The organism is Streptomyces exfoliatus, assembly GCF_000725545.1.
In the GTDB taxonomy this organism is placed as follows: Bacteria; Actinomycetota; Actinomycetes; order Streptomycetales; family Streptomycetaceae; genus Streptomyces; species Streptomyces exfoliatus.
Genome location: NZ_KL647056.1, coordinates 1 through 55289 on the forward strand (window position 1 = coordinate 1; position 55289 = coordinate 55289).

At 72.2% G+C, this 55289-nt stretch carries 54 protein-coding genes and 2 pseudogenes (1 of these 56 running past the window's edge); 32 read left to right on the top strand and 24 right to left on the bottom strand.

Going from position 1 to position 55289, the window contains the following annotated elements; genetic code table 11:
* Nucleotides 1–167 precede the first annotated feature (167 nt).
* From cpt to IO20_RS0134450, 4 genes are all read right to left on the bottom strand, one after another.
* Nucleotides 168–698, bottom strand: coding sequence for a chloramphenicol phosphotransferase CPT (cpt, locus tag IO20_RS0134435; protein WP_030550251.1), 531 nt, complete (start codon nt 696–698; stop codon nt 168–170).
* Nucleotides 699–753: 55 nt separating this feature from the next.
* The gene (locus IO20_RS0134440; protein ID WP_030550249.1) at nt 754–1959 is read right to left on the bottom strand and encodes a Cmx/CmrA family chloramphenicol efflux MFS transporter; all 1206 of its coding nucleotides are present in this window, start codon (nt 1957–1959) and stop codon (nt 754–756) included.
* 242 nt (nt 1960–2201) lie between these two features.
* Entirely contained in the window at nt 2202–4289 is a 2088-nt protein-coding gene (locus IO20_RS0134445; RefSeq protein WP_030550247.1) for a LamG domain-containing protein, read from the bottom strand.
* 182 nt (nt 4290–4471) lie between these two features.
* The gene (locus IO20_RS0134450; RefSeq protein WP_030550245.1) at nt 4472–5140 is read right to left on the bottom strand and encodes an HD domain-containing protein; all 669 of its coding nucleotides are present in this window, start codon (nt 5138–5140) and stop codon (nt 4472–4474) included.
* A 177-nt stretch (nt 5141–5317) separates the two neighbouring features.
* Here IO20_RS0134450 and IO20_RS0134455 point away from each other — a divergent pair, with 177 nt between their 5' ends.
* The 17 genes and pseudogenes from IO20_RS0134455 to IO20_RS0134535 all read left to right on the top strand — a co-directional run bounded on the left by IO20_RS0134455 (nt 5318) and on the right by IO20_RS0134535 (nt 23740).
* Nucleotides 5318–6754 (top strand): MFS transporter, encoded by a 1437-nt coding sequence (locus tag IO20_RS0134455; RefSeq protein ID WP_030550243.1) that lies wholly within the window; start codon nt 5318–5320, stop codon nt 6752–6754.
* Between the two features lie 108 nt (nt 6755–6862).
* On the top strand, nt 6863–8038 hold the full coding sequence (locus IO20_RS0134460; protein WP_030550241.1) for a trans-sulfuration enzyme family protein: 1176 nt from the start codon (nt 6863–6865) through the stop codon (nt 8036–8038).
* A 93-nt stretch (nt 8039–8131) separates the two neighbouring features.
* Nucleotides 8132–8671 (top strand): MaoC family dehydratase, encoded by a 540-nt coding sequence (locus IO20_RS37360; protein ID WP_030550239.1) that lies wholly within the window; start codon nt 8132–8134, stop codon nt 8669–8671.
* Between the two features lie 75 nt (nt 8672–8746).
* On the top strand, nt 8747–9598 hold the full coding sequence (locus IO20_RS0134470) for a class I SAM-dependent methyltransferase (protein ID WP_030550236.1): 852 nt from the start codon (nt 8747–8749) through the stop codon (nt 9596–9598).
* A gap of 82 nt (nt 9599–9680) precedes the next feature.
* On the top strand, nt 9681–10724 hold the full coding sequence (locus IO20_RS0134475) for a class I SAM-dependent methyltransferase (protein ID WP_030550234.1): 1044 nt from the start codon (nt 9681–9683) through the stop codon (nt 10722–10724).
* A 64-nt stretch (nt 10725–10788) separates the two neighbouring features.
* A complete protein-coding gene (locus IO20_RS0134480) occupies nt 10789–11682 on the top strand; it encodes a diiron oxygenase (protein WP_030550232.1) in 894 nt (297 codons plus the stop codon).
* 60 nt (nt 11683–11742) lie between these two features.
* The gene (locus IO20_RS0134485; protein WP_030550230.1) at nt 11743–12642 is read left to right on the top strand and encodes a class-II aminoacyl-tRNA synthetase family protein; all 900 of its coding nucleotides are present in this window, start codon (nt 11743–11745) and stop codon (nt 12640–12642) included.
* A gap of 1 nt (nt 12643) precedes the next feature.
* Entirely contained in the window at nt 12644–13081 is a 438-nt protein-coding gene (gene acpS / locus IO20_RS0134490) for a holo-ACP synthase (RefSeq protein ID WP_051874473.1), read from the top strand.
* A 19-nt stretch (nt 13082–13100) separates the two neighbouring features.
* Nucleotides 13101–13364: a phosphopantetheine-binding protein gene (locus tag IO20_RS0134495; protein WP_030550226.1), complete on the top strand. Its 264-nt coding sequence runs from the start codon at nt 13101–13103 to the stop codon at nt 13362–13364.
* Nucleotides 13361–14569, top strand: coding sequence for a methionine adenosyltransferase (metK, locus tag IO20_RS0134500; protein ID WP_030550224.1), 1209 nt, complete (start codon nt 13361–13363; stop codon nt 14567–14569). The genes IO20_RS0134495 and metK overlap by 4 nt, the downstream gene beginning before the upstream one ends.
* A gap of 1 nt (nt 14570) precedes the next feature.
* Nucleotides 14571–15548 carry a carbohydrate kinase family protein gene (locus IO20_RS0134505; RefSeq protein WP_030550222.1) on the top strand — a complete coding sequence of 326 codons (978 nt, stop codon included), beginning with the start codon at nt 14571–14573 and terminating at the stop codon, nt 15546–15548.
* Nucleotides 15549–15601: 53 nt separating this feature from the next.
* Nucleotides 15602–18941 (top strand): annotated as a pseudogene (locus tag IO20_RS37365) (homocysteine S-methyltransferase family protein).
* Nucleotides 18938–19807: a methylenetetrahydrofolate reductase [NAD(P)H] gene (gene metF, locus IO20_RS0134515; protein ID WP_030550220.1), complete on the top strand. Its 870-nt coding sequence runs from the start codon at nt 18938–18940 to the stop codon at nt 19805–19807. Before IO20_RS37365 ends, metF begins: the two are co-directional and overlap by 4 nt.
* Entirely contained in the window at nt 19800–21239 is a 1440-nt protein-coding gene (gene ahcY, locus IO20_RS0134520) for an adenosylhomocysteinase (protein WP_030550218.1), read from the top strand. Before metF ends, ahcY begins: the two co-directional genes overlap by 8 nt.
* Entirely contained in the window at nt 21239–21913 is a 675-nt protein-coding gene (locus IO20_RS0134525) for a maleylpyruvate isomerase family mycothiol-dependent enzyme (RefSeq protein WP_030550216.1), read from the top strand. The genes ahcY and IO20_RS0134525 overlap by 1 nt, the downstream gene beginning before the upstream one ends.
* Nucleotides 21914–22128: 215 nt before the next feature.
* Nucleotides 22129–22983 (top strand): SDR family oxidoreductase, encoded by an 855-nt coding sequence (locus IO20_RS0134530; RefSeq protein WP_030550213.1) that lies wholly within the window; start codon nt 22129–22131, stop codon nt 22981–22983.
* A 253-nt stretch (nt 22984–23236) separates the two neighbouring features.
* Nucleotides 23237–23740 (top strand): GNAT family N-acetyltransferase, encoded by a 504-nt coding sequence (locus IO20_RS0134535; RefSeq protein WP_030550211.1) that lies wholly within the window; start codon nt 23237–23239, stop codon nt 23738–23740.
* 69 nt (nt 23741–23809) lie between these two features.
* Here IO20_RS0134535 and IO20_RS0134540 read toward each other — a convergent pair whose 3' ends face one another.
* Nucleotides 23810–24271 (bottom strand): pyridoxamine 5'-phosphate oxidase family protein, encoded by a 462-nt coding sequence (locus tag IO20_RS0134540; protein WP_030550209.1) that lies wholly within the window; start codon nt 24269–24271, stop codon nt 23810–23812.
* A gap of 300 nt (nt 24272–24571) precedes the next feature.
* Nucleotides 24572–25486: a hypothetical protein gene (locus IO20_RS0134545; RefSeq protein WP_245685163.1), complete on the bottom strand. Its 915-nt coding sequence runs from the start codon at nt 25484–25486 to the stop codon at nt 24572–24574.
* Between the two features lie 230 nt (nt 25487–25716).
* Between IO20_RS0134545 and IO20_RS0134550 the strand changes: the two genes are divergently transcribed.
* Genes IO20_RS0134550 through IO20_RS0134560 form a run of 3 tightly spaced genes read left to right on the top strand, consistent with a single transcriptional unit; the run spans nt 25717 to nt 27014 of the window.
* On the top strand, nt 25717–26007 hold the full coding sequence (locus tag IO20_RS0134550; RefSeq protein WP_030550199.1) for a hypothetical protein: 291 nt from the start codon (nt 25717–25719) through the stop codon (nt 26005–26007).
* A 45-nt stretch (nt 26008–26052) separates the two neighbouring features.
* The gene (locus IO20_RS0134555; protein WP_030550197.1) at nt 26053–26388 is read left to right on the top strand and encodes a DUF2087 domain-containing protein; all 336 of its coding nucleotides are present in this window, start codon (nt 26053–26055) and stop codon (nt 26386–26388) included.
* Nucleotides 26385–27014: a LysE family transporter gene (locus IO20_RS0134560; protein WP_030550196.1), complete on the top strand. Its 630-nt coding sequence runs from the start codon at nt 26385–26387 to the stop codon at nt 27012–27014. The genes IO20_RS0134555 and IO20_RS0134560 overlap by 4 nt, the downstream gene beginning before the upstream one ends.
* Nucleotides 27015–27112: 98 nt before the next feature.
* Here the strand turns inward: IO20_RS0134560 and IO20_RS0134565 are convergent, their stop codons facing one another.
* From IO20_RS0134565 to IO20_RS0134575, 3 genes are all read right to left on the bottom strand, one after another.
* Nucleotides 27113–27904, bottom strand: a complete 792-nt coding sequence (locus IO20_RS0134565; protein ID WP_030550194.1) for an ABC transporter permease — start codon at nt 27902–27904, stop codon at nt 27113–27115.
* Nucleotides 27901–28860 (bottom strand): ATP-binding cassette domain-containing protein, encoded by a 960-nt coding sequence (locus IO20_RS0134570; RefSeq protein WP_030550192.1) that lies wholly within the window; start codon nt 28858–28860, stop codon nt 27901–27903. Before IO20_RS0134570 ends, IO20_RS0134565 begins: the two co-directional genes overlap by 4 nt.
* A 94-nt stretch (nt 28861–28954) precedes the next feature.
* Nucleotides 28955–29626: a DUF4097 family beta strand repeat-containing protein gene (locus IO20_RS0134575; protein ID WP_030550189.1), complete on the bottom strand. Its 672-nt coding sequence runs from the start codon at nt 29624–29626 to the stop codon at nt 28955–28957.
* Nucleotides 29627–29886: 260 nt separating this feature from the next.
* On the opposite strand from IO20_RS0134575, the gene IO20_RS0134580 reads away from it, so the two are divergent.
* A complete protein-coding gene (locus tag IO20_RS0134580) occupies nt 29887–30684 on the top strand; it encodes a helix-turn-helix domain-containing protein (RefSeq protein ID WP_037637161.1) in 798 nt (265 codons plus the stop codon).
* A 72-nt stretch (nt 30685–30756) separates the two neighbouring features.
* Here IO20_RS0134580 and IO20_RS0134585 read toward each other — a convergent pair whose 3' ends face one another.
* Nucleotides 30757–31068 (bottom strand): hypothetical protein, encoded by a 312-nt coding sequence (locus IO20_RS0134585; RefSeq protein WP_030550180.1) that lies wholly within the window; start codon nt 31066–31068, stop codon nt 30757–30759.
* Nucleotides 31069–31294: 226 nt separating this feature from the next.
* On the opposite strand from IO20_RS0134585, the gene IO20_RS0134590 reads away from it, so the two are divergent.
* On the top strand, nt 31295–33394 hold the full coding sequence (locus IO20_RS0134590; protein ID WP_030550179.1) for a hypothetical protein: 2100 nt from the start codon (nt 31295–31297) through the stop codon (nt 33392–33394).
* Between the two features lie 71 nt (nt 33395–33465).
* Here IO20_RS0134590 and IO20_RS40625 read toward each other — a convergent pair whose 3' ends face one another.
* The 3 genes from IO20_RS40625 to IO20_RS0134605 form a co-directional block, all read right to left on the bottom strand.
* Nucleotides 33466–33630: a hypothetical protein gene (locus tag IO20_RS40625; protein WP_157850875.1), complete on the bottom strand. Its 165-nt coding sequence runs from the start codon at nt 33628–33630 to the stop codon at nt 33466–33468.
* A 56-nt stretch (nt 33631–33686) separates the two neighbouring features.
* Complete coding sequence (locus IO20_RS0134600; protein ID WP_030550177.1) at nt 33687–34037, bottom strand: hypothetical protein; 351 nt, start codon at nt 34035–34037, stop codon at nt 33687–33689.
* 139 nt (nt 34038–34176) lie between these two features.
* Nucleotides 34177–34902 (bottom strand): PIG-L deacetylase family protein, encoded by a 726-nt coding sequence (locus IO20_RS0134605; protein ID WP_030550175.1) that lies wholly within the window; start codon nt 34900–34902, stop codon nt 34177–34179.
* A gap of 149 nt (nt 34903–35051) precedes the next feature.
* On the opposite strand from IO20_RS0134605, the gene asnB reads away from it, so the two are divergent.
* The 6 genes from asnB to IO20_RS0134635 all read left to right on the top strand — a co-directional run bounded on the left by asnB (nt 35052) and on the right by IO20_RS0134635 (nt 42244).
* Complete coding sequence (asnB, locus tag IO20_RS0134610; protein ID WP_030550173.1) at nt 35052–36857, top strand: asparagine synthase (glutamine-hydrolyzing); 1806 nt, start codon at nt 35052–35054, stop codon at nt 36855–36857.
* A gap of 61 nt (nt 36858–36918) precedes the next feature.
* Complete coding sequence (locus IO20_RS0134615) at nt 36919–37878, top strand: 2-methylaconitate cis-trans isomerase PrpF family protein (RefSeq protein WP_051874472.1); 960 nt, start codon at nt 36919–36921, stop codon at nt 37876–37878.
* Between the two features lie 91 nt (nt 37879–37969).
* Nucleotides 37970–38716, top strand: coding sequence for an SDR family oxidoreductase (locus IO20_RS0134620; protein ID WP_030550169.1), 747 nt, complete (start codon nt 37970–37972; stop codon nt 38714–38716).
* Between the two features lie 37 nt (nt 38717–38753).
* Complete coding sequence (locus IO20_RS0134625; protein WP_030550167.1) at nt 38754–40319, top strand: class I tRNA ligase family protein; 1566 nt, start codon at nt 38754–38756, stop codon at nt 40317–40319.
* A 146-nt stretch (nt 40320–40465) separates the two neighbouring features.
* Nucleotides 40466–41773, top strand: coding sequence for a D-inositol-3-phosphate glycosyltransferase (gene mshA, locus IO20_RS0134630; RefSeq protein ID WP_078946005.1), 1308 nt, complete (start codon nt 40466–40468; stop codon nt 41771–41773).
* A gap of 219 nt (nt 41774–41992) precedes the next feature.
* Nucleotides 41993–42244: a hypothetical protein gene (locus IO20_RS0134635; protein WP_030221653.1), complete on the top strand. Its 252-nt coding sequence runs from the start codon at nt 41993–41995 to the stop codon at nt 42242–42244.
* A 112-nt stretch (nt 42245–42356) separates the two neighbouring features.
* On the opposite strand, the gene IO20_RS0134640 is transcribed toward IO20_RS0134635, so the two are convergent.
* The 7 genes and pseudogenes from IO20_RS0134640 to IO20_RS0134670 form a co-directional block, all read right to left on the bottom strand.
* Entirely contained in the window at nt 42357–43379 is a 1023-nt protein-coding gene (locus IO20_RS0134640; RefSeq protein ID WP_245685164.1) for a helix-turn-helix transcriptional regulator, read from the bottom strand.
* Nucleotides 43380–43590: 211 nt separating this feature from the next.
* Nucleotides 43591–44646 (bottom strand): helix-turn-helix transcriptional regulator, encoded by a 1056-nt coding sequence (locus IO20_RS0134645; RefSeq protein WP_030550159.1) that lies wholly within the window; start codon nt 44644–44646, stop codon nt 43591–43593.
* Between the two features lie 161 nt (nt 44647–44807).
* The gene (locus IO20_RS0134650) at nt 44808–45248 is read right to left on the bottom strand and encodes a Fur family transcriptional regulator (protein ID WP_030550157.1); all 441 of its coding nucleotides are present in this window, start codon (nt 45246–45248) and stop codon (nt 44808–44810) included.
* A gap of 89 nt (nt 45249–45337) precedes the next feature.
* On the bottom strand, nt 45338–46234 hold the full coding sequence (locus IO20_RS37985) for an SAM-dependent methyltransferase (RefSeq protein ID WP_051874470.1): 897 nt from the start codon (nt 46232–46234) through the stop codon (nt 45338–45340).
* A gap of 247 nt (nt 46235–46481) precedes the next feature.
* Nucleotides 46482–46871: a GNAT family N-acetyltransferase gene (locus IO20_RS0134660; protein WP_245685165.1), complete on the bottom strand. Its 390-nt coding sequence runs from the start codon at nt 46869–46871 to the stop codon at nt 46482–46484.
* Between the two features lie 250 nt (nt 46872–47121).
* Complete coding sequence (locus tag IO20_RS0134665; RefSeq protein ID WP_030550151.1) at nt 47122–48033, bottom strand: M56 family metallopeptidase; 912 nt, start codon at nt 48031–48033, stop codon at nt 47122–47124.
* Nucleotides 48034–48179: 146 nt separating this feature from the next.
* A pseudogene (locus tag IO20_RS0134670) lies at nt 48180–48527 on the bottom strand (BlaI/MecI/CopY family transcriptional regulator); the annotation flags it as partial.
* An 83-nt stretch (nt 48528–48610) separates the two neighbouring features.
* Between IO20_RS0134670 and IO20_RS40630 the strand changes: the two are divergent.
* Nucleotides 48611–48766 carry a hypothetical protein gene (locus tag IO20_RS40630; protein ID WP_157850876.1) on the top strand — a complete coding sequence of 52 codons (156 nt, stop codon included), beginning with the start codon at nt 48611–48613 and terminating at the stop codon, nt 48764–48766.
* A 60-nt stretch (nt 48767–48826) separates the two neighbouring features.
* Here IO20_RS40630 and IO20_RS0134680 read toward each other — a convergent pair whose 3' ends face one another.
* The 3 genes from IO20_RS0134680 to IO20_RS0134690 all read right to left on the bottom strand — a co-directional run bounded on the left by IO20_RS0134680 (nt 48827) and on the right by IO20_RS0134690 (nt 51943).
* Nucleotides 48827–49108, bottom strand: coding sequence for a metal-sensitive transcriptional regulator (locus IO20_RS0134680; RefSeq protein WP_051751649.1), 282 nt, complete (start codon nt 49106–49108; stop codon nt 48827–48829).
* Nucleotides 49109–49147: 39 nt separating this feature from the next.
* Nucleotides 49148–51412: a heavy metal translocating P-type ATPase gene (locus IO20_RS0134685; RefSeq protein WP_030550149.1), complete on the bottom strand. Its 2265-nt coding sequence runs from the start codon at nt 51410–51412 to the stop codon at nt 49148–49150.
* A gap of 249 nt (nt 51413–51661) precedes the next feature.
* Complete coding sequence (locus IO20_RS0134690) at nt 51662–51943, bottom strand: heavy-metal-associated domain-containing protein (protein WP_030221677.1); 282 nt, start codon at nt 51941–51943, stop codon at nt 51662–51664.
* A gap of 183 nt (nt 51944–52126) precedes the next feature.
* On the opposite strand from IO20_RS0134690, the gene IO20_RS0134695 reads away from it, so the two are divergent.
* The 3 genes from IO20_RS0134695 to IO20_RS0134705 all read left to right on the top strand — a co-directional run bounded on the left by IO20_RS0134695 (nt 52127) and on the right by IO20_RS0134705 (nt 54831).
* Entirely contained in the window at nt 52127–53107 is a 981-nt protein-coding gene (locus tag IO20_RS0134695) for a hypothetical protein (RefSeq protein WP_030550147.1), read from the top strand.
* Nucleotides 53108–53159: 52 nt separating this feature from the next.
* Nucleotides 53160–53849: a copper homeostasis protein CutC gene (locus IO20_RS0134700; RefSeq protein ID WP_030550145.1), complete on the top strand. Its 690-nt coding sequence runs from the start codon at nt 53160–53162 to the stop codon at nt 53847–53849.
* Between the two features lie 70 nt (nt 53850–53919).
* Nucleotides 53920–54831 carry an aminoglycoside phosphotransferase family protein gene (locus IO20_RS0134705; RefSeq protein ID WP_030550143.1) on the top strand — a complete coding sequence of 304 codons (912 nt, stop codon included), beginning with the start codon at nt 53920–53922 and terminating at the stop codon, nt 54829–54831.
* 104 nt (nt 54832–54935) lie between these two features.
* On the opposite strand, the gene IO20_RS0134710 is transcribed toward IO20_RS0134705, so the two are convergent.
* Nucleotides 54936–55289, bottom strand: the 3' portion of a protein-coding gene (locus tag IO20_RS0134710) for a dihydrofolate reductase family protein (protein ID WP_030550141.1). The gene runs 219 nt beyond the window's last position; the window shows 354 of its 573 coding nt (coding positions 220–573); its start codon lies beyond the right edge, outside the window — the gene reads right to left on this strand; the stop codon is at nt 54936–54938.

Genomic DNA, 55289 nt, shown 5'->3' on the forward strand with positions numbered 1-55289 from the left:
GGAAGCTGTGGCGGTACAGCGGTACCGGGACCGGTCTGTACGGTGCGCGCGTGACGATCGGTACGAGCGGCTGGCAGAGCTTCAAGGGCCTGTACTGAGAAGCTGAGTGAGTGATCGAGGGCCCGGCCGTCCCACGGCCGGGCCCTCAGCCGTCTCCCGGAGCGGGATCAGGCCGTTCGGCCGAGGCGGGCCGCGATGGTCCGTGCGCAGGCCAGGGACTCGGTGTGGGTGGTGTCGATCGTGAGGTCGTACTCGACTCCCTCGTGGACGATCCCGGCCTGCTGGGCGGCCATGCCGGGCGTGCGGTCGCCCCGGGCGATCTCGCGGCCCGCCGCCACCGTGGGATCGCAGTGGACGCCGACCCACAGGGTGGGCAGGTCGCCGAGGGTGTCGCGCCAGCGGGTCTGGGAGGCCGCGCCGCCCAGGAAGACGTCGTCGATGATGATCCGGGCGCCCGCGCGGGCCATCGTCACCACGCCCTGTGCCCAGGCCGCCTCCAGCGTCCGGAAGTCCTCACCGACGCTGACCCCGCCGTCCGCGTCGAACACGATCCCGCCGTCCGCGTCCCGCATCCTCGCGGGCAGGGCGTCGACGAACGAGTCGCAGCCGAACGTCAGCCATGGGTCGGGCAGTACGGACTGCAGGCACCGTACGATGCCGGACTTGCCCGAGCTGGAGGCGCCGTTGAGGATGATCATCCGAGTCGTCACCGCGCCACAGTAGGGCGGTGAAGGGCACCGGGTAAACGGAGTTTCAGCGGGCCGAGGGCATGCTCGCCGCTTCCACCGGCGAGCCGGACGTCACCACGCGCGACGGCGACCTGTGCAGCTTCAGGGCCACGGCCGCCGTCGCCAGGCCCACCGCCGTCATCGCCGCGCCCGCCCAGGCCGTGGAGGCGAAGCCGAGGCCGGCGTCGATGACGGTGCCGCCGAGCCAGGGGCCGCCCGTGTTGCCGAGGTTGAAGGCGGCGGTGGTGGTGGCGCCGGCGAGGGTGGGGGCGGCTCCGGCGACGTTGAACATGCGGGCGTTGAGCGCCGGGGCGGTGTAGAAGGCGGAGACACCGAGGAGGAACGTGAGGACGATCGTGGCGGTCGGGCTGGTCGCGAAGAGGGCCAGGGCGACCAGGAAGACGGTGGAGGCGGCGATGCCGGTGAGCATCACGCCGAAGAGGTGGGCGTCGGCGACCCGGCCGCCGATCGTCGTACCGACGACGGCGCCGATGCCGAAGAGGCCCAGGACGCCGGAGACCCAGCTCTTGTCGAGGCCGGAGACGTCGGTGAGCAGCGGGGCGAGGTAGGAGAAGGCGCAGAAGACGCCGCCTGCCGCGAGTGCGGTGACGACGACGGAGAGGAGGACCTGGCGGTCGCGGTAGATGGCCAGTTCCCGCTTGAGGCGGGGCTTCTCCTGGGGGAGGGGGATGCGGGGGATGCGGGTCACCACGCCCACGAGCGCGATGGCGGAGGCCGCGCCGACGGCCCAGAACGCGGAGCGCCAGCCGAGGTGCTCGCCGAGGAACGCGCCCGCCGGGACGCCGAGGACGTTGGCGATGGACAGGCCGCCGATCATGACGGCCATGGCGCGGGCGCGTGAACCCACCGGGACCATGGCGATGGCGACGGCGGCGCCGACCGCCCAGAAGCCGGCGCAGGCGAGGGCGCTCACGATGCGCGAGGCGAAGAGGATGGCGTAGTTCGGTGCGAGCGCGCCCGCTATCTGTCCCAGGCCGAAGACGGTGATGAGGGCGATCAGGGTCGTCTTGCGGGGGAGCCGGAGCGTCGCCACCGCGAGGAGGGGGGCGCCGATGACCATGCCGATCGCGAAGGCGGAGATGAGGAGGCCGGCGCGGGGGATGGAGACGTTCATGTCCTCCGCGATGGGCGGGAGCAGGCCGGACAGCATGAACTCGCTCGTGCCGAGTGCGAAGACGGAGAGCCCCAGGATGTAGACCGCCAGCGGCATGCGGGCGCCGGGGGTGGGTGGCTCGGCGGCTGACGCGGTGCGCCCGGTCCCGGATGTCGAAGACTCGGTGGGCTGGGCGGCCTGGGCGGGCTCGGCGGGATCGGCGGAGGGAGACGGCATGACATGCGTCAACCGGGGATTTGTCCCTGTCATTCCGTCCGCACGGCTCGTCTCGGCATGTGGGACCGGAAAGGCCGCCCGGTCCGGATCCGGACCGGGCGGCCGTCATGCGGGGCCTCTGCTCAGCAGAGGCAGGGCTCGGCTCCTCCGCCGAGCATGGTGACGTCCCGGGCGCTCAGTGCGCCGGCGTACGCCTGGATCTCGTCCACGTCGCCGTGCAGGTACTCGCCGGGGCCGTCCGCGGTGAGGCCGCGGCCGACCTGCAGCGGTCCGGTGCCGTGCCAGGTCCGCGGGACGATCGCGGTCGCCTCCGCGTCGGTGTACCCGTCGAGGTACAGCTTGACGGTGTCGTCCGTGTCGTCGTACACGACGGCCAGACGGTGGCCCTGGCCCTCGCCGCCGTCCGCCGGCACGATCTGCGAGACGATCCGCTCGGGCGCGCCGGGCCCGTCCCGCTCCGGCACGACGAGCTGCCAGGCCTGGGCGGACGGCTCGTAGCGCACCTTGAAGGCGTCGGTGTGCTCACCCGGCACGGACAGCACGGTCATCGGGCCGGCCGGTTCGTGGTCCGCGAGGCGGACCGCCACGCCGATGCTGAAACTGTCCGAGGTGTCCACGACCGGCCCGTCGGCGGAGGCATGACCGCCTGCGCCGTCCAGGGTCAGATGACCGTCTCCGACCAGCGCGTACGGCACGACCGGGCAGTCGGGGTCGAGGTCGGGGACGCAGGAGCCGTCGGGCCCCCGGTGAAGGGTGGCTCCGGCGGCGAGCCGCAGCGGTGCGCCGTCCCGCTCCCCGGGGCTCGCGCCGTCCGTCGCGGTCTCCAGGGCCCAGTGGGCGAGCGGCTTCGGCTGCCGGTGGGCGAGCCGGGTCGCCTCGCCGGAGACGACGACGCGGTCGTGGACCTGCACGCCGCCGATGTCGCCCCGCCAGTGGTGACCGTAGCGGGATCCGTTGAGGGCCCGGCCGAGCTGGAACGCGCCGGTCGCCACGGCGGGTGAGGCCTGGGCGGGGGTGCCCGCCGCGCGCCCGTCGACGTACAGCTGGGCGCGGCCGGTCTCGGTGTCGTAGAGCCCGAGCAGGTGGGTCCACTCGCCGGTCTCAGGGGTGCCGCCCGACACCTGCGCATCGCCGAGGGTGAAGGACCAGGCGGCGCCGGAGTCCTCCGCGCGCAGGCCGAGGGTGAAGGCGTTGCCGTCGGCGGTGTCCTGGCTCGCGACCGTCATGGTGCGGTCGGTCCGCGCGGGGCGGACCCAGGCGCTGACGGCGAAGGTCTTTCCGGTGTCGACGGCCGGGGCGTTCGTGGTGAGGAAGCCCTGGACGCCGCCGTCGAGCGCGGCCGTGGCGGTGAGGGAGGTGCGGGCGGGCGCGGGGCGGCCGAAGGTGACGCCGGTGCCGGCCCGGGCGGCCGTGCCCGTCTCGGCGGCGGCGCTCGTGGATCCGGCGGGGTCGGCCAGCTTCCAGTGCGCGACGGGGGCGCGACCGGAGTTCACGAAGAACCAGTGCGTGGCGTTCGTGCTGACGCGTCCGGCCCGGTCGACGGCCCGGACGCTCAGGTAGTCCGGGCCGGACTTCTGCGGCAGGAAGCGGATGGTCGCGGCGCCGCCGGGCTCGTCGGGACGGGCGGTCGCGTAGGGGCCGCCGACGAAGCCGTACTCGTACGCGACGACGTCGGGCGACGGGGAGTCCACGACGAAGGAGCCGTAGACGCCGACGCCGTCCCGGTACTGCTGTTCCGGGTACTCCTCCGAGGTGACGACCGGCTTCTCCGGGCTCACCCGGTCGATCACGAACCGGCAGGCCGCCCCCGTGGCCTCGGAGCTCCACGCGGAGACCGCGGTGCCGTCGTTCGCGCGGACGTGCCACGAGACGACGGTGTCCGCCGGGACGTCCGACGGGAGCTGCCAGCGCTGGGCGGCTCCGGAGGACAGTGGGTACGAGGCGTGGGTGCGGCGCTGCTCGACTCCGGCCGCGTCCGTCCACCAGGCCTCGAACTCGCCCGCGACCGTGTTGGCCTCGGCGGGCTGGTTGTCCTCCTCCGGGTCGTGCAGCACGGCCGTGACGACGGGTGCCGTCGCCACGTACGCGGGCGCGTCGCCGGTGGCGCAGGCCTTGAAGTTCGTCTGCAGATCCTGGACGAGCGGTTGTGCCGGCGGCAGGTTCTCCGCCGCGTGTGCGGTGCCGGGCAGGGAGGTGACGACCGCGGCCATCGCGACCACCGTGCCCCACCCCGTGTACGGCCGTCTTCCGGTGGGTCTTGTCCGATCGGACTTCTGCCTGAACAAAGCGTCCCTCCCCCTCATGGCGTGCACGGCTGGTGATCACGGGCCATGCGTGCTGGAGGCTAACAAGGGCGCCGGTAGGGGAAGTAGCGATTTTGGGCTCGGCCGTCTCAGGCCGGCGGCGCCGTCAGCTCCTTCAGTTCCCTCTCCATGTTCTCCCGTGCCGTCTCCTCCCAGGCCGCCGCCCCGTACGGGGTGTGGAAGAGCCGGGGGAGGGAGAGGAGGTGGCGGAGGACGGCGGCGCGGCCCTCGCGGAAGGCTTCCTCGGGGACGAAGGCGTATTCCTCGCGGATCGCCTCCGTATACCCCCTGTAGGTATCGGGGGCGGTGGCGAGGATGGCGAGGTCGGCGTCGCAGAGGGTCTCGCCGTTCAGGTCGCCTGGGTCGGGGTCGTGGGTGACGGTGAGGCGGACCAGGCGGGCCACCTCCGCGACCTCGTGCGGGGTGAGCCCGGCCTCGGTGAGGGCTCTTTCGGCCAGGACCGCCGAGCGTTCCTCGTTCTCCGAGCGGTCCGGGCGGTAGACCGCGTCGTGGAACCAGGCGGCCAGTCGGACGAGCTCCAACTCGCCGCCCTCGCCGCCCTGGTCGGTCAGTTCGTCGATGCGGTGGAGGACCGCCCGCAGGTGGTCGACCGTGTGGTAGCGGCGCTGGGGCTCGGCCCAGCGGGACAGCAGGTTCCGGCCGTACGGGGTGGGGTCGGGGCCCTCGCGGCCGGAGCGGGCGGCGAGCAGGGTGGCGTTCCAGCGCTGGAGGAGTGCGGGGTCCTGGTCTGCGGTCATGGGGGCATTCTGCCCGCCGGGTGGGGCGGAAGGGGTGCTTCTCCCGCGTCGTCGGTGGTGTCCTCACCTCGCTCTTACATACCCCCCATGGGTATGCTACGGTGCACCGCACAGGTACCCCCTAGGGGTATGCCCCGGGTTCGCCTCGGGGTTCGTCGCGAGCGAAGGGTCAGGGCAATGTCAACCGTCAATCCCCGGCGCTGGTGGGCACTTGTCGTGCTCGCCGCCGCACAGTTCATGGTCATCATGGACACCTCGATCATCGGAGTCGCACTCCCCGAGATGCAGAAGGACCTGGGCTTCTCGCAGAGCGAGCTCCAGTGGATCTTCAACGCCTACGTGATCGTCTTCGGCGGTCTGCTGCTCCTCGGCGGACGCCTCTCCGACCTCGTCGGAGCCCGCAAGATCTTCGTCTCCGGCTGGGCCGTCATGATCGCCGGCTCCGTCGTGGCCGCCGCCGCGCAGACCGCCTGGGTCGAGATCGTCGGCCGCGCCGTCCAGGGCGTCGGCGGTGCGCTCATCGCGCCCTCCGCCATGACCCTGCTGATGATGCTTTTCATGCACGACCCGAAGGAGCTCGGCAAGGCGATGGCGCTCTACGGCGCCGCCGCACCCGCCGGCGGTACCGCGGGCGTCTTCCTCGGCGGTGTCTTCACCGAGTGGATGAGCTGGCAGTGGGTCTTCATCATCTACATCCCGATCGGCCTCGCCACCCTCGCCGCCACCAAGCTGCTCCCGAACGTCGAGTCCCGCCGCGGCTCCGTCGACATCCTCGGCGCCGTCGCCGTCACCGCCGGCCTCGCGCTCGCCGTCTTCGCCGTGGTCCGCGCCCCCGAGGTCGGCTGGGGCTCCACCGGCACGATCCTCCAGCTGATCGGCGCCGCCGTCCTCCTCGGCCTCTTCTTCGTGATCCAGAAGAGCATCAGCGAGCCGCTCATGCCGCTCAGCGTCTGGCGGGTCCCGCGCCTCGGCTCCGCCAACCTGGCCATGACGCTGCTCGGTGCCGCCTGGATCCCGATGTGGTACTTCCTCAACCTGTACCTGCAGCAGGTCCTCGGCTTCGGCGCCTTCGAGTCCGGAGCCGCGCTGCTCCCGATGACCGTGCTCCTCATGATCTTCATGACGGCCATCACCTCCCGGCTGATGATGAAGGTCGGCGCCAAGCCGCTCATCGCGGGTGGCCTGCTCGTCCTCGCCGCAGGACTGGTCTGGCTCGCCGCCGTCCCGCCGACCGGCAGCTTCCTCGTCGACGTCCTGCCGGCCTCGCTCGTCGCCGCGCTCGGCATGTCCCTCGCCTACATCCCGGCGATGATCGCCGCCATGTCCGGCGCCCCGCAGGAGCAGGCCGGTCTCGCCTCCGGCATCGTCAACACCACGTACAACGTGGGCTCCGCCCTCGGTCTCGCCGCGCTGACCGCCGTCGCCATGTCCCAGGGCGCCGACCAGCTCGGCAACCTGCCGAAGCTGACGGACGGTTTCTCGGCCGCCTTCATCGGCGCCGCCGTCGTCGCCGCCCTCGGCGGTGTGATCACCCTGCTCGTCATGAAGAGCGACAAGGCCGTCGCCGCCGAGGCCGCCGCCCCGGCACCGCAGGGCGAGAAGGTCTCCGCCTGAACCGCCCCGCCGCCCCGTCGCCCAGCGTCCGGGAGCATCCCCAGGGGCCGCCCGATGTCCGTCGCCGGACGTCGGGCGGCCCCTTTTCCGTATCAGGGAAGGAACGCCATGGAACTGAACACCCGCGCCGTGCACGTCTTCAACGAGCCCTTCCAAGGGGGGAGTTGGCCGCTCTCCGTGCCCCTCGTGCAGTCCTCCGCCTTCGCCTTCGACTCCGCCGCCGAACTGGCCGAGGCCATGGCGGGGCCCGACGGGCAGTACGTCTACAGCCGCCGCGGCAACCCGACCGTACGGGCCCTGGAACAGACCCTCGCCGGGCTCGAGCAAGGCGCCGGCGCCATCGCCTTCGCCTCGGGCATGGGGGCCATCAGCGGGGTGCTGCTCGCCCTCCTGCGCCCCGGCGACCGGGTGGTGGCCCAGCGCTGCCTGTACGGGGGCAGCCACGCCGTCCTGTCGGACCTTGCCGAGCGGTACGGGATCGAGGTCGTACGGATATCGGGCGACGACCCGGCCGAGGTCGAGGCCGCCGCCGTGCACCCCGCGACCCGCCTGCTGCTCCTGGAGACCATCGCCAACCCGACCGGCCAGGTGCCCGACCTGCCGGGGCTGCTCGCCGCCGCCCGCGCGCTCGGGGTGACGAGCGTCGTCGACAACTCGCTCGCCTCGCCCGTCCTCTGCCGCCCCCTCGAACTCGGCGCCGACATCGTCGTCCACTCGACGACCAAGTACCTCTCAGGGCACTCGGACGTCCTCGGCGGCGCCGCGGTGTTCGCGGACGACGAGCTGCGCCGCCGCGTCTGGCCCCGCACGGTCGAACTGGGCGCCTGTGCCGACCCGTTCGCGGCCTGGCTGACGCTGCGCGGGATGGCCACGCTGCCGCTGCGGATGCGGGAGCACTGCGCCAACGCCGCCGCCCTCGCCGAGCGGCTCGAAGGCCACGCGGGCGTCACGGCCGTCCACTACCCCTGGCTCGCGGGCCACCCCTCGTACGCCGTCGCCCGGAAGGTGCTGTCGGGCGGTGGCGGGCTGCTCTCCTTCGAGCTCGCGGGCGGCCGGGAGGCCGGCCGGGCCTTCATCGAGCGTGTACGGGTGGCCCGGCTCGCGCTCTCCCTCGGCGGGGTGGAGACGCTCGTGACGCATCCGGCGTCCACCTCCCACCGGGAGCTGGACGGGGCGGCGCTCGCCGCCGCCGGGATCGCCCCGGGGCTCGTGCGGATGTCCGTCGGCATCGAGGGCCTCGAAGACCTGTGGCGTGACGCCGAACAGGCCCTCTCCCGGACGTAGTTCAGGCTTCTTTTGGGTTGACAAAATAAATGGTTGATTCGTAGATTGGGGGCTGCCAGGGAAACACCACTCCTAGGTCAAGGGGGGCGCGCGATGCGCTACTTCGAGGACTTCCGGCCCGGCGACGTCCACGAGCTGGGCACCGTCACCGTCACGACGGAGGAGGTGCTGGAGTTCGGCAGGCGCTTCGACCCGCAGCCCTTCCACACGGACCCCGCGCGCGCGGAGCGGTCACAGTTCCGCGGCCTGATCGCGAGCGGGTTCCACACCCAGGCGATGTTCATGCGCCGCTACGTCGACGGACTGCTCGCCTACAGCGCCTGCATGGGCTCGCCCGGCATCGACGAGGTCCGCTACCTGCGGCCCGTCCGCCCGGGCGACGTCCTCACCGCGCGCGTCGAGATCCTGGGCTCCACCCCGTCGCCGTTCAATCCCGCCACCGGCACCGTCAAACCGCGGTGCACGCTCGTGGCCGCAGACGGGACGGCCGTGTTCAGCATGATCCTGCACAGCATCTTCCGCCGGCGCCCCGCCGACTCCGAGGCCGACCATCTGTCGTCGATGCCCGCGGCCGAGGACCCCGTCGCGTGCGCGCGACCGGCCAAGACCTGTGTCCCGGTCATGAGCGCCTGACGGAACCGTCCTTCCGTCAGGCCCCTGAACACGGCCGTCCGTATCACCGGAAACCAAACCGAAGGGGGACCTCCTGTGGAGGCCGTATCCCGCACCGCCCAGTGGACCGCCGCCGCGCGCGCCCTGGAGACCGAGCGCGAGGACCGGCTGTTCGCCGATCCCTACGCGCGCACCGTCGCCGACGAGATCGGCTTCGAGCTGCTCGACCGCTACGACGGCGGCGGCATCGTGCCGTTCCTCGCCATCCGCACCACCTACCTCGACCGGGCGATCGTCCGGGCCGTGGAGGAGCGGGGCATCCGCCAGGTCGTCTTCCTCGCCGCCGGCATGGACACCCGCTTCTTCCGGCTGCCCTGGCCCGACGGCGTCACCGTCTACGAGCTCGACCGCCCGGCCCTCCTGGAGGCCAAGGCCGAGATGCTGAAGGACGAGCCGCAGCCCGCCGGCCGCACCCGGACCACCGTCCCCGTCGACCTCACCCAGGACTGGACCGGCCCCCTCAAGGAGGCGGGCTGGAAGAGCGAGGAACCCGTCCTGTGGGTCGTCGAGGGCCTGCTGTTCTTCCTGCCCGAGCAGGCCGTACGGACCCTCATCTCCACGCTCTCCGCGCACGCCGCCCCCGGCTCCGTGCTGCTCGGCGACGTCATCTCGAAGTCCGCCCTGGAGAACCCGCTCGCCCGCACCTTCATGAGCGCGCTCAAGGAGGACGGCAACCCGTGGCTCTTCGGCACGGAGGAGCCCGAGGCGCTGCTCGCCGACTGCGGCTGGGACGTACGGGAGGTCAGGCAGCCCGGTGAACCGGGCGCCGACTTCGACCGCTGGCCCTACCCGGTGCCGGCCAGGAACGTCCCCCGCGTGCCCCGCTCGTTCCTCTTCACGTGCGACCTGCCGGGTGCGACCGGTGCCGACTCGGGGGTGGCCGCGTGACCGCCCACCGGGGATCCGGGGGTCGTCCCCCGGGTCAGCCCAGTACGTGCGACCTGCCCACCCATCGACAGGAGGCGGCGGCATGAGCGCCCACGACTTCCACCAGAGGGTCATCACCGACGCGGGCGCGGCCGTCCGCGGCCTGACCGTCGCCCTCGGCGAGCGCCTCGGCCTGTACAAGGCGCTCGCGGCCGACGGCCCCCTGACCGCCGCGCAGCTCGCCGAGAAGACCGGCACCAGCGAGCGGTACATCGAGGAGTGGCTGCACGCCCAGCTCTCCGCCGGGTACGTCGAGCGGCACCCCAGCTCCCTCACGTACACGCTTCCCGCCGACCACGTCGAGGTGCTCGCCGACCCCAAGGCCGTCACGTACGCCGCCGGGTTCTTCACCGCCCTCAAGGCGCTGTACGCCACCGAGGACCTGCTCGTCGAGGCGTACCGCACCGGTGACGGCGTCGGCTGGGCCGAGCACGACGCGGCCCTCGACACCGGCATGGGCTCCTTCTTCCAGCCGACGTACGAGCACAAGCTCGTCCCGGACTGGCTGCCCGCCCTCCACCAGGTCACCGACAAGCTCGCCGCTGGCGGCACGGTCGCCGACGTCGGCTGCGGTGTCGGCCACACCACCCTCCTCATCGCGAAGGCCTTCCCGCAGGCCACCGTGCACGGCTTCGACTACTCGGAGGAGGCCATCTCCATCGCGCGGGAGCTCGCCGAGGAGGCCGGTCTCTCCGACCGGGTCGTCTTCGAGGTCGCCTCGGCCGACGACTACCCGGGCTCCGGCTACGACCTGGTGTGCTTCTTCAACGCCCTGCACGACATGGGCGACCCCGTCGCCGCCGCGCAGCACGTCCACAAGTCGCTCGACGCGGACGGCACCTGGATGCTCGTCGAGTCGAACGTCTCCCCGCAGGACGTCGACGCCCAGACGCCCGCGGCCCGCATGTTCATGGCCCTGTCCGCCGTGATGTGCCTGCCCGTCGCGGTCGCCCAGCGCGGCCCGCACGCGCTGGGCAACCACTCCGGCGAGAAGGCCTTCCGGGCCATCGCGGAGGAGGCCGGCTTCACCCGCTGGCGGCGCGCGACGGAGACCCCGGTGAACGCGGTCTACGAAGTCCGTCCCTGAAGCCACCGGGGCCCGGTCCCCCCGCGCCGGCGAACCGAGCCCCAATAAAAGAGGAGCCACGACCATGGGCGTGACCGCCCCCCTGCCCGTGACCGACCGGTTCATGGAGGTCCTGGAGCGGCTCAGCGAGCGCTCCGTCGAGGACTACTACAACCCGTACCAGACCTTCCAGTGGCCCGAGACGCTGGAGGAGAACTGCTTCTGGATGACGCCGGAACTGCTCACCGTCTACGGCACCGAGCACTACGACACCCTCGGGGAAGAAACGCTTCAGCGCCTGTCGAAGTGGGAGTCCATCAACTTCTACAGCCTGAACGTGCACGGCATCCGCGAGCTGCTCATCGAGGTCGTCGGCCGCATCCACATGCCCGGCTTCGAGGTCCCCTCGGACTTCTTCCACCACTTCATCGGTGAGGAGAACGAACACATGTGGTTCTTCTCCGAGTTCTGCCGCCGCTACGGCCACAAGATCTACGGCTCCACCGCCATGCGCGCCGACGCGGCCTGGGAACCCGAGGTCGAGAACTTCCTCGTCTTCACCCGCATCCTCTTCTTCGAGGAGCTCGTCGACCACTACAACTCCCGGATGGCGAAGGACGACTCCCTCTGCCACACCATCCGCGAGGTCAACCGCATCCACCACCAGGACGAGTCCCGCCACATCGCCTTCGGGCGCGAGCTGGTCTCCCTCCTGTACGGCCGGATGTGCCAGGCGGTCGGAGCCGAGCGGGTCCGCGAGGTCGAGGCGTACCTCAAGCGGTACGTCGTCTACAGCACCAACTCGCTCTACAACCCCCACGTGTACCGCGACGCCGGCATCCCCGACCCGCTGGCCCTGCGCAACGCGCTGGTCGCCGACCCGAACCGCCGCGCCCACGAGCGCAAGGCGATCCGCAAGCCGCTCTCCTTCTTCCTGAAGACCGGGATCTTCTCCGACGACACCCTGCCCGTCGTCTGAGCGCGCTCCCGGGGCCTGTCAGCCAGGCCCGAGACCTCCCACCCGAGAGGTGAAGCCACCATGACCGTGACGACCCCCGCGACCGTCGGGGCAGCCCAGGGGCAGGCGAGGGGCCTGCCCTCGCTCGGCCCGGAGGGGACCCGCCTGCTGCGGCTCCTCGACGACACCTTCGAGAGCTGGGGAGTGACCGCGGGCGCCCGCCCGATGACCATGCCCCCGCTCCTGCCGGCCGCCGACCTGGCGAAGCTCGACTACTACGACAACTTCCCGCACCAGGCCGTCCTCGCCGCCCCGCTCGACCTGGAGGGGCGCGTCACCGCGCCCTTCGACGGCGAGCAGGGGCACTGGCCCGCCGCCGCGCTCGAACCGGCGGCGCTCGGACTGCCCTCCGCGTCCTGTTACGCCGTCTACCTCGACCACCAGGGCACCCAGGTCGCCGACGACACCCTCGTCACGATCTGCTCCTGGTGCTTCCGCAAGGAGACCCACTACGAGGGCATGCGGCGTCAGCTCGGCTTCCGGATGCGCGAGATCGTCGCCATCGGCGGCCGTGAGCACGCCGAGACGCACCTCGCCGACTTCACCGCCCGCATCCACGCCTTCGCCGCGGCGCTCGACCTGCCGCTGCACAAGGAGGCCGCCTGCGACCCGTTCTTCGACAAGGGCGGCTCGAAGGCGCTCCTCCAGCGGCTCACCCCGGTGAAGCACGAGTTCCTGTACGAGGACCTGGCCATCGCCTCGGTCAACACGCACCGGAACTTCTTCGGCGACCGCTGTGACATCACCCTGGAGTCCACCGGCGGCCCGGCCTTCACCAGCTGTGTCGCCTTCGGCCTGGAGCGATGGCTGTCCGCACTGACCCGGCGCCATGGCAGCTGGGAGTCCGCCCGCCGGGCGGTGCTCGACGCGAACGCCCGCATGCGGGCCGATGCGAGTGGCGCGGCCGGGCCGGTGATCTGACGTGCCGGCCCGTCCCGCCGCCCCGCCGGCGGGCGGCCTGGGGTGGGCGAACCTCGGCATGGACATCGTGTCCGTCAACCGTGTCCGCAGGCTCCTCGCCCAGTACGGGGAGCAGTTCTTCGAGCGGATGCTCACCCCCGGCGAGCTCGCCGACTGCCGCACCTCCTCCGGGCTCGACGTACTGAGCCTGTGCGGGCGGATCGCGGCCAAGGAGGCGGCCTTCAAGACCTTACGGGTCAGGGGCAGGTTCCTGCCCTGGCCGGACATCGTGGTGCGGCGCTCCGAGGGCGGCTGGCCGCTCGTGGAGCTGCACCGGTCCGCCGCCGAGATGGCCGCGGAGTCCGGCATCACCGAGATCACCGTGTCGATCAGCCACGACGTGGACTACGCGGTGGCGGTGGCCGCCCCGATCATCGCCCCCGCAACCCCCATCCAGTAGCAGCAAAAGGAGAGCAACCATGGCCGACGGCCTGCAGACGGTGAAGAACTGGATCCTCGAGCGTCACCCGGAGCGCGAGGACATCGCCTCCGACCTCGACCTGATCGAGAACCGGCTCATCGACTCGCTGTCCTTCGTCGAGTTCGTCTTCCTGCTGGAGCAGGAGAGCGGCACCGCCATCCAGATGGAGACCCTGGAGGTCGAGTCCATCCGCACCCTCGGCGCCATCGAGCAGCACTTCTTCGAGGCCGGGGCGCAGGCCCAGGTGGAGGTCCAGGCATGAGCCGCCGCCTCTTCACCTCGGAGTCGGTGACCGAGGGACACCCCGACAAGATCGCCGACCGGATCAGCGACACCATCCTCGACGCGCTCCTCGCCGAGGACCCGTCCTCGCGGGTCGCCGTCGAGACCCTGATCACCACCGGTCTCGTGCACATCGCCGGCGAGGTCACCACCACGGCGTACGCGCCGATAGCGAAGCTGGTGCGCGAGGCCGTCCTCGACATCGGCTACGACTCCTCCGCGAAGGGCTTCGACGGCGCCTCCTGCGGCGTCTCGGTGTCCATCGGCGCGCAGTCGCCGGACATCGCGCAGGGTGTCGACACGGCGTACGAGTCCCGGGTCGAGGGCGCGGGCGACGAGCTCGACGCCCAGGGCGCCGGCGACCAGGGCCTGATGTTCGGCTACGCCTGCGACGACACGGCCGAGCTGATGCCGCTGCCGATCGCGCTCGCCCACCGGCTCTCGCGCCGGCTGACCGAGGTCCGCAGATGCGGCACCGTGCCGTACCTGCGGCCCGACGGCAAGACGCAGGTCACCATCGAGTACGACGGGGACCGCCCGGTCCGCCTCGACACGGTGGTGGTGTCGTCGCAGCACGCCGCCGACATCTCCGTCGAGGGCCTGCTCACCCCGGACGTGCGCGAGTACGTCGTCGAGCACGTCCTCAAGGAGCTGGTCGAGGAGGGCGTCAGCCTGGAGTCCGACGGCTACCGGCTCCTGGTGAACCCGACCGGGCGCTTCGAGGTCGGTGGCCCGATGGGCGACGCGGGACTCACCGGCCGGAAGATCATCATCGACACGTACGGCGGGATGGCCCGGCACGGCGGAGGCGCCTTCTCCGGCAAGGACCCGTCGAAGGTGGACCGCTCGGCGGCGTACGCGATGCGCTGGGTCGCGAAGAACGTCGTCGCGGCCGGTCTCGCCCGCCGCTGCGAGGTGCAGGTGGCGTACGCGATCGGCAAGGCCGAGCCGGTCGGTCTCTTCGTGGAGACCTTCGGCACCGGCACCCTCCCGGACGAGAAGATCCAGGCGGCCGTGAGCGAGGTCTTCGACCTGCGGCCCGCGGCGATCATCCGCGACCTGGACCTCAAGCGGCCCATCTACGCGAAGACGGCGGCGTACGGCCACTTCGGCCGTGAGCTCCCCGAGTTCACGTGGGAGCGCACGGACCGCGTGGAGGCCCTGAAGAAGGCAGCGGGGGCCTGACATGCGTATCGCTGTCACGGGGTCCATCGCGACCGACCATCTGATGACCTTCCCCGGCTGGTTCAGCGAGCAGCTGCTCGCCGACCGGCTCGACCGGGTCTCCCTGTCGTTCCTCGCCGACAACCTGGAGGTCAGGCGTGGCGGAGTGGCAGCGAACATCGCCTTCGGACTCGGTGTCCTCGGCCTGCGTCCCGCCCTCGTGGGCGCGGTCGGCGCCGACTTCGAGCGGGTCTGGCTGAAGGACCACGGTGTGGACACCGACTCGGTGCGGGTCAGCGAGTCGCTGCACACCGCCCGGTTCGTCTGTACGACCGACCGGGCCCAGAACCAGATCGCCACCTTCTACGCGGGGGCGATGGCCGAGGCGCGCGAGATCGACCTGCGGGACGTCGTCGCGCGCACCGGCCGCCTTGAACTGGTCCTGGTCTCCCCGGACGACCCCGAGGCGATGCTCCGGCACACCCGCACCTGCCGCGACCTCGGGATCCCCTTCGCCGCCGATCCGTCGCAGCAGCTCGCGCGGCTCGACGGCGGGCAGGTGCGGGAGCTGGTGGACGGGGCCAGGTTCCTGTTCACCAACGAGTACGAGACGGCGCTGCTCCTGGAGAAGTCGGGCTGGACGGAGGCGGAGGTGCTGCGCCGGGTCGGGACCTGGGTCACCACCCACGGCGAGGCGGGCGTCCGCATCCGCGGCGAGGGCCGGGAGCCGCTCGCGGTGCCCGCCCTGGAGGTGCCGGCCGTCGTCGACCCGACCGGGGTCGGGGACGCGTTCCGGGCCGGGTTCCTCGCCGGGACGCTGTGGGGCGTGCCGGAGCGGTGCGCGGCGCAGCTGGGCTGCGCGGTCGCCGCGACCGTCCTCGACTACGTGGGGACGCAGGAGTACCGGCTGCACCGGGAGTCGCTCCTGGACCGGATCCGGACGACGTACGGGGTGGGCTGCACGGCGACCCTGGTCACGCATCTGAGGGGGCTCACGTGAGGCCTTCTCTGCGGGACGAGTTCGCGACGCGGGTCGTGGTGGCCGACGGGGCGATGGGCACGATGCTCCAGGCCGCCGATCCGAGCATGGACGACTTCACGGGCCTCGAAGGCTGCAACGAGATCCTCAACCTCACCCGCCCCGACATCGTCGCCTCCGTCCACGACGCCTACTTCTCGGTCGGCGTGGACTGCGTCGAGACGAACACCTTCGGGGCGAACCTGGCGGCGCTCGCCGAGTACGGCATCGAGAACCAGGTGTACGAGCTGTCCGAGGCCGGCGCCCGGATCGCCCGGACGACGGCGGACGCGCACACGGCCGCCGACGGGCGCCCCCGCTGGGTCCTCGGCTCGATGGGCCCCGGCACGAAGCTGCCGACCCTGGGCCACGTCACGTACGAACCGCTGCGTGAGGCCTTCCAGCGGAACGCGGAGGGCCTGATCCGGGGCGGCGCGGACGCCCTTCTCATCGAGACCTCGCAGGACCTGCTCCAGACGAAGGCGGCCGTCATCGGCGCCCGCCGCGCCCTGGACTGGGTCGGCGTGGACCTGCCGGTCATCGTGCAGGTCACGGTGGAGACGACGGGCACGATGCTGCTCGGCTCGGAGATCGGGGCGGCGCTCACCGCGCTCGAACCGCTGGGCATCGACATGATCGGCCTGAACTGCGCCACGGGTCCTGCGGAGATGGCCGAGCACCTGCGGCACCTGGCGCGGCACGCCCGTATCCCGATCTCGGTCATGCCGAACGCGGGCCTCCCGGTCCTCACCTCCGACGGCGCCCACTATCCCCTCTCGCCGGCCGAACTGGCCGACGCGCAGGAGGCGTTCGTACGGGACTACGGCCCCGCCCTGGTCGGCGGCTGCTGCGGGACGACCCCGGAGCACCTGCGGGAGATCGTGGAGCGGGTGCGGGGCGCGGCCGTCCTCGACCGGCACCCGGTCCCGGAGCCGGGCGCGTCCTCCCTGTACAGCCATGTGCCGTTCCGGCAGGACACCGCGTACCTGGCGATCGGCGAGCGCACGAACGCCAACGGCTCGAAGAAGTTCCGCGAGGCCATGCTCGAAGGCCGCTGGGACGACTGCGTGGAGATCGCGCGCGACCAGATCCGCGAGGGCGCGCACATGCTCGACCTGTGCGTGGACTACGTGGGCCGGGACGGCACCGCGGACATGGCGGAGCTCGCCGGCCGTTTCGCGACCGCCTCCACCCTCCCGATCGTCCTCGACTCCACCGAGATCGGGGTCCTGCGGGCGGGTCTGGAGAAGCTCGGCGGCCGGGCCGTCGTCAACTCGGTCAACTACGAGGACGGCGACGGCCCCGAGTCCCGGTTCGCGCAGGTCACCGCCCTGGCGAAGGAGCACGGCGCGGCGCTGATGGCGCTCACCATCGACGAGGAGGGCCAGGCCCGGAGCGTCGAGCACAAGGTGGCCGTCGCCGAACGGCTCATCGCGGACCTCACCGGGAACTGGGGGATCAGGGAGTCGGACATCCTGATCGACACCCTGACGTTCACGATCTGCACCGGTCAGGAGGAGTCGCGCAAGGACGGCGTCGCCACGATCGAGGCGATCCGCGAGCTGAAGCGCCGCCACCCGGACGTGCAGACCACACTGGGCCTGTCCAACATCTCGTTCGGTCTGAACCCGGCCGCGCGGATCGTGCTCAACTCGGTCTTCCTCGACGAGTGCGTGAAGGCGGGCCTGGACTCGGCGATCGTGCACGCGAGCAAGATCCTGCCGATCGCGCGCCTGGAGCCGGAGCAGGTGGCGGTGGCGCTCGACCTGATCCACGACCGGAGGCGCGAGGGCTACGACCCGCTCCAGCGCTTCCTGCAGATGTTCGAGGGCGCGACGGCGAAGTCCCTCAAGGCCGGCAAGGCGGAGGAGCTGCTCGCGCTTCCGCTGGACGAGCGGCTGAAGCGCCGGATCGTCGACGGCGAGAAGAACGGTCTGGAGGCCGACCTCGACGAGGCCCTGACGCTCCGGCCGGCCCTGGAGATCGTCAACGAGATCCTGCTCGACGGCATGAAGACCGTGGGCGAGCTGTTCGGCTCCGGCCAGATGCAGCTGCCGTTCGTGCTCCAGTCCGCCGAGGTCATGAAGACGGCCGTCGCCCACCTCGAACCGCACATGGAGAGAACGGCCGACGGCGAAGGAGGGGTCGGCAAGGGCACGATCGTCCTGGCCACCGTCCGCGGCGACGTCCACGACATCGGCAAGAACCTCGTCGACATCATCCTGTCCAACAACGGCTACAACGTCGTCAACATCGGCATCAAGCAGCCGGTCTCCGCGCATGAAGGAGAACCTCCAGGAGCTGAACGGGCGCGGCCTCGCCGCCCGCTTCCCCGTGATCCTCGGCGGCGCCGCCCTCACCAGGGCGTACGTCGAACAGGACCTCCACGAGCTGTACGGGGGCGAGGTGCGGTACGCCCGCGACGCCTTCGAGGGCCTGCGGCTCATGGACGCGCTCATGGGCGTCAAACGAGGCGTCCCCGGAGCCGTACTCCCGCCGCTCAAGCCCCGCCGCGTACCCAAGCGCACCGAACCCCTTCCGGAGGTCCGGGAACCCGAACCGGCCGGCCGCTCCGACGTCGCCGCCGACAACCCCGTACCCGAGCCCCCCTTCCTCGGGACCGAGGTCGTCCAGGGCATCCCGCTCGCCGCTTACGCCCCCTGGCTGGACGAGACGGCCCTCTTCAAGGGCCAGTGGGGCCTCAAGGACGCCGACACCATCGAGACGGAGGGCCGGCCGCGCCTGCGCGCCCTGCTCGACCGGATCGAACGCGAGAACCTCGTCGAAGCGGCCGTCGTGTACGGCTGGTTCCCCTGTGTGTCCAAGGGCGACGACCTGCTCGTCCTGGACGAGGACGGAGGTGAGCGGACCCGCTTCTCCTTCCCCCGCCAACAGCGGGGCCGCCGCCTCTGCCTGGCCGACTTCCACCGCTCCGAGGACTCCGGCGAGATCGACGCCGTCGCCCTCCAGGTCGTCACCGTCGGCTCCCGTATCGGCGAGGAGACGGCCAGGCTCTTCGCCGCCGACGCCTACCGCGACTACCTCGAACTCCACGGTCTGTCCGTGCAGTTGGCGGAGGCGCTGGCCGAGTACTGGCACGCCAGGGTGCGCGCCGACTGGGGCATCGGGGAAGCGGACCCGTCCGGCCTGGACGGCATGCTCCGCACCGAGTACCAGGGCTGCCGCTACTCCCTCGGCTACCCGGCCTGCCCCGACCTGGAGGACCGGGCGAAGATCGCCGCCCTCCTGCGCCCGGAGAGGATCGGGGTCGAACTGTCGGAGGAGTACCAGCTGCACCCCGAGCAGTCGACGGACGCGATCGTCGTCCACCACCCCGAGGCGAGCTACTTCAACGCGGGAGGGCGACGCCTGTGAACCCCGACCCGCCCACCTTCTCGTTCGAGTTCTTCCCCCCGAAGACCGACAAGGGCGAACGGACCCTGTGGGACGCGATCCGCCGCGTCGAGGCACTGTCCCCGGACTTCGTCTCCGTGACGTACGGGGCCGGCGGCTCGTCCCGCGACCGGACCATCGACGTCACCAAGCGGATCGCGGCCGAGACGACCCTGCGCCCGGTCGCGCACCTCACGGCGGTCGGGCACTCGGTCGCCGAACTGCGGGCCATCATCGGCGCGTACGCGGACGCGGGCGTCCGGGACGTCCTCGTCCTGCGCGGAGACCCGCCGGGCGACCCGCGCGGGGCGTGGGACCCGCACCCGCGGGGCTTCCGGTACGCGTACGAACTCGTCGAACTGGTCCGCTCCCTGGGGGACTTCCGCATCGGCGTGGCCGCCTTCCCCGAGGGCCACCCGAGGTCGGCCGACACGGCGAGCGACCTGGCGCACTTCGTCGCCAAGTGCCGGGCGGGCGCCGACTACGCCATCACGCAGATGTTCTTCGACCCCGAGGACTACCTGCGGCTGCGGGACCGCGTCGCCGCCGCCGGCTGCGACACCCCGATCATCCCCGAGATCATGCCGGCGACGGACGTCCGCCAGATCCGCCGCTTCGCCGAGCTGAGCGACGCCGCCTTCCCCGAGGACCTGGCGCACCGCCTGGAGGCGGCGAAGGACGACCCGGCGGCGGCGTACCGCATCGGCGTCGAACACGCCACGCGGATGGGCCTGCGGCTGCTCGACGAGGGCGCGCCCGGCCTGCACTACATCACGCTGAACAAGTCGACGGCGGCACTCGAAATCCACCGAACCATCGTGAGCGCAAGGAGCGTTGTCCATGTCTGAGTTCCATGACTTCAAGGTCGCCGACATCGGTCTCGCGGACTTCGGCCGCAAGGAGATCACCCTCGCCGAGCACGAGATGCCGGGCCTGATGTCGATCCGCAAGGAGTACGCGGCGGCGCAGCCGCTCGCCGGGGCCCGTATCACCGGCTCCCTCCACATGACCGTCCAGACGGCCGTCCTCATCGAGACCCTCGTCGCGCTCGGCGCCGAGGTCCGCTGGGTGTCCTGCAACATCTACTCGACGCAGGACCACGCCGCCGCGGCGATCGCCGCCGCCGGCATCCCGGTCTTCGCCTGGAAGGGCGAGACCCTGGAGGAGTACTGGTGGTGCACGGAGCAGGCCCTGACCTGGCCGAACGCCGACGGCCCCGCTGCGTCTGACGGTCGGACCTCGTGCCTCGGCCCGAACATGATCCTGGACGACGGCGGCGACGCGACGCTCCTCGTCCACAAGGGTGTGGAGTACCAGAAGGCGGGCGAGGTCCCGGACCCGTCGACGGCTTCGAGCGACGAGCACCGGGTGATCCTGGAGCTCCTGCGGAACACCACCCTGGACTGGGGCACGATCGCGGCCGCCATCCGCGGCGTCACGGAGGAGACCACGACGGGCGTCCACCGCCTGTACGAGATGCACCGCGAGGGCGCGCTGCTCTTTCCCGCGATCAACGTGAACGACGCCGTGACGAAGTCGAAGTTCGACAACAAGTACGGCTGCCGTCACTCCCTCATCGACGGCATCAACCGGGCGACGGACGTCCTCATCGGCGGCAAGACGGCGGTCGTGTGCGGGTACGGGGACGTCGGCAAGGGTTCGGCGGAATCCCTCAGGGGCCAGGGCGCCCGCGTGATCGTCACCGAGATCGACCCTATCTGCGCGCTGCAGGCGGCGATGGACGGCTACCAGGTGGCGACCCTGGAGGACGTCGTCGAGACGGCCGACATCTTCATCACCACCACGGGCAACAAGGACATCATCATGGCGTCCGACATCGCGAGGATGAAGCACCAGGCGATCGTCGGGAACATCGGCCACTTCGACAACGAGATCGACATGGCCGGCCTGGCGGCGATCCCCGGGATCGTGAAGGACGAGGTCAAGCCGCAGGTCCACACGTGGACGTTCGAGGACGGCAAGGTCGTCATCGTCCTGTCGGAAGGCCGCCTCCTCAACCTCGGCAACGCCACCGGCCACCCGTCCTTCGTGATGTCGAACTCCTTCGCGGACCAGACCCTGGCCCAGATCGAGCTCTTCACGAAGCCGGAGGAGTACCCGGTGGGCGTGTACACGCTGCCGAAGCACCTGGACGAGAAGGTCGCCCGGCTCCACCTCGACGCCCTCGGCGTCAGGCTGACGACCCTCCGCCCCGAGCAGGCGTCGTACATCGGGGTCCCGGTGGAGGGCCCGTACAAGCCGGACCACTACCGCTACTGATGAGCGCGCACTGTACGGACGACGAGGTCCGGGACCCGTGGCTCCCGGACCGCCTGCTGCGGACGGAGCGGGACCTGCTGATGCCGCTCCTCCGCCGGACACCGGAGGAGGCGTACGCACTCCGCACCGCGTGCCCCGGCTGGACGGCGAGGCAGGTCCTCGCCCACTGCGGGGCGGCCCTGGTCAGAATCGTGGAGGACCGCCTGGAGGAGGGCGTGTTCCTCCCGGAGGCCAACGCGTGTGACGTGGCCGAGCGGGAGGACTGGCCGCTCGCCCGGATCCTCGACGAACTGGAACGCGGCCTGACGGAGGCGGGCCCGGTCATCGCGAGACGGGAGGACGGCCGCCTCGACGCGGTGGCGCTCGGCGAATGGGTCCACGCCGGAGACGTACGGGAGGCCTTCGGCGAACCGAACGCCTACTGCGGAGCCAGCCTGGACCTGGCCCTCCCGCTCCTTTCGGTGACGAGCCGCAAACGGGAGACCCCCCGCCTGATGGGAGTCCTGGAGGAGGCGGCGCCAGTGACCCTGGGCAACGCGATCGAGGGCCGCCCGCCGGCCACCTTCAAGGGCCCCGCGTCGACCCTGATCCGCATCTACGCGGGCCGCCCCCTGGTCCGCACGCGCTACGAACTGACGGGCGCGACGGAACAGGAACTCCTGATCTACCGCTGAACCGGGCTGCCTGGACCCGCCCCCGCTGTGGGCCTGCGCGCCACAGCCGGGCGGCGTCCACCCCTGCCCCCGTTGTGGGCAGTCGTTCTGCTGGGGCGCCGCCCACCGACCCTGGCCGTCGCTCCCCCCGCCGCTTCGAGCATGCCGGCGCTTGACCTCAACCTTGCTTGATGTACGAGAGTCGTGTCATCGAACGGCGAGACGAGGAGATTCCGATGACACAGCCCAGGATCCTGGTGGCCGGCGCGACGGGAAGGGTCGGCGGCGCGGTGGTCGCGCAGCTGCACGCGGCGGGTGTGCCCGTGCGGGCGTTGGTGCGAGGGGAGGCGGACTTCCCGGAGGGTGTGCAGGCGGTACGCGGCGATCTCGGTGACCCCGCGTCGCTGGGCGCGGCTCTGGAGGGCGTCGATGCGGTCTTCCTGGTGTGGCCGTTCCTGAGCGCCGAGGGCGCGTCGGACGTGATCGACGCGATCGGGAAGCGCGCCCGACGGGTGGTGTACCTGTCGTCCGCCGGGGTGGGGAACGGGGAGGAGGAGCCCGGCGAGGCGATCACCGCGTTCCACGCGGAGCTGGAGCGGCTGGTCGAGGCGTCGGGTCTGGAGTGGACGGCGCTGCGGCCCACCGGGTTCGCGAGCAACGCGCTGGGCTGGGCGGAGGAGGTCCGCACCACCGGTGCGGTACGGGCGCCCCTGGCGAGGCTGGCCCGCCCGCTGATCCACGAGGCGGACATCGCGGCGGTCGCCGTCCAGGCGCTGACGACCGACGCGCTGCTCGGCGCCCGCCCCCTGCTCACCGGCCCCGAACTGGTCACCCAGGAACGGCAGGTGGCGCTGATCGGAGAGGCGATCGGGCGACCGGTGCGGTTCGACGAGATCACGCTGGCCGAGGCGGTCGAGAAGATGAAGGCCGCAGGCTACCCGGCAGAACTGGTGGAGGCCGTGCTGCCGGTCCAGGCGAAGATGCTCGCCGACCCGGAGCCGGTCAACAACGAGGTGGAGCGCATCACGGGCACCCCGGCCCGAACCTTCCAGAAGTGGGCGACGGACCACGCGGCGGACTTCGACCGCTGACCACCCCTAGTGGTTCGGTGGTGGGGGACAACGTGCACTTCGGCGCTCCGAGAGGGGCGATACACCCCCTTTGGGTGCCATTCCAAGGCCCATGACCGCCAGTACGGCGGAGTTGTCTCCCCACCCACCTATCCGTCACCACTGACCGAGCCCCACCCACCGGCCGTACGGCGCACGCGCAGCCCCCGGCGCCGCCCGGGGCTGCGCGTGACCCCGGCCCCCGGCGGGATGATCCGTGGGGCAGGGTAGGGGCGTGCCTACTTACGAAGCGATGGCGTCCCACCTTGAGACCGAGCGGCTGATACTGCGGCCGTGGGCCGAGTCGGACGCGGCCGAGTTCTGCGCCCTCCTTTCCGAGCGCGGCAAGGGGACGCCCCCGGTCGAGCGCATCCGTACGTCCATCGCGGAGTTTCTCGCCGCGACGGAGACCACGGGGATCGCCCTGCTGCCCGTCCAGCGCCGTGACGAAGGAGACTTCATCGGATACTGCGGCCTGATCGTCGGCCGTTCGACCCTGGAGGAGCCCGAGATCGCGTACGAGCTGTTCCAGCGCGCGCACGGGCGCGGCTACGCCACCGAGGCGGCCCGCGCGGTGCTCGAAGCCGCCGCCGCGACCGGACGGGAACGGCTCTGGTCGACCGTCGGCACGTGGAACACACCGTCGCTCCGCGTCCTGGAGAAGCTCGGGTTCGACCGGGACCACGTCTCCATGGAGGACAACGGGGAAGTGGCCTGGCTCACCCGCTCGTTGCCGTGACGCGACGGAGCCCGTACAGGGCCGGGTCCATGCTCCGCGCAAGGGGCTCCGCGTGCGGCGGCGCCGTCCTCAGCCGTCGATGTCGAGTGCCGTCCCGTACAGCCGGGACACCTTCAGGCGGATGACCACACGGCGTTCGGCGACGAGCTGCTCCAGGAAGGCGGTCTCGTCCGTCGGCCGGGCGGCCTCGGGGATCATCGCGAGCAGCTCTCGGCCGGTCGCGTCCCCCGGGGTGGTCGTGACGTCGGAGACCTCGGCTTCGCCCTCGGCCACGGCGAACGACCACACGTTCCCGCCCGGGACGTGCACGGCCGCGCGGGGGTCGCGCCGGAGCTGCTTGACCTTGACGCGGTCGGCCGTGGTGGAGAACCGCACGACGCGCTCCTCGGCGTCCCAGCTGTAGAGCATGGTGGTGAGGTGGGGATGCCCGCTGCGCTTGTTCGTGGCGAGGGTGCCGAACTGCTGAGAACTCAGCAGCTCGGACAGGGCGTCGTCGGACAGGGCGCGGGGTGCGGCGGGGCCTTTGGTCATGACGAGGTCAACTCGGCGACAGCTCCCGGCATTCCAGCCCGCCGAGGATCCGACGAGGGGGCTGCCCCGGCCGGCGGTCCACCCGACGGGCACAAGCCGCACAGGCCACCAGCCCGCACGTGCACGTCCACGGGGTGTACGAGTCTTCCGGACGGAAGCAGCGTGTGGGCGGTGACCCCGGAGCCTGCAGCCGGGGCCTGTGCGGGTCAGCACGGAACGCCGTCTCCGGCAAGCAGGCGGAACGCAAGAGGAGCTCGATGTCCCGGGTGTCGCCCAGGCGGGCTGATCCCTCGGGGGCCGTCAGGGCCCGCAGACCTCCACCGTGCGTACGTATCCGCCCAGGTTCTCGTCGTCCGTGCCGGTGAGGGCCTCCTGGGAGTCGGGTACGCACTCCAGCGCCTCGATCTTGTAGCCGGGGTACGTGCCGAGGAGTTTCGGGGTTTCGGTGAGGGTGAGGCGGAGCCGGCCCGTCGTCGTCACCTTCACCCGGCCCGCGTCGGTGACCGCCGAGTCGAACGGGCCGTCGTCGCCCGCGTCCGCCGCCGAACTCACCAGGACGCGGCCCGAGGCGCTCACCGTGATGTCCGAGATGTGGCGGGTCCCGGAGTCGGTCGGGTACGGGGCGCGGTACGTCCTGCGCGTCACGTCGCCGAACAGCGGCTGGCCCCACGAGGCGAACGTCAGGGGCGCCGCGTACAGGGTCGCCGGGCGGTCCGCGCCCGCTCCCCGGTCCGCCCACAGCGCCGCCTGCTTGCCGTTCGGCGAGGCGACGAGCGCGAAGCTCTCGAAGTCGTCGCCTTCGCCGATCGCGGGCAGCGGCGCGTAGTCGACGACCGTCGCCGTGCCGCCGCTGACGCTCAGGTGGTAGACGATGCCGCGGGAGGCGAGGGCCACGTACCTGCCCGGCGTTCCGGGGACGGCCTCGATGGCTTCGAGGTCGACGGGTTCCGGTCCGTCCCAGGTCAGCGGGGTGACGGCGGGCTTCGTGCCTTCCTTGTACGTGATCCGGGACAGGCGCTGCTGGCCGGTCCGCTTGTTGTCGTGGACGACCAGCGCGTGGACGCCGGTTCCGTCCTCCGTGCGGGAGGCGAAGGCAAGGCCGCTGACCCCGCTGCGGGCGTCCGCGCCCACCTTCTGCCAGGTGTCGGCGGCCCCGACCGGGGCCGCCCCCAGGACGGTCAGCAGCACGGTCGCCGCCGCGGTGAAACAGGACACGCGCCTCAACCTCTGGATACCCACTGGGTGTTGCTCGCCTTCGTTGTGCGCCGGAAGACGCGCGGGTACGCGTCGGGCGTCAGCGTATGGATCTTGGTGCTGGCCGCCCAACGGCCGTTACGCCGTTCGGCCGAGCACGCCCGTTCGGTCCGCGCCGCCGTGCGCCGTGCCGTACCCGCTGGTGTGCTGGTCGGGATCGCCGTACCCCCGCCACGTACAGGAGAAGCGCCATGGCCGTCATCGTCACCGTCGAGATCCCCGGTGGGACGCAGGAGCAGTACGAGGAGACCACCCGGATGCTCCAGGCCGCCGAGTGGTTCCCGCCCGCCGGGTTCATCGCGCACGCGGCCGGTCCCGACGGGAGCGGAGGATGGCGGATCGTGGACTTCTGGGAGTCGGAGGGCGACTTCCACGCCTTCGTGGAGAAGGCCAGGCCCATCTTCGACCGCGGTGGCGTCCGTACGATCCTGCCCACCGTCCAGGAGGCGGTGAGTGTGATGGTGCGGCCCGAGCCGAAGTGAAAACCCTTTGCGGGGCGGGGGCCGGCGGCGTCAGGCTTCGTCGCCATGACCAGTCATCATCCAGCCCCCCTTCCTGCCTCCCGGCCCGCCCGCCCCGTCGCGGACCTCTTCTCCGCCGATGGGCGCCTCAAGGCGATCCCGCGTAAGCCCGCCCGCCGTGAGGCGCTGCTCGCGCACCTTGCCGCGACCCTGTTCGAGGACGGCCGGGACTACCGCGAGCCCGAGGTCAACGAGGCCCTGCTCGCCGTGCACGAGGACTTCCCCGCCCTCCGTCGCTATCTCGTGATCGGCGGCTTCCTCGGTCGTACCAAGGACGGCTCCACCTACCGCCTCCGGCAGCAGACCGGCTTCACCGGAGGCGCGATCCCCGCCGTCGCGTGAGTGCCGCGGTGGTGGCCGGCCTGCTCGCCGGTTACGGCATCGCGATCCCGGTCGGCGCCGTCGGCGCCTACCTGGTGGCCGTCACGGCCCGGACCGGCTGGCGTACGGGGGCGGGCGCGGCCCTCGGCGTCGCCACGGCCGACGGGGTGTACGCGCTCCTCGCCGTCGCGGGCGGTTCCGCGCTCGTCCCGCTGCTCACCCCGGTGATGGACCCGCTCCGCTGGGCCTCCGCCGTGGTGCTCGTGGGCCTTGCGGTGCGGGCCGCCCACCTGGCCCTCGCCTCGTACCGTACGGGCGGGCTCGCCTCCCGCGACGACGGGAGCGAACTCACCCCGGGCCGGGCCTACTTCACCTTCCTGGGCGTCACCGTCCTCAATCCCGTGACGGTGGTCTACTTCGCCGCCCTGGTCCTCGCGACGGGGCCCTCGGCCCCCGCCGCCCCGCTCGACCGCACCGCCTTCGTCCTCGCGGCCCTCGCCGCCTCCGCCAGCTGGCAGTTGCTCCTCGCCCTGGGCGGCAGCCTCCTCGGGCGGACCCTGGCCGGCGCGCGCGGCAGGCTGACGACGGCGCTCGTGTCGAGCGTGCTGATCGTGGCGCTCGCGGTGCGGCTCGTCGTCGAGGGGTGAGAGACGCGAGAAGGGCGGCGTACTCCGACCTGGTGTCGGGTACGCCGCCCTTCGGGCCGATCCGTGGTTGCCGTCTACTTCTGCTTCTACTTGTACTTCTACTTCGCGTCGCGGTTGTAGACCGCCTTCGACCAGCGGTAGCCGAGCGCGGTGAGCACCAGGCACCAGGCGACCGCGAGCCAGCCGTTGTGGCCGATCTCGGTGCCGAGGAGCAGGCCGCGCAGGGTCTCGATGGCCGGGGTGAACGGCTGGTACTCGGCGATCGGCTGGAACCAGCCCGGCATCGCGTCGATCGGGACGAAGGTGCTGGAGATCAGCGGCAGGAAGATCAGCGGCAGGGCGTTGTTGCTGGCCGCCTCGGCGTTCGGGCTGACCATGCCCATGCCGACCGCGATCCAGGTGAGCGCCAGGGCGAAGAAGGTGAGCAGTCCGAACGCCGCCAGCCACTCCAGGGCCGTGGCGTCCGTGGACCGGAAGCCGATGGCGACGCCGACGGCGCCGACGAGGACGACGCTGACGATCGACTGCAGGACGCTGCTGATGACGTGTCCGGTGATCACGGCGCCGCGGTGGATCGCCATGGAGCGGAAGCGGGCGATGATGCCCTCGGTCATGTCGTTGGAGACGGAGACCGCGGTGCCGACGACGGTGGAGCCGATGGTCATCAGGAGCAGGCCCGGCACGAGGTAGGCGATGTAGTCGGCGCGGTCGGCGCCGCCGCCGCTCATTCCGGCGCTCATCACGTCACCGAAGATGTAGACGAAGAGCAGGAGCAGCATGACGGGCGTGAGCAGCAGGTTCAGCGTGAGGGACGGGTAGCGCCGGGCGTGCAGGAGGTTCCGGCGCAGCATCGTGTTCGTGTCGCGGACGGCGAGGGCGAGGGTGCTCATCGGACGTTCTCCTTGGTCTGGTCGGGGATGGCGTTGCCGGTGCTCGTGAGGGCGAAGAAGACGTCGTCGAGGTCGGGAGTGTGGACGGTGAGCTCGTCGGCCTCGATGCCGGCCGCGTCCAGCCAGTCGAGGATGGCGCGGAGTTCGCGCTGCGTGCCGTCGCTGGGGATCTGGAGGGTCTGGGCCTCGCCGTCGGGGGTGGCGTGGGTGAGGGCGGTGGCGGCGGAGCGGTAGGTCTCGGGGTCGGTGAAGCGGAGGCGGACGTGTCCGCCGGGGACCAGGCGCTTGAGTTCTTCGGCGGTGCCTTCGGCGGCGATGCGGCCGTTGTGGAGGACCGCGATGCGGTCGGCGAGCTGGTCGGCCTCCTCCAGGTACTGGGTGGTGAGGAAGACGGTGACGCCTCCGGTGACGAGTTCGCGGATGATCTGCCACATGTTGTGGCGGGAGCGGGGGTCGAGGCCGGTGGTGGGTTCGTCGAGGAAGATGATCCGGGGATTGCCGACGAGGGTCATGGCGATGTCGAGGCGCCGCTTCATGCCGCCGGAGTAGGTGGAGGCGGGCTTCTTGGCGGCTTCGGTGAGGTCGAAGCGGGCGAGGAGTTCGGCGGTGATCCGGCGCCCTTCGGCCTTGGACAGGTGGTGCAGGTCGGCCATGAGGAGCATGTTCTCCTCGCCGCTGATCAGACCGTCGACGGCGGAGAACTGTCCGGTGACGCCGATGGCGGCGCGGACGGCCTGCGGGTCGGTGGCGAGGTGGTGGCCGCCGACGTGCGCTTCGCCGGCGTCGGCGGTGATGAGGGTGGAGAGGATCTTGACGGCGGTGGTCTTGCCGGCCCCGTTCGGGCCGAGCAGGGAGAAGATCGTTCCCTCGGGGACGGTCAGGTCGATGCCGTCGAGGACCTTCTTGTCCCCGTAGGACTTGCGCAGCCCGTTCGCCGCGATGGCCGGGTTGGACATGATGGGTGTGCTCCTCAGCTGTGCGGGTCGGATACTGCGGCTGGGTCGGATGCCGCGGTGGGTCGGTGGCTTCTGCCGTGGTGGCGTGCGTCGGTCAGAGGCTGCGGGCGGCGATGTCGCCGTACTCCGTGGTCGCCTTGATGCTCAGGCCGGCGGCGGCGCCGTCCGCGTTCTTGAGCGAGTTCTGGATCCGGCCGAAGCCGGTGCCCGCGTCCAGCGAGGCCGAGGCGCCGGCGGCGGCCGCGACCGTGATGTCACCCGACTGGGTGCGGAGCACGACCTTGCCGGTCGTGGCCTCGGCGATGCGGATGTCGCCCCGCGTGGTGCTGATCTCGGCGGGGCCGGAGAGGCGGCCGACCTCGACGTCCCCGTCGACCGCGGTGAGGCGGACGCGGGCGGCCTCGTCGATCTTGATGTGGCGGTACGCGCCCTCGAAGGCGATGTCGCCGAGGCGCCCGACGCCCCGCAGCTCGGTGGCGGAGGCCTTGGCCTCGACGTGGGAACCGGCGGGCAGCTTGACGGTCACCTCGACGGCGCCGGTCGGGCCGATGAGGCGGTTCTTGCCGGCCGCCGCCTCGATCCGCAGGACGCCGTCGCCGTACTCGACGGTGGTCTGCTCGGCGGTCTTCACGTCGCGGCCCTTCGAGGCGTCCGCGGGGCGGATCTCGACCGTGGTGTCGGCGCGGTCGGCGGCGATGAGGAGGATGCGGCCGGCCGGGATGTCGAGGACGGCGGTGATGGCGGCGGCGGTGTCGAACTTCTGCATGGTGTGCTCCTGTGTCGTCAGCGTGCGATCCGTTGGCCCGCTGTTTCCGATGAGTGAAAAGCTACGTTGCGTTCGAGGGTCTGGCAACAGCCTCGTTGCGTAGAAGTGTTGTAATTGCAGGTCAGCAGGGGAAAGTTGTTGCAACGGCTCTGCGAGTAATGCAACGCCGATCAGTGCGTACGTTGCAATGGATTGAGGGTGAACGCTATGCTGGCCGTCGTAGGCGTCAAGGCGCACCGAGGAACGTGAAGGAGACCGCGATGCCGGGAGGCAGGCTCACCCAGCAGGAACGCCAGCAGATCGCCCTCGGGCTGGCCGACGGCCTCGCCTACGCGGAGATCGGCAGGCGTCTCGACCGTCCGACCTCGACGGTCACGCGTGAGGTGATGCGCAACGGCGGCCCCACCGGCTACCGCGCCGACCTGGCCCATCGCGCCACCGAACGCCGCACCCAGCGGCGCAGGCAGCCGGCGCCCCTGGCGGCGGCGGAGGCGGCGCCGCCGGAGCACGGGCGGGACGCGGAGGCGGTGCGCGCGTACGAGGAGACGTTCATGACCGTGCTCCTGGGCTCGGGCATGCCCGCGATGATGTCCCGGGTGATGGCCTGCCTCACCCTCGCCGACAGCGGCAGCCTCACCGCGGCCGAACTCGTCCAGCGCCTCCAGGTCAGCCCGGCGTCCATCTCCAAGGCGGTCTCGTTCCTGGAGAGCCAGGGCTTTCTGCGCCGGGAGCGCGACGAAGGCCGCCGCGAGCGCTACATCGTCGACGACGACATCTGGTACCAGTCGATGATCGCCAGCGCGCGGTCCATCGCGCAGATCGTCGAGACGGCGCGGCAGGGTGTGGGCGTCCTCGGTGCCGACACCCCGGCCGGCAACCGCCTGGAGAACGTCGCCCGCTTCCTCGACTTCGTCGCCGAGAGCAGCATGCGCGCCGCGGAACAGGCCCGGGAGATCCTCCATACGAAGGCCCCGGCGCCCGCCGAGGACCAGGCGGTGCGGGCGGCCTCGGGCGACGATGCCGCAGAGCCGGGCCCTGAGGGGCAGGACGCCCCCTAGGGGGTGTCCGGCCCTGATCCGCCGGACACGCCCCAGGGCCGTTCGCGGGGGCCGCTCGTGTCGAGCCGCTGGTCAGCTGTGGTTTCGTACCCCCGCGGCCAGGGCCGCCGAGCCGGCCACCGCGAGGACCGCCCCCGCCGCCAGCACCCCGCGGCGCGAGCGCCAGGAGAGGACCGACCAGCAGGACCGGGCCGAGAGCAGCGAACCGGCGCTCGCCCAGGAGCCCACCGAGCCGACGGAGAGCGCGGAGCCCACGGAGCCGACGGAGAGGAACGAGCCGACGGAGCCGACCGAGAGCGTCGACCCGATCGATCCGACGGACAGGAACGAGTCCCGCGACCAGAGGGACAGGCACGAACCGGACGAAGCGCGGCGAGGGGTCATACGGCGATCGTAGGGCGGCCCCTCGCCCGCCGCCCCCGGACCCGCGCCCTGTCCGCCGCCCCCGGACCCGCGCCCTGCCCGCCGCCCCCGGACCCGCGCCTTTCGCTCCCTGCCCCCCCCCGGCGGAGAGGGCCTGTCAGACCCCTGTGGCACGGTGGTTCCCGGGGCGGGAGAGCCGTCCTCGACGGATCCCGGAGAAGGCCCCGGAGAACCCAGGGAGCAGCACGTGAACGACGCCGCCGGCGCCCCCTCCGCCCCCGCCGCCCGCCGCCGCGCGGCGCGCGGACGGCCCTCGGACCTCGCCCTGATCACGGCCTGGTGGCAGGGGCTCGGCGGCGACGGCTTCCTCGTGCTCCCGCCGCCGAACCGCGGCCGCTACACGCAGTCCGACGGCCACGAGGACGCCGCCGAGGTCCACGCGGAGCGCGGGCTCACCGGCCCCGTCTCCTTCGCCTACTGGCACTGGCAGTCCCACGGGCGGGCCTTCGACCGCGCCGGCGCCCTGACGGGCGAACTGCTGCTGCACTGGGGCGGCGACCACACCACCGTCGCCGCCGGGCTCGGTGAGGGGCCGGCCGGTTTCCGGGTCGCCGACGGCGGCCCGCAGGGCGCCTTCCGACTGGACCGGATCACCGACCGGGACGAGGCGGGACTGCCCGATCCCGCAGATCCCGACGGCGTACGGCAGGTCCTCGACGCGCTCGACGAGCCGGTGGACCGCAGTGTTTCCCCGCTCCGGTACCGGCCCCTGTCCCCGGTCGAGGCCGCCTGGCTCCACGAACGCCTTGCCGACGCCCAGGACCTCGCCGCCGCGACCCGGTTCGCGGTCTCGCTCGAGCGTAGGGACGGGCTCACGCCCGACGAGACGGAGCGGCTGCTGCGCGCCTGGCGTGCCGAGTACGAAGGGCGGCTCACGGCGTGGGGCGCCTGGGCGGAGCTGCTCCACGCGCTGCTGCGCCACGGCCACGCGGAGGCGTGGGAGGCGGTCGACGCCCTCGGCGTCGGCGACCCCAGGGTGGCCGCCGTCGTGTCCCGGATGCCGTCGGAGCGGGGCCTGGCCGTCGTGCGGGAGGCCGCGCTCGCGGGCCATCGCGCCCCGGTGCACGCCTGGCTCGCGCTGCACCGGTCACTGCGCGAGCCCGACGCGGTACGGGCCGCGGCGAGCCTCGCGGTGGAACTGGCCGCGCACGACGCGCCGGAGACCTCGCTGCACGGGCTGTACGGCGCGCTGATCGGGGCCGTCACCGCCGACTGGCGCCGGGAGGCGGGGGCGGGCTACCACGAGGGCAGGTCGTACGCCGGGCTCGCGGCGGTCCGCCTCGCCACCGACGAGGGACTGCCGCGGGTGCTGCGCGTCCTCGCCGCTGACGCGGCCCGCGAACAGGTGGAGCACGTCCGGGAGGAGGCGCTCCGGTCCGGTCAGTCCGAACTCCATGGTGTCGGCACCGCCGAGGTGCTGGCCGCCGTGGACCGTTACGAGGCCGCCAGGGACGGACTCCTGTCCGGTACCGGCCCCGAACTCACCGGTTCCGAGACCCGGCTCGCCGACGTGTGGCACCGGTACCGGACGCTCACCGACGCCGACGTGCGCTGGCTGCGGGACCGGGTGGCCGACCCGACGACCGGTCTGCAGGGGCTCGGGTTCTGCCTCGAACTCCTCGTCGCCCACGGCCTGGCCACGGAGTCCGACGTCGAGGCGCTGCTGCCCCGCCGGATGAAGGACCTCACCAAGAAGTACCCGACCACGTACACCGAATGGCGCCACCCGCTGGTCACCCTGACCTGTCTGGCCCTCGACCTCGACCACCCGGCCGCGGGGAAACTGGTCTCCTGGTGGAAGGCGGCCCGGCCGCTGTGGAAGGACGAACTGCGGCTCCTCACCCACCTCGGCGCCCCCGACGAGGCGAAGGCCGCCGAACTGTGGGACTTCGTCACCTCGCCCGCCCACGACGTGGGCCAGCTGATGACCTGGGTGCTGGTCCGGGCCCGCCTCGACGGGGAGCACCCGCTGCTGGTCGCCGACCGGCTGCTCGGCAACCCGGACATCCGCGAGTACGTGCTGCGCCGGGTGCAGATCGGCGTCGCGGATCCCGAACAGCCGCTGTGGCACTACGCGGTCGACCCGAGAAGCGTGTGCTGGTGGCGGCGCGCCCAGGAGGTCGCCGAGCACCCTGGCCTCTCGCCGGAGGCCCGTGCCGTCGGCCTGAGCGTCGCCCGCGAGCACTACCTCATCCGCCACCCGGACCAGGTGAGCCCCGCACCGACGGAGGCGGACCGCGCGAAGGCCCTGGCCTGGCTCGCCCGGCACGACGCCCCCCAGGCCTAGGGTCCTTCGTACGGACCATGCCGGGCTCGCGGGGTCCGGTGCCTGATCCGGCCTGATCCAAACGAAAGACCCTAGCCGCCGCAGGCGGGGAGGAACTCCAGGCCCTCGGGGGTGCCGAAGCGGATCACCGCGAGGTAGGCCTCCGGGTAGTCACAGCCCAGGTCGGTCCACTGGAGTGCGAGGACGGTCCAGAGCGCGAAGACGGCAACGAGAAACCAACGCCAGCCCTTTGACATGTACGCCAGGTACCCGGCGGCCCCGCGGAGGAACCGCTTCCCCAGTCGTCGTCCGGCTATCTTCCGAACCCGAAGCGTTCCCTGAGGTCCTCGTCGACGCGCTTCTGGTCGGCGGCGGCCGCCGTGATCGCGTCCGAGAGGGGGCCGGTCAGGTGGTTCCCGAGTGCGCGGGTGGCGAGGACGAGGTCGTCGACGATCGGGCCGAAGCCCGCGGCGATCACGGCGCCGAGCGAGCCGCTCGCGCGGAGCTCCGTCACGTCGAACACGGCTTGGCCGAGATCCGTCGACGTCGTGTCGCGGAGGTGGGTGGCCACCTTGTCGAGGGAGGCGACCGCGCGTTTGTGCTCGTCGCGCTCGACCCTGAGGTCGTCCTTCCACCAGGCGCCGCCGGAGGAGGCGAGGCTCATGTTGGCACCGCCGAACGTGCGACCGCCGTCGGCGGCCCCCCGGAGCCACGCCCCCTACCCCGGGCGCCAGGCCGCCCGACGCGCCGCCGCTCTCGCCCCTCGGGCTCATGCCCGGGGAGTCCACACGTGTCCGCCGGCGTCAGTCGATGTGCACGATCTGGAAGGCCTCGGCCATCCGGCCGGGGGGCAGGCCGCCCGCCGTCGCGTGTTCGCCGAGCCAGGTGCGGAGCAGGCCGGCGAGGTCGTCGAAGTGGGCCGTCTGGGAGGTGTGGATGCGCAGGGCCTCGACCTTGCGGTCGAAGACGGAGGTGACGTCGACGTACTGGTTCGGGGTGGGGCCCGTCATCAGCCACAGCTCGTGGACGATCCAGGGTTCCAGGCCCTCGTCCTTGAGCAGTGAGGCGTGGGCGAAGGGGTTGCGGGCCTCGGGGTAGACCGCGCGCAGGCAGGCGTCGCCGACCGCGCGGTGGTCGGGGTGGAGGTCGGCGACCCGGGCCCAGTTGATCTCGGGGGAGGGGATGATCGCGCGCTGGGGGCGTACTTCGCGGATGACCCGGCACAGGTCGCGGCGGAGTTCGACGGAGGCTTCCACGAAGCTGTCGGGGTAGCCGAGGAAGCGGACGTCGGCGACGCCGCTGAGCTTGGCGGAGTGGACCTGTTCGGCGCGGCGCAGGTCCGCCATGGCCTGGCGGGGGAGCCGTTCGTCGTAACCGCCCGCGCCGCCGTCCGTGACGATGCAGTACGTGACGCGGGTGCCGCGCGCGATCCACTGCATGACGGTGCCGCTGACGCAGAACTCGATGTCGTCCGGGTGTGCGGCGACCACCAGCAGGGACTCGGGGGCGGCGCGATTGAAGTCCTCCATGCGTCCAGCCTGTTGGGATGGTGGGGGCGTCGCAAGGCCAACCCGTGGCGTGAACCGGACATGGCACTTACGCGCCATTCAAAAAGTTGGTAGATTCAAATCATTGGGTGTTCCGGGTGGTGTGATGACGTGCTTGGAGGGTGACCGGTATGTGCAGGATCCTCGGCTCCTTCGCCGCCGGGGCGGACCGCCCCGAGCCGGCCCAGCTCGCGGCGGTGTCCGCCCGGCAGCGCCACGGCGGGCCCGACGAGCACCAGGTGCTCAGCGGGCCCGGCTGGTCCCTCGGCTGCGACAGGCTCGCCGTGACCGACCCCTGCGGCGGACAGCAGCCCTACCGGCTGCCCCACCTGCCCGGCATCCTCGCCGTGCTCAACGGCGAGATCTACAACCACGCCGAGCTGCGCCGCGCCCTCGCCGCCCGCGGCCACCGGTTCCCCGACCGCTGCGACGGCACGCTGCTGCCCGCGCTCTACGCCGAGTACGGCCCCGCCTTCGCCGAGCACCTCGACGGCATGTTCGCCGTCGCCGTCCTCGACCTGCGGCCCGGCAGCACCCAACTCCTCCTCGCCGTCGACGACATGGGAATGAAGCCGATCCACCTGCACCACGACCCCTACGACGGCTCCACCCGCTTCGCCTCCGAGATCCCCGCCCTCCTCGCCTTCGAAGGCGTACGGATCTCCCCGCGCGAGGAGTCCCTCGACACCGTCCTCGCCACCCGGACCTCCTTCTCCACCCACACCGCGCTCGACGGCGTCAGCGTCCTGCCGCCCGGAGCCACCGCCTTCGTCCGGCCCGGCGCCGCGCCCGTCGTACGCCGCCGCGGCACCCACCGCGCCGACCCCGCCGGCGGCACCCAGGACGTCCTGCGCCACGAGGTGCGCAGGCTCGCCGAGGCCGACGTGCCCGTCTGCGCCATCACCAGCGGCGGCCTCGACTCCGGGCTCGTCACCGCGCTCGCCGCCGAGCACGCCCGCGAGACCGACGCGCCGCCGCTGCACAGCTTCCACCTCACCTACCGGGGTCGCTGGCCCGACTCCGAGGCCGCGTACGCCCGTTCCGTCGCCCGCCGGACCCGGACCGTCCACCACGAGGTCGCCGTCGACCCCGACGAACTCGTCTCCCTCCTCACCCGGACCGTCCGCCACCTCGGCCAGCCCAACGCCGATCCCATCACCCTCTCGACGTACGCGCTCTTCCGCGCCGTCCGCGAGAACGGCTTCACCGTCGCCCTCACCGGCGACGGCGCCGACGAGCTCTTCGGCGGGTACGACCGGATGCGCGCGGCCCTCGACGCGCCGGCCGGAGCCGACTGGGCCGGCACCTACGCGGACGCCCTGTCGGCCGCGCCCCGACTGCTCCGCGAGCACCTCTACACCGCCAACTACCGTGCCCACATCGCCGACCAGGGCTCGGCCGCCGACCGCATCGAACAGGAACTGCGCTCGGCGGAGGCCGTCGGAGCCGACCGGCTCACCGCGATGACCGCGTTCGAGACACGCTGGCGACTCCCCGCGTACCACCTGCGGCGCGTCGACCACCTGTCCATGGCCTGGGCCGTCGAGGCGCGGATGCCTTTCTGCCAGCCGTCCGTCGTGACGCACGCGCGGGCGTTGCCGACGGCGGCGCGGACGGGGAAGCGCGCGCTGTACGAGGCGGGCGCGGAGCTGCTGCCCTCCTCGGTCCTGCGGCGGCCGAAGCAGCCGTTCACGCTGCCCCTCGCGGCGATGCTCGCCCCCGGCACCCCGCTCCTGGAGACCGTCCGCGAACTGCTCTCCCCGGCCCGGCTCGTCCTCGGCGGAAAGGTCCGCGCCGACCGGGTCCAGAAACTCCTCGCCCGCCACCTCGAACGCCCCTCGCAGCACGACGCCCTGACGCTCTGGGCCCTGGCCGTCCACGAACTGTGGACGGAGGTCGTCCAGGGCATGCGGATCCCGGTGGGCTGTGCGGCCTGATGACCCGGGACCTCGGCGTCCCGGACCCGTCAGTACCGGGGGGCCCTGGGGCTCCGGCCCCGTGACGGGGGGCCGAGGCCGCGTCGCCGTCGTCCCCGCGACCGGCGCCACCGTCGTCCGCGCCGAGGACGCGCCCGGGCCCACCCTCGTCCTGCGGGTCGACCAGTTGCCCGTCAGCTCGCTCGTCCTGGGGGACGAGCTGGCCCGGTTGCGCGACGCGCTGGCCGGGACGGCGTACCCCCGGCTCGACAAGATCGCCCTCTACGGGCCCACCGGCCGGCCCGGTCACGCCCTCGGCTACCGGTTCGTGCAGGCCCTCCCCGACGGGCGGTTCGACTTCCGTGCCGGCTGCGGGCACTCGCTGCTCGCCTGTGTCGTCGCCGCGGAGCGGCCCGGGCCCGTCACCGTCCGCGCGGTGACCACCGGGGACACGGTGCTCTGCGAGCCCGAGCCCGGCGGGGACGCGTACACGCTCAGTTTCCTCAAGGCGCCGACCGCCCCCGGCACCCTCCCCACCGGCCGGCCCGTCGACGTCCTCCTCGGCGTCCCCGTCTCGATCGTCCGCTACGGCAACCCGTACGTCTTCGTCGACGCCCGGCACCTCCCCGACGCCGAAGAGGCCTTGCGCGACCGGCTGCTCGTGCTCCGCGCCGCAGCCGCCCGCCTCCTCGGGTACCCACCCCACTCCGCCCTCCCCAAGATCGCCGCCATCACCGGCCGCCCCGGAGGCCCCGGCAAAGGCACCGGCAACCCCCGAGGCACCGGCAACCCCCGAGGCATCTCCGTCCGCGCCCTCACCGTCGGCGGCTGGCACCCCCGGCTCGCCCTCACCGGCGCCGCCGCCCTCGCCGCCGCCGGCGCGCTCGACGGCACCGTCGTACCCGTCCCGAGCGGCCCCGTCCACACCCCCGGCGGCACCGTGACCGTCTCCACCGCGCCCGACCGCGTCCGGGTCCACCACAAGCGCGCCGAGGTCCTCGAAAGGCTCCAACTCCCCTGGCGTATCCACGCAACGGCGTGAACGCGCACCCCGCTCACCAGGCCCGGACTCCCTTTCCTCTGCCACGCTGAAATGGACCGGCCATCGGTATCCGTGGGGAGAGCAGCCACTCATGAAATTCGAGAATCTGCGTGTCGTCGTGACCGGAGCGTCCCGCTATTTCGGCCGCGCGCTCGCCGTCGGATTCGCCCATCTCGGCGCCGAGGTCTACGTCTCGGCGCGGACCGTCGAGGCGGCCGAACGCACCCGCACCGAAGTCATGGGTTCGGCCCGCGACCGCATCCACGCCTTCGGCTGCGACCTCAGCAAGCCCGCCGAGATCCGCGAGTTCGCGGCCCGCGTCGGCGAACACACCGACCGCGTCGACCTCCTGGTCAACAACGGCGCACGCTGGCTCGACGGCATGGACCTGGAGGCGGCGAGCGACCGCGAGATCGTGGAGACGATCGAGTCGACGGCCGGCGGCACCGTCCTCATGGTGAAGCACTTCCTGCCGCTGCTCCGCGGCTCGCTGCGGCCCGACATCGTCAACATGGTCGCCGTCCGCGACGCCGAGGGCGCCTCCGCGGCGACCGCCGGCGCCGCCCACGAGGCCTTCTGGGCGGCGAAGAGTGCCCAGGCCGGATTCGCCGACATCCTCTCGCGCCGGCTGCGGCCCTCCGGCGTCCGGGTCTTCTCCCTCTTCCCGCCCGACTTCTCCACCTCCGATCCGCGCTTCGCGGAATGGGACGGATCCAATCCGGACGGAATAGCGCCCGACGAGAAGCTGACCACCCAGGCCCTCTTCGAATGCATCGTGTACGCCGTCGAGCAGCCGCGTGACTGCTTCATCCGTTCCTTCCACTTCGAACCGCGCTGAGCCCACCGCACCACAGCGTCAAGGAGGTCCCAGTCCCATGAGCACTCCCGTCTGGATCACCGCGACCCCTCCCGCCACCCACGGCGAACTCCACATCGGCCACCTCGCCGGGCCGTACGTCGCGGCCGACGTCCTCACCCGCTACCTGCGCGCCGAGGGCGAGGCGGTCAGGTTCACCACCGGCACCGCCGACCACGCCAGCTCCGTCGAGGTCCGGGCGCTGCGGCACCACCGCAAGCCCGAGGAGGTCGCGGAGGGCTACCGCGCCGCGATCACCGCCGACTGGCTGCGCTCTGGCGTGGAGTTCGACCACATCGTGCGCCCGCGCCGCGACAAGGGCTACGGACGCTGGGTGCAGGACCTCTTCGCCCGCCTCTTCGCGCAGGGCGTGATCGCGCCCCGCACCCGGCTCCTGCCGTACTGCGAGCCCTGCGACCGCTGGCTGCACGGGGCGCACGCGACCGGCACGTGCCCGCACTGCGGCGCGGTCAGCGACGGCGGGATGTGCCACGAGTGCGCCCGCCCCAACGACGGCGGCGACCTGATCGCCGCCCGCTGCGCCCTCTGCGACACCCCGGCGGTCGCCCGCCGCTGCCGCAGGCTCTACGTACCCCTGGAGCCGTTCCGGGAGACGCTCGCCGAGTACTGGGCGACGGCGGGCCTGCCGCCGCGGCTGGCCGCGCTGTGCGAGTCGCTCGTCGAGGACGGACTGCCGGACATCGCCGTCGGCCACCCCGCCGAGTGGGGTCTTCCCGTGCCGGTCGAGGGCTTCCCCGACCACCGGATCGACGGCTGCTTCGAGGCCGCCGCGATGCACCTCTTCGGCTACGACGTGAAGGGCCCGCTGCCGCGCCGCGCGATCCACTTCTGCGGCTTCGGGCACTCCTTCTGCCACGCCGTGCTGCTGCCGGTGCTGCTGCTCGCGCAGGACATCAAGCTGCCGCAGGACTTCAACGTCAACGAGTCGTACGTCATCGAGGAAGGCGTCCAGGAGGGCAACGTCTGGGCGCTCGACCTGCTCACCGAGTACGGCTCCGACACCCTGCGCCGCCACGTCCTCCAGGCCCGTCCGCTGGGCCGCCGCACCGTCTTCCACCGGGAGCGGCTCGCCGCGGCGCGCCGCGAGCTGGACGAGAACTGGAACAGTTGGTTGTCCCGGCTCTTCGCCGCCGTACGGGAGGAGTGCGCCGGCCTCGCCCCGCAGGCGCTGCCCGGCGGCACCGGCTGGGAGATCCTGGAGCGGCGGCTGCACCGGGGGGTGGACGACCTGCGCGAGGCGTACGGGCCCGACGCGTTCGACCCGCGCCGGGCGGTGGCCGTGCTCGACGAGATGGTCAGGTCGGCGGCCGACTTCGGTCACGTCAACGCCCACGAGCGGTGCCGGCCCAGCACCTCCTGCCGTCACCTCCCGGCGCTGGCGGCCCAGTTGGCGTTCGCGTCCGCCCTGTCCGCGTGGTCGCGGCCCGTGATGCCGGAGGGCGCCGACCGGCTCGCGGCGGCGCTCCAGGTGACGCCGGGGAGGCCGGTCGACTGGCAGGCGCTGACGGCTCCGCTCCCCGGGACCCGTCTGGCACCCCCGTCGGGCCCGGTCTTCGGGTTCTGATCTCTCCGACCTTCGCCACTACTAAGCAACTAAGTAGTTCCGTAGCTCACCACCTCCGCCACCCTGCCGCGTGACCGTGCGCGCGAGCGACGCGCAGGGACACGTGGCCCACTCCTCAGGAGCCCCACGTGTCCCTGCGCGTCGCCATGCTCAGCGTCCACACCTCCCCGCTCCACCAGCCCGGGACGGGGGACGCCGGCGGGATGAACGTCTACATGGTCGAGCTGTCCCGCGCCCTGGCCGAACAGGGCGCCGAGGTCGACCTCTTCACCCGCTGCCGGGGCGAGGACGTGCCGCCGCTCGTCGAACTCGCCCCGGGTGTGCGGGTCCGTCATCTGCGCGCGGGTCCGCGCGAGGCGCTCCCGAAGGAGGCCATGCCCGACCTCGTCGTGCCCTTCTCGCTCGCCCTGCTCAAGGAGGAGCGGCACTACGACCTGGTCCACTCGCACTACTGGCTCTCCGGGCAGGCGGGCCGGATCGCCTCGGTGGGCTGGCGCATCCCGTTCGTGCACACCGCCCACACCCTGGCCCGCGTGAAGAACGCCTCGCTCGCCGCCGGCGACACCCCCGAACCGGAGCTCCGGATCCGGGGCGAGCGCCAGGTGGTGGGCGCCGCCGACCGGCTGATCGCCAACACGGCCGACGAGGCGGAGGCGCTGCGCTCGCTGTACGGGGCGGAGGGGGCCCGCACCGAGGTCGTACGGCCCGGGGTCGACCTGCGCACCTTCCATCCGGGGGACGGCCGGGCGGCGGCACGGGCCCGCCTCGGCCTCCCGGGGGACGCGTTCGTGCCGCTGTACGCGGGCCGGATACAGCCGCTGAAGGGTCCTGACGTGCTCGTGCGGGCGGTCGCCGAGCTGCTGCGCGAGTCGCCGGACCTCCGCGGGAGGCTTCTGGTGCCGGTGATCGGCGGGCATTCGGGCGCGACGCGCGAGGGGACGGCCTGGCGGCTCGCCCGGGAGCTCGGGGTGACCGATGTGCTGCGGTCCTGCCCTCCCGTACCGCAGTCACGCCTGGCGGACTGGTACCGGGCGGCGGACGTGCTCGTGGTGCCCTCGCGCAGCGAGTCCTTCGGCCTGGTGGCCCTGGAGGCGCAGGCCTGTGGGACGCCGGTGCTCGCGGCGGCGGTCGGCGGGCTGCCGACGGCGGTGTGGGACGGGGTGACGGGGCTTCTGGTGCGCGGTCACGACCCGCTGGACTACGCGCGCCGGCTGCGCTGGCTCGCGGCGCACCCGGAGGCGGTGGAGACGATGGGGGAGGCGGCGGTGCGCCATGCGCGGGGGATGAGCTGGCGCGCGTCGGCCGTCCGGACCGTCGAGGTGTACCGGGGGGCGCTGGGCGAGTCGGCGAGGCGGGGGGCCGGGCGGTGGGGGTTGGGGCAGGGGCGGCGGCACGCCCCTGCCCCGACGGCCCCTCTCTCCTGGAGGAACGAGAAGGCCGTCGCACAAGTCTAGCACCTCTTTTTTGGTTCGACCAAAGGTATGGGTCACCCCGGATCGCTCAATTCCGTTATCCAGAACGTCAATTGACGCATCCACGCCATGGCGGGTCCACGCAGAGACAATCTCTGGATCTCATTCGGAGCCGGGGACAGAATGGAGATGTCTTCAGGGAACGCCCGGCGGCACGGGCCCCCGGAAGACGGAATTCACATTCCAACTCCTGGAGGAATCATGTCTGCTGAGCACGCCACGGGTATGCGCAAGGCCTTCCGTCAGTTCGCCCTCGCCGCGGCCGCGTGTCTCGCCGTCGCCGGCGGCGCGGCCCTTGTGACAGCCCCGAGCGCGGTCTCGGCCCCCCAGCACGTGGTGGCCGACGGTGTGTCCGACGGGACCACCACCGACCCCACCCCGACCCCCACCCCGTCCCCGTCCAACGGAAACGAGTGGAACAAGGTCAGCCCGGCGCCGATAGCTGCCAATTGAGTCGCCGGGAATGCGGATAAGGCTCCGCGGTCACCCCGTAGAGGGGGACCGCGGAGCCTTTTCCTCATGGTCGGTACGCAATGTTCCCGCGCGCCCGATCGACCGGCCGCGCTCAGTCGACCCAGCCGAGCCGATGCGCCCGCACACCCGCCTCGAACCGGCTCGTCGCGCCCATCTCCTGCATCAGCTCGGACAGCATGCGGCTCACCGTCCGCAGCGACACCCCGAGCCCCCGCGCGATCTTCTCGTCCTTCATCCCCGAGGCGAGCATCGTCAGCGCCGCCCGCTGCTGCTCCGAGAGCCCGTCACCGCCCTGCTCCGGCGTCGTGCCGTCGCCGTACGGCGACGCGGTGTGCCAGCAGTGCTCGTACAGGCCCAGGTACGAGCGGACCAGGGCCGGCCCGCGGGCCAGGACCGCGCCCGCCATCGGCTCCGCCGGATCGACCGGCACCACCGCGAACTGCGCGTCCGCGATGATCATCGTCATGGGCACGGCCGGGGTGATCCGCACCTCCACGCCCGCCTCGACCCGGCGCCGCAGCATCTCCGCCACCTCCGGCGAGGAGACGACCCGCTCGCTGTACATGGCGCGGACCCGCACCCCGTTCTCGATCTGCCGCCGGTCCCGGTTCAGGACCCGCTCCGCCACCTCGCGGACCAGCGACGTCGGATGCATCGACGCCAGACTGTGCTGGATGACGTCCGTGATGTCCTCCAGGACCTGCTGGATCCTGCGGTAGTCGCTGAGCAGCTCCACATCGGCGTCCGAGCGCGTGAGGGAACCGGCCCGCAGGAACGCCCCCGCCAGCGTCTCCAGGGTGCCGTACGCGCGGTCCGCCTCGTCGAGGTGCTCGCGCAGCTGCTCGCGCTCCCGGTGCAGCAGCCGGAGCAGCGCTATCTCCGGGTCGATCACCGCGACCGTGTCGCCGTCCTGCTCCGGGCCGCCCTCCCCGCGGAGTCCCGCACGGAGCTCCGCGCGGGCGCCGTGCTGCGCGGGGTTGGTCGGCACGATGAGCCCGAGGCCCGCGAGCTCGTTCCTACATCGCTCGTACTCCTCCGGAGAGAGACGCAGCTCGGAACCGACCTCGGCGACGCTCGACACCCCTCGCCTGCGCAGCTCCTGATAGAGCCTCACCACGGCATCGGGTGCTTCCGAGCACTCGGCTCCGTTCTCCGTACCCCTGCCGCCGCCGGTGGTGATCAAGGCGAAGTGACCCCCTGTTCCCTCGAGTCGCGCCGCCGTCACCCTGTCACACAGCTGGGCGGCCGTCCGTCATGCCGATCTGACCGATCTGACATCCATCGTGCGTCATCCGAACTCCGAACTCCCCGCCGGTGTACCGTCCTCAGATTCCGCGCTCGGCCCCCTCGGCATCCAGCAGGCCGAGCCGGGAGGCCTTCACGCCCGCCTCGAACCGGCTCGCCGCCCCCAGCTCCTGCATCACCTCGGAGAGCAGCCGGCTCACGGTCCGCAGCGAGACCCCCAGGTTGCGGGCGATCTGCTCGTCCTTGATGCCGGAGGCGAGCATGAGGAGCGCCGCCCGCTGCTGCTCCGAGAGGCCGTCGCCGCGCTTCTCCGCCGCCTCCTCCTCGCCGTACGGGGCGGCGGCGGTCCAGCAGTACTCGTACAGGGCGAGATAGGAGCGGACGAGGCCCGGTCCGCGCGCGAGGATCGCGGCGGAGGACGGGTCGTGCGGATCGGTCGGCAGGAGCGCGAAGTTCTCGTCGGCCAGGACCATGCTCATCGGTACGACGGAGGCGAACCGGATCTCGACGCCCAGCGCGGCCCGCTCCTCCAGGTGCTGTGCCATCTCCGGCACCGAGGCGGCCCGCCGGCTGTACATCGCCCGGATCCGGATCCCCCGGTCCGCCCACTGGCGGTCCAGGGCCAGCTCGCCCGGCAGTTCCTCGCGTCGGACGGAGCCGGTGTACATGAAGTGCACGGCCGTCCGGACGGAGTTCGTCAGGTTCGTGAGGCTGCACCGGATGCGCCGGGGATCGTCGACGATCTCGACCTCGATCTCCCCGCGCGGTGTCGCTCCGGCCCGCAGGAACGGTCCGGCAAGGGCCTCCAGGGCGGTGTGCGCGCGACTGGTGGCGGCGAGTCGCTCCTGGAGGCGGTCGCGCTCCCGGCGCAGCAGCCGCAGCAGGGCGACATCGGGTTCGACGACGACGGGAGCGGTGTCGGCGGAGGGTGTGCCGGGGGAGGCGGGCACGTCGACGGGGAAGGCGGTCAGTCCTAAGGAGACCAGTTCGTCACGACATCGCTCCCGCTCCTCGGCGGTCAGGTCGAGTCGGTCCGCGACCTGGTCGAAGGTCGCCCCGGGACGGGAGCGGAGCGCCTGATACACGGCGAGTGCCTGTTCGCTGCCCGTACGGGCCACGGCGGCGTTTCTGGACACGGCGCAGCAGACTCCCCTCGGATCCCACCTGGACCCTGTTGAATCGCCCCGCTGCACCCTGCCATACATTCGAACGGCGCGCACGGAGTTCACCGCAGCTCAGGACGGCTCGCGGCAGCTCACGACGGCCCGTCGCGGCTCATGACCGCCCGGGGGGCGCGTCAGGCGGTGGGGGCTTCGGACCGGCAGTCGGGGCACAGGCCCTTGAACACGATCTCGGCGTCCTCGACCTGCCACGCGGGCAGCGCACCCCGGGGCGGCTCGGGCGCGGTCGCGTCGACGTTCTCCACGCGGCCGCAGACGACGCACAGCGCGTGCTGGTGCACGGGTCCCGAGATCTCGAACACGGCGGGCAGGCCGGGCCGGTCGAACTTGCTGACCAGGCCCGTCTCCTGGAAGTGCCGCAGCATCTCGTACACGGCCTGGCTGGTCAGCGTGCCGAGCCGCTCGCGCGCGGTCGTGGTGATGGCCTCGACGTCGAGATGGCCCCCCGCGGCGAGCACCGTGAGCACTTCGAGGCGCGGGCCCGTGACCCGCAGCCCTACGTCGCGCAGGCGCTGGATCACCGCCTCGCGGCCTGTCAGCTCTTCCGCGACTGCCATCTTCTCCGCCTGCCACCTGGTCGGCTCAAACTTTTGTAGGCATCGTACCTGTTGCTCGTCAACCTCGTCAGGCGCTCTTCGGCCGTTCGTCAGTCGTCCGGCCTGCACACGAGCAGGACGCTCTCGGTCCTGTCGTCGATCCGGTGGCGCCGTCGGCCCTCGATGTGCAGGCCCGCCGAGTGGAGCTCCGTCGCGAGCCGTTCGGGGTCCACGATCCACTTGTCGGTGGTCAGCACCACCCGCTCCGTGGACAGCTTGCCGGTCCTGGCCGTGTAGTACGTGATCCGCTCGCTCATCGAGGGCAGGTCGAAGACCTGTCTTGCCACCACCCACTCGTCGATCCCGTCGAAGCGCGGCACCTGGAAGGCCCAGGTCCTGCGCGGCTCCGCGATGAGTCCGGGGAGTTGGTGCGCGGTGTAGTCGAGGGCCAGGGCCCCGCCCGACTCCAGATGCCCGGCGATCTCGCGCAGCAGCTCGGGCCGCCGCGCGGGCGGTACGGCCGTGACCATGGCGCCCGCGAGCAGGGCCAGCCGGTATCTCCCTTCGAGCCGCAGCTCGGTGAGCTCGGACCGGTGGGTGACGACAAGCCCGGCGACCTGGGGGCCGATCCGGCGGGCCCAGCCTTCGAGGCGCTCCAGGGCCGAGGCGTCCCGGTCCACGGCTTCCACGGCGAAGCCGTGCCGGGCGAACGGGACGGCGAGCCGCCCGGCGCCGGAGCCGAGGTCGAGGACGGGTCCGCCGGTGGAGCGGGCGAGGCTGAGGTATCGGACGATGTCCGCGCTGTGCGGGCCGAGCAGGGCGTCGTGCAGCCAGACCGAGCCCTCGTCGACGGGGGCCACCGATTCGAGTCCCGGCAGGGTGTCGGACTTGATCCGACCCCTCTGTTTCCCACGGGCGGGCTCCCGCTCCCGGTCGTATCGGGACGGCAGGACCGGCGCGAGCGCTGCGGGCACGACGGGCAGGGATGTGCCGCTCGGTGTGTGCATCGCTCCTCCAGGGGCTCGCTCGGTCCATGCCGTCCGGACGAGGTACCCGTGCCGCCGGGACCGCGCCGCTGGACCCATCCTGACCTGGGGAACGAGCCCTGATCCAGAAGATGGGGCTGCGTGAACACGCGATGGCGTGGATCTGCCACGGAGGCGCTCACCGCGCGGAGCCTCCCGAGGAACGAGGGAGGCGAGCACGGTCGGCCCTGTGAGCCCGGCTTGAGCGCCCCGGAGGCGAATGAGCCCCCTAAGAAAGAGGCGGCGGCAGCGGGCGGGACAGGCGGCGCGGGGCGAGGGGGCCGAAGCCCATGTGCGTGTAGAAGGGGAGGGCCGGGTCGTCGTCCGCCGGGAGTTCGACCCGCTGGTCGTGGGCGCCGTAGCTCCGCATCCGGTCCGTGGCCGCCGCGAGGAGGGCCGTACCCACTCCGTGGCGGCGGGATCCGCCGGCGACGGCGAGTGCGTACACCTCGCCCTCGCCCGGTACGGGGACTCCGCCCGCGGCGACGCCGACGAGCGTGCCCTCGGGGTCGGTCGCGACGAGCCAGCCGAGCCAGCCGGGCGCGCCCCCGGGAATTTCAATTTCCGCGCGTATGCGGGGGAGTGAGCATTGGGCCGAGACCATGCGCCGGATCGGCATTTCGTCCAGGATTCCTGCGTAGCTGCTCCGAATGACGTCGGCGAGCAGCCTGGATATCGTCGTCGCATCGCCGGCCGCGGCCGTCCGAACGCCAGCCAGCTGCATTGGTTTTGTACCCTTCGACGTGCCGAGCCCGATCCCCAAGATACCCACGATAGCGGTGAATTCAGTTGTCCGTGACCGATGCGAAATCTACGAATTCGCTTAGTAAATAAGGATGTTCGGCGGGTCGGCCGGTGAAGCGAGTAAATTACCCGGGGAACGAACAGCAGGCGACGACCAGGGGCGCCATCGCGAGCCCCGCCGCCGCGACGGTCAGCAGCCCGCGCAGAACCGGGTGGCCCGCGCTGTGCGGGGCGAGGATGCGCCGCATGCGCAGCGCGGCCGAGGGGCCGCCCGCCGCGAACGCGGACCGGGGGGCCCGCCCCGAGGCCAGCGCGTACAGCGCCGTCGCCAGGGCGTCCCGCGTGCATCGCCGCAAGGCTCGGTCGTCCGCGGCCATTTCGAGGAGCAGCGGTACGGCTGACCCGCCGTGCCGTGCGAGCGGGAGGCGCGGGAAGACGGCCGCGAAGGCCTCCGCCGCCGCCACGAGGAGATGGTGGCGCCCCGCGATGTGCGCCCGCTCGTGCGCGAGCGCCGCCGCGAGCTGGGCGGGGGTCAGGGTGTGCAGCGCGCCCGAGGAGACGACGACCCGGCGCGAGCGGCCGGGCAGGCAGTACACGGCGGGGCGCTCGTCGTCGAGGACGGTGGCGCGGAGCGCCGGGTCGTACCGCCCGACGAGCCGCAGAAGACCCGCGTGCCGCACCCGTACCCGCCGGGCCCTGGCGAGGCGGCGTGCGAACGCGACGGCGGGCACCGACAGGAAGGCGAGGGAGAGCGAGAGGGCGAACAGCTCCCGCCCGTCGAGGGCGAGCAGCTGGGCGGGGGTGGGCGGCCGGAGCATGAGCACCGTGTCGGTCAGCCGGTGGCTGCTCTCGCCGGTGAGGACCATCTGGGCGGGCAGCAGGGCGGAGGCGGTCGCGAAGACCGTGCCGCACGCGGCCCAGACGGCGAGCGCGAGCCGGGGCACCTGCTGGGCCCAGCGTGCCCGTGCGAGGAGGAGGGGGAGAAGGAAGCCGGCGAGGGCGACGAGCCCGAGCGGCACGAGGGCGTGGTGGTTCATGCGGGGCTCCCGCCGTCGTGGCGCGGGGGGCGGTGCGGTTCCCGGTGCTTGTCGCCGGGGTGCGGTTCCGGGTGCGTGGCCCCGCGGCGCGGGTCCCGGTGCGTGGCTCCGGGGTGCGGGTCCTGCGGTGGGTCCTGGTCGCCGCGGGCGGCGCGCAGGGCCGCGTCGAGGGCGGCCATGTCCTCGTCCGAGATGACCTCGACGAACCTCAGGAGCGCGGCGGGCCGGTCCTGGCTGTCGCCGAGGGCGTCCCGCATGAGTCCGGCGGTGTACTCCTCGCGGCTGCGGACGGGCTCGTACAGCCAGGCCCGGCCGGCCTTCTCGCGGCGGAGCCAGTCCTTGCGGTGCAGGATGTCCGCCACGGTCATCACGGTCGTGTAGGCGACCCGGCGTCCCCGATTGATGTCGTCGACGATCTCGCGGACCGTGGCGGGCCGCTGCCAGGCCCACAGTCGGTCCATGATCTCGGCCTCCAGCTCTCCCAGCCGGCGCACGTGCATCCCCTCCCCCTGCGAGCGGCTCATCGTACGGGCCGCCTCCCCTCCCCAGGTATACCCCCTAGGGGTACGCTGGCGGGATGTCGACCCTGATGAAGAACCGTCCTTGCGCGAAGGCCTGCGACGCCGGTCCCGCCGGATCGGTGGAGCTGGTGCTCCTCCGGAAGCTGCTCGGCCTCTGTCTCCGGCTGAGCCTCACGCTGTCCGCCGACTGCCCCGGGCGCAAGGGCGGTTGACACCGACGAAGGGCCCCTCGCGGGGCACTTCGGTCCAACTCCCCCCTGCCCGGGGGAGGCCTACGTCCGGATGAGCCGGGCGATGGCCTTCGAAGCCTCGTTCACCTTCTCCTTGGCCTGGTCGCCGCCCTGGGCGATGGCCTCCGTGACACAGCAGCTCAGGTGCTCGTCGAGCAGGGCCACCGCGCAGGACTGGAGGGCCGCGTTGATGGCGGAGACCTGGGTGAGGACGTCGATGCAGTAGACGTCCTCGTCGACCATCCGCTGCACCCCCCTGACCTGGCCCTCGATACGCCGCAGGCGTCTGATGATGTCTTCCTTGTGCTGTCCGTAACCGGCCACGGCGGGCTCCTCGGAGATTGGCGGGGAAGGGCGGGTCCGTCAGCGGTCGGCGGCCTGGAAGCCCCGCAGGCGGAGGCTGTTGCCGACGACGAAGACCGAGGAGAAGGCCATGGCCGCGCCCGCGATCATCGGGTTGAGCAGTCCGGCCGCGGCGAGCGGCAGGGCCGCCACGTTGTAGGCGAAGGCCCAGAACAGGTTCGAGCGGATCGTGCCGAGCGTCTTGCGGGAGAGCCGGATGGCGTCGGCGGCGGCCCGCAGGTCCCCGCGGACCAGGGTCAGGTCGCCTGCCTCGATGGCGGCGTCCGTCCCGGTGCCCATCGCCAGACCCAGGTCGGCCTGGGCGAGCGCGGCGGCGTCGTTGACGCCGTCGCCGACCATGGCGACCGAACGTCCCTCGCCCTGGAGGCGCTTGACCACGTCGACCTTGTCCTGCGGCATGACCTCGGCGATGACCTCGTCGATGCCGACCTCGGCGGCGACGGACTCGGCGACCGCCTTGTTGTCACCGGTCAGCAGGATCGGCGTGAGGCCGAGCGCCCGCAGCCGCCGGATGGCCTCCGGGCTGGTCTCCTTGATCGCGTCGGCGACCTCCAGGACCGCGCGGGCCTCGCCGTCCCAGGCCACCGCGATGGCGGTCTTGCCGGCCTGCTCCGCCGCGTCCTTCGCGGACTTCAGCGACTGCGGCAGCTCCATCGCCCATTCGGTGAGCAGCTTCTCGCGGCCGACGAGGACCGCGTGGCCCTCGACGACGCCCTGCACGCCGAGGCCGGGGATGTTGGCGAAGTCCTCGGGGGTGGGAAGGGTGCCGACCTTGGCGGCGGCGCCGGTGGCGACGGCCTGGGCGATGGGGTGCTCGGAGGAGTGCTCCAGGGCGCCCGCGAGGCGCAGGACGTCGGTCTCGTCCGTACCGGCGGCGGTGTGGACCTTGATCAGGGTCATCCGGCCGGTGGTGACGGTGCCGGTCTTGTCGAGGACGATGGTGTCGACCTTGCGGGTGGTCTCCAGGACCTCGGGTCCCTTGATGAGGATGCCGAGCTGGGCGCCGCGGCCGGTGCCGACCATGAGGGCGGTCGGGGTGGCGAGGCCGAGGGCGCAGGGGCAGGCGATGATCAGGACGGCGACGGCGGCGGTGAACGCGGCGGTGAGTCCCTGTCCGGTGCCGAGCCAGAAGCCGAGGGTGCCGAGCGCGAGCGCGATGACGATCGGCACGAAGACGGCCGAGATCTTGTCGGCGAGGCGCTGGGCGGCGGCCTTGCCGTTCTGGGCGTCCTCCACCAGCTTCGCCATCCGGGCGAGCTGGGTGTCGGAGCCGACGCGGGTGGCCTCGACGACCAGCCGGCCGCCGGCGTTCAGGGTGGCGCCGGTGACGGAGTCGCCGACGGAGACCTCGACGGGGACGGACTCGCCGGTGAGCATGGAGGCGTCGACGGCGGAGGAGCCCTCGACGACGGTGCCGTCGGTGGCGATCTTCTCGCCGGGACGGACCAGGAAGCGCGTCCCGACCTGGAGTTCGGCGGTGGGTACGGTGACCTCACGGCCGCCCCGCAGGACGGTGACCTCCTTGGCGCCCAGCTGCATCAGGGCCTTGAGCGCGGCGCCCGCCTTGCGCTTCGAGCGGGCCTCGAAGTAGCGGCCGGCCAGGATGAAGGCGGTGACGCCGGCCGCGGCCTCCAGGTAGATGTTCCCTGCGCCGTCGGTACGGGCGATGGTGAACTCGAAGGGGTGGGTCATCCCGGGCGTGCCGGCCGTACCGAAGAACAGCGCCCACAGGGACCACAGGAACGCGGCGATCGTGCCGACCGAGATCAGGGTGTCCATCGTCGCCGCGCCGTGCCTGGCGTTCGTCCAGGCGGCCCGGTGGAACGGCCAGGCGGCGTAGACGACGACCGGCGCGGCGAGCGTGAGGCTCAGCCACTGCCAGTACTCGATCTGCAGCGCCGGGATCATCGCCATCGCGATGACCGGTACGGCGAGCGTGACGGCGGTGATCAGCCGCTGCTTGAGGGGCCGCAGCTCCTCGTCGGCCTTCTCCTCGTCGGTGGGACCCTCGGCGCCCGGCGCCTCGCTCTTCGGGGGCGCGGGCTCGGTGGCTGTGTATCCGGTGGCCTCGACGGTCGCGATGAGGTCGGCGACGTCGATGTCGGCGTCGAAGGTGACCTTCGCCTTCTCGGTGGCGTAGTTGACGGTGGCCTCGACCCCGTCCATGCGGTTGAGCTTCTTCTCGATACGGGCCGCGCACGAGGCGCAGGTCATGCCGCCGATGGCGAGCTCGACCTGGGCGGTGCCCGGAGTGGTCGTGGTCATTTCCTGCTCTCCTCTTTTTGCGGGCTCGGTTCCCCTCCGGGGCGCTGGAGCCGGGCTCACAGGGCCGACCGTGCTCGCCTCCCTCGTTCCTCGGGAGGCTCCGCGCGCTCGTCCCTGTTCCCCCGGCGCACCCCTTCGGCTCACTCGCCGGTAGTGGCGACCGCGCTGAAGTGGCTCGGGCCGGCGTTCGGGGGCCGGGGCCCGAGCGTGCTGGCGGGCGGGCCCCGGCGGCCTGGGTGGGGCGGCTGCTCAGGCGCGGCCGGTCAGCTCGTAGCCCGCGTCGTCGACGGCCGCGGTGATCGCGGCGTCGTCGGGCTCGCCGCCGGTGGTCACGGTCACCAGGCCGCCGGCGACGTCGACGTCGACGGAGATGACGCCGTCGAGCGCGCTGACGGACTTGGTGATCGCGGTCTTGCAGTGGCCGCAGGTCATGCCGGAGACGGCGTAGACCGTGGCGGTGCTGTCGGCGACCGCGACGGCGGTGGCCTCCGTGGTCGAGCAGCTGTTGTCCGGGGTGCAGCAGGAGCCCATGGCTTCCTCCTCGGTCGGATTCCACTTCCCGATACCCTCGGGGGGTATTCGGCTGTCGGGTTCATGTATACCCCCCGGTGGTATCCATGGCAAGCGGATCCCCGACTTGACTTGATACCCCCCAGGGGTATGGTGAGGTGCAGAGGACGGTTACCCACGCCACCCACGTACGGGAGAGCAGTCATGAACACCGGAGTGAAGATCACTGCCTTTGCCGCCGCGCTCGCCGCGACCTTCGGGACCGCGTACGGGGTCGGCAAGGGAGTCGGCCCCGTCGAGGAGCCGAAGAAGGCCGGACACGGTGACCACGCGGCCGCTCCTTCGAAGGGCGCCGACGGCCACGCCGGCCACGAGGAGGGCGCCGCCACGGACGCCTCCGCCGCGGCGAACCTCCCCGGCGGCCTCCAGGTCTCCCAGGACGGCTACACCCTGGCCGTGGAGACCCCGAAGCCCGCCGTCGGCAAGAGCGTCCTGAAGTTCTCCATCAAGGACGCGGCCGGCAGGAAGGTCACCGCCTTCACCACCGAGCACGGCAAGGAACTGCACTTCATCGTCGCCTCGCGCGACCTCGGCACCTTCCGGCACCTGCACCCCGTGAAGGCCGCCGACGGCACCTGGACGACCCCCGTCGACCTCCCCGCGGCCGGCGGTTACAAGGCCTTCGCGGACTTCAAGCCCGCCGCGCCCGGCGCCAAGGGCATCACGCTCGGCGTCGACCTCGCGGTCCCGGGCGCGTACGCCCCGAAGCCGCTCCCCGCCGTGAACCGGACCGCGACCGTCGACGGCTACCAGGTCCGACTCGGCGGCACCCTGAACCCGGGCAAGGCCGGCGAGCTCAGGCTCACCGTCACCAAGGCCGGGAAGCCCGTCACCGACCTGGAGCCCTACCTCGGGGCGTACGGACACCTCGTCGCCCTCCGCGACGGCGACCTCGCCTACCTCCACGTGCACCCGAACGAGGGCGGCCCCGGTCCGGACGTCTCCTTCACGGCGACCGCGCCCAGCGCCGGCGCGTACCGTCTGTTCCTCGACTTCCAGCACCAGGGCAAGGTGCGCACGGCGGCCTTCACGGTCACGGCGGGCGCGACCGGAACCCCCGCCGAGGCGCCCGCTCCGGCGGCCGGTGAGGCGACGCACGATGCGGGAGGTCACGAGCACGGCTAGGCTGGTCATTGGACTAGACCTGTAGCCGTCATTTATGGAGAAATGGGCCTCGATGAGCAACCGTGCAGTCCTTGAGGTGATCGCCCTCGACGAGGAGGACGCGGTCGCCGCCCAGACCGGCGGCGCCGACCGGCTCGAACTCGTCGCCGACATGGCGGCGGACGGGCTCAGCCCGTCCACGGCGTCCTTCGCCACCATCCGGGCTGCCGTCGACATCCCGCTGCGCGTGATGCTCCGCCTCGCCGACGGCTTCGCGGCCGGCGACACCGACGCCCTGGTCCGCCGGGCGGAGGAACTCCGCGCGGCGGGCGCGACCGAGTTCGTCCTCGGCTTCCTCACCCCCGACGGCGAACCCGACCTCGTGGCCGTCGAGCGGCTCGTCACCGTCCTCGACGGGGCCCGCTGGACCTTCCACCGGGCGATCGACCGCGCCGCCGACCGCGACGGGCTCCGCAAGCGCCTCGCCGACCTGCCCGGCCTCGACACCTACCTCACCGCAGGCGCCGCCACCGGCGTCGACGACGGCCTCGCCACCCTCAAGGCCGAGGCCGCCCGTGCGGGCGAGCCCGGCTACGAGGCCCGGATCCTCGTCGGCGGCGGCCTCCGCCTCGACCACCTTCCGGAACTTCGCGCGGCGGGCCTCGACGCCTTCCACATCGGCGGCGCGGCCCGCCCCCAGGGCTGGGCGGCCCCGGTCTCGGCCGAGGCGGTACGGACGTGGCGCGAGGCCGTGGACGCGTAGGGGCGTGGGCGGCGGGGTGCGTGGGAAAACGCCTGGCCCGGCGCGAGGGGCGCTCGCTAGCCTCCCCTCCATGGCAGCCACCACCAAGATGCAACCCGACGAGCTCGACATCGACACCGCGCTCGTCGAGAGGCTCGTCGCCGGGCAGTTCCCCGAGTGGGCGGACCTCCCGGTACGGGCCGTGGCCTCGGCCGGTACGGACAACGCGATGTTCCGCCTCGGTGACGACCTCGTCGTACGGCTGCCCCGCGTCCCGTACGCGGCCCACCACGTCGAGAAGGAGCAGCGCTGGCTGCCCCTGCTCGCCCCGCACCTGCCGCTCGACGTCCCCGTCCCGGTGGGGCGGGCCGGGGCGAGCGAGGAGTTCCCGCTGCCCTGGTCGGTCTATCGCTGGCTCGACGGGGACGACACGTACAACGTCCCGCTGGTCGATCTCGCCCACGCAGCCGTCGAGTTGGGCCGTTTCGGCGCCGCCCTGCGTACCGTCGACGCGAGCGCGGGGTCCACCTCGTTCCGGGGCGGCCACGTCACCGCGTGGGAGGACGGGCACCTGCCGGGCGCCGTCCGGGACCTCGCGGCCGACGGCGTCGTCGACGCGGAACTCGCCCTCGCCTCCTGGGAGGCGGTCCTGCGGCTCCCGCAGTGGGACGGGCCGCCCGTCTGGATCCACGGCGACCTGCTGCCGGGCAACCTGCTGGGCCGTGACGGCCGGCTCAGCGCCGTCATCGACTTCGGCGGCCTGGGCACCGGCGACCCGGCCTGCGACATGATGCCCGCCTGGACGCTGTTCACCGCCGACACCCGCCCGCTGTTCCGCGAGGCCGCCGAGGTCGACGACGCCACCTGGGCGCGCGGCCGCGGCTGGGCCCTGGCCTGGGGCCTGGTGACCGAGCACTACTACCGCGACACGAACCCCGTCCTCGCGGCCGTCGCCCGCCGCGCCCGCACCGAGGCCCTCGCGGAGTGTGCGAGCGAGGGCTAGGGCCTCTCGTTTGGATCATGCCGGGCTCGCGGGCCCTGTGGGTCTGGGGAGACCCCATGCACCAGACCCCGCTCCCTGATCCGGCCTGATCCAAACGGAAGACCCTAGCGGACGACGTCGAAGACGTTCATCTGGATGCCGTTGGCGTACGTCTCGTGCTCGACGAGCTTCAGCTTCTGCGTGTCCTTGTCCGTCGTGCTGAACAGCCGCTTGCCGGCGCCGAGCAGCAGCGGGAAGACGAGCAGGTGGTACCGGTCGATCAGACCGGCGTCCGACAGGGCGCGGTTGAGGGTCGCGCTGCCGTGGACGATGATCGGGCCGCCCTCGGTCTCCTTCAGCGCGGCGACCTCGTCGAGCGAGCGCAGGATGGTGGTCTCGCCCCAGTTGTCGACGAGGTCGTCCTCGGTGAGGGTCGTGGACACCACGTACTTCGGGATCGCCTTGTACCGGGTGAACTC

Coding starts and splice junctions, on each gene's coding strand:
- cpt (WP_030550251.1), bottom strand. CDS start 698: ATGATCATCCTCAACGGCGCCTCCAGCTCGGGCAAGTCCGGCATCGTA.
- IO20_RS0134440 (WP_030550249.1), bottom strand. CDS start 1,959: ATGCCGCTGGCGGTCTACATCCTGGGGCTCTCCGTCTTCGCACTCGGC.
- IO20_RS0134445 (WP_030550247.1), bottom strand. CDS start 4,289: ATGGCCGCGGTCGTCACCTCCCTGCCCGGCACCGCACACGCGGCGGAG.
- IO20_RS0134450 (WP_030550245.1), bottom strand. CDS start 5,140: ATGACCGCAGACCAGGACCCCGCACTCCTCCAGCGCTGGAACGCCACC.
- IO20_RS0134455 (WP_030550243.1), top strand. CDS start 5,318: ATGTCAACCGTCAATCCCCGGCGCTGGTGGGCACTTGTCGTGCTCGCC.
- IO20_RS0134460 (WP_030550241.1), top strand. CDS start 6,863: ATGGAACTGAACACCCGCGCCGTGCACGTCTTCAACGAGCCCTTCCAA.
- IO20_RS37360 (WP_030550239.1), top strand. CDS start 8,132: ATGCGCTACTTCGAGGACTTCCGGCCCGGCGACGTCCACGAGCTGGGC.
- IO20_RS0134475 (WP_030550234.1), top strand. CDS start 9,681: ATGAGCGCCCACGACTTCCACCAGAGGGTCATCACCGACGCGGGCGCG.
- IO20_RS0134480 (WP_030550232.1), top strand. CDS start 10,789: ATGGGCGTGACCGCCCCCCTGCCCGTGACCGACCGGTTCATGGAGGTC.
- IO20_RS0134485 (WP_030550230.1), top strand. CDS start 11,743: ATGACCGTGACGACCCCCGCGACCGTCGGGGCAGCCCAGGGGCAGGCG.
- IO20_RS0134495 (WP_030550226.1), top strand. CDS start 13,101: ATGGCCGACGGCCTGCAGACGGTGAAGAACTGGATCCTCGAGCGTCAC.
- metK (WP_030550224.1), top strand. CDS start 13,361: ATGAGCCGCCGCCTCTTCACCTCGGAGTCGGTGACCGAGGGACACCCC.
- IO20_RS0134505 (WP_030550222.1), top strand. CDS start 14,571: ATGCGTATCGCTGTCACGGGGTCCATCGCGACCGACCATCTGATGACC.
- ahcY (WP_030550218.1), top strand. CDS start 19,800: ATGTCTGAGTTCCATGACTTCAAGGTCGCCGACATCGGTCTCGCGGAC.
- IO20_RS0134525 (WP_030550216.1), top strand. CDS start 21,239: ATGAGCGCGCACTGTACGGACGACGAGGTCCGGGACCCGTGGCTCCCG.
- IO20_RS0134530 (WP_030550213.1), top strand. CDS start 22,129: ATGACACAGCCCAGGATCCTGGTGGCCGGCGCGACGGGAAGGGTCGGC.
- IO20_RS0134540 (WP_030550209.1), bottom strand. CDS start 24,271: ATGACCAAAGGCCCCGCCGCACCCCGCGCCCTGTCCGACGACGCCCTG.
- IO20_RS0134550 (WP_030550199.1), top strand. CDS start 25,717: ATGGCCGTCATCGTCACCGTCGAGATCCCCGGTGGGACGCAGGAGCAG.
- IO20_RS0134555 (WP_030550197.1), top strand. CDS start 26,053: ATGACCAGTCATCATCCAGCCCCCCTTCCTGCCTCCCGGCCCGCCCGC.
- IO20_RS0134565 (WP_030550194.1), bottom strand. CDS start 27,904: ATGAGCACCCTCGCCCTCGCCGTCCGCGACACGAACACGATGCTGCGC.
- IO20_RS0134570 (WP_030550192.1), bottom strand. CDS start 28,860: ATGTCCAACCCGGCCATCGCGGCGAACGGGCTGCGCAAGTCCTACGGG.
- IO20_RS0134575 (WP_030550189.1), bottom strand. CDS start 29,626: ATGCAGAAGTTCGACACCGCCGCCGCCATCACCGCCGTCCTCGACATC.
- IO20_RS0134580 (WP_037637161.1), top strand. CDS start 29,887: ATGCCGGGAGGCAGGCTCACCCAGCAGGAACGCCAGCAGATCGCCCTC.
- IO20_RS0134585 (WP_030550180.1), bottom strand. CDS start 31,068: ATGACCCCTCGCCGCGCTTCGTCCGGTTCGTGCCTGTCCCTCTGGTCG.
- IO20_RS40625 (WP_157850875.1), bottom strand. CDS start 33,630: ATGTCAAAGGGCTGGCGTTGGTTTCTCGTTGCCGTCTTCGCGCTCTGG.
- IO20_RS0134600 (WP_030550177.1), bottom strand. CDS start 34,037: ATGAGCCTCGCCTCCTCCGGCGGCGCCTGGTGGAAGGACGACCTCAGG.
- IO20_RS0134605 (WP_030550175.1), bottom strand. CDS start 34,902: ATGGAGGACTTCAATCGCGCCGCCCCCGAGTCCCTGCTGGTGGTCGCC.
- asnB (WP_030550173.1), top strand. CDS start 35,052: ATGTGCAGGATCCTCGGCTCCTTCGCCGCCGGGGCGGACCGCCCCGAG.
- IO20_RS0134620 (WP_030550169.1), top strand. CDS start 37,970: ATGAAATTCGAGAATCTGCGTGTCGTCGTGACCGGAGCGTCCCGCTAT.
- IO20_RS0134625 (WP_030550167.1), top strand. CDS start 38,754: ATGAGCACTCCCGTCTGGATCACCGCGACCCCTCCCGCCACCCACGGC.
- mshA (WP_078946005.1), top strand. CDS start 40,466: ATGCTCAGCGTCCACACCTCCCCGCTCCACCAGCCCGGGACGGGGGAC.
- IO20_RS0134635 (WP_030221653.1), top strand. CDS start 41,993: ATGTCTGCTGAGCACGCCACGGGTATGCGCAAGGCCTTCCGTCAGTTC.
- IO20_RS0134650 (WP_030550157.1), bottom strand. CDS start 45,248: ATGGCAGTCGCGGAAGAGCTGACAGGCCGCGAGGCGGTGATCCAGCGC.
- IO20_RS37985 (WP_051874470.1), bottom strand. CDS start 46,234: ATGCACACACCGAGCGGCACATCCCTGCCCGTCGTGCCCGCAGCGCTC.
- IO20_RS0134660 (WP_245685165.1), bottom strand. CDS start 46,871: ATGCCGATCCGGCGCATGGTCTCGGCCCAATGCTCACTCCCCCGCATA.
- IO20_RS0134665 (WP_030550151.1), bottom strand. CDS start 48,033: ATGAACCACCACGCCCTCGTGCCGCTCGGGCTCGTCGCCCTCGCCGGC.
- IO20_RS40630 (WP_157850876.1), top strand. CDS start 48,611: ATGTCGACCCTGATGAAGAACCGTCCTTGCGCGAAGGCCTGCGACGCC.
- IO20_RS0134685 (WP_030550149.1), bottom strand. CDS start 51,412: ATGACCACGACCACTCCGGGCACCGCCCAGGTCGAGCTCGCCATCGGC.
- IO20_RS0134690 (WP_030221677.1), bottom strand. CDS start 51,943: ATGGGCTCCTGCTGCACCCCGGACAACAGCTGCTCGACCACGGAGGCC.
- IO20_RS0134695 (WP_030550147.1), top strand. CDS start 52,127: ATGAACACCGGAGTGAAGATCACTGCCTTTGCCGCCGCGCTCGCCGCG.
- IO20_RS0134700 (WP_030550145.1), top strand. CDS start 53,160: ATGAGCAACCGTGCAGTCCTTGAGGTGATCGCCCTCGACGAGGAGGAC.
- IO20_RS0134705 (WP_030550143.1), top strand. CDS start 53,920: ATGGCAGCCACCACCAAGATGCAACCCGACGAGCTCGACATCGACACC.